This window comes from Variovorax sp. LjRoot290 (assembly GCF_964253985.1).
In the GTDB taxonomy this organism is placed as follows: domain Bacteria; phylum Pseudomonadota; class Gammaproteobacteria; order Burkholderiales; family Burkholderiaceae_C; genus Variovorax.
Genome location: NZ_CAXURW020000001.1, coordinates 108327 through 161219, shown reverse-complemented (window position 1 = coordinate 161219; position 52893 = coordinate 108327). Strand labels below are relative to the sequence as shown.

Genomic DNA, 52893 nt, shown 5'->3' with positions numbered 1-52893 from the left:
TCTGGCTGCACCTCGCGCTGCTAGAGGAATGCCTGGCCCGGGTGGACGAGGCGATCACGCATCTGAACCGCGAACGCATCGTCGACGATCGCTCGCACATGAGGCTGTACGCCGCCAAGGGCGCGTCGCTGCTGTACCAGGGCGTCGGCCTGGAAACGGGCGCGGCCTTCCAGCGCGCGCTCGAATTCGCCGAGCGCCTGGGCGAGGCCGAGTACCAGTTGCGCGCGATCTGGGGCTTGTGGTGCGTCAGCTACCTGACGGGCAGGTACGAGGCATCGCTTTCGCTGGCCCGGCGCTTCTCGGAACTGTCGGCCCCCTTGCCCCACCAGGCCGACCGCCTGATCGGCGAGCGCATGGCCGGCATGTCGCTGCTCTGCCTCGGGCGACTGGCCGATGCCCGCGACGGGCTCGAACGCATGGTCGGGCGGTATGCCGCGCCGGTCTATCGATCGCACCTGATCCGCTTCATCTACGAGCAGAAGATGATTGCGCAGAACTCGCTCGCGCACACCCTCTGGCTCCAGGGCTTTGCGGACCAGGCGATGCGGGTCGTGCAGCAGGCGACGGAGGGTGCGCGCGCCATCGACCATCCGCCCTCGGTGTGCTACGTGCTGACCGAGGGCGTGTGCGCCATCGCCCTGCTCACGCGCGGCGTCGCGGCGCTGGCGGAGCCCGCGGCATCGGCGATAGACGCGACGCGGCGGCACGGCGTATCGACCTGGAAGGCGCGCGGCCGCATGTGGCGTGGCTTGCTGCTGCTGAGCCAAGGCGACACGGAGGCGTATGCGCGCGAACTCCGCCCGGCCTTCGACGAGATCGGGGAAGCGCTCTTCGTCCTGCACTACACGGGCTACGTTTCCGCCGCCTGCATGGAACTCGGCCTGCAGGGATGCGTAGCCGAAGCCTTCGAACTGATCGAGGCCGCCATCGGGCGCGCACGGCGGGTCGGCGATCGGTGCTCGGTGGCCGAGCTGTTGCGCGTGAAGGGCGAGCTGCTGGATCGCGAGCCCGCTTCGAAGGATTTGGCCGAAGCGCAGTTCATCGAGGCCGTCAAAGCGTCGCGACAACAGGAATCCCTGGCCTGGAAGCTGCGATGCGCGACGAGCCTTGCGCGGGCTTGGCTGCAACAGGGGCGTCGCGTGGAAGCATGCGAACTGCTGGCGCCCGTGTACGCACAGTTCACGGAGGGTTTCGACACGGCCGACCTGCAGCAGGCTCGCGCCCTGCTGGGATCGATCCGCTAGCCCTCGCCCGCGGGCACGAGCGTCCCGCCGATCGCCGCGTCGATGCCGCGATGAAAGCGCAGCACCCCGTGTTCGAGCCGACCTGCCTGCAAGCCCGCGTTGGCGCCGCTGTGCAGGCCGCGCTGGATCGCCACCGCCGTCGCGATGTCTTCCTTCTGAAAGACCGTCTCCTCGATCAGCCGGAAAGTCTTTTCCCAGTGCGGAATCCAGTCGTCGCCGGTGCGATCGGGAGGAATCAACATCGTGTGCATCCACCGCACTTCGCCGGCGGCCGGCGAGAACATGCCGATGAGGCTGACATAGTCCGGGTGCCAGATCAGGAAGGTGTTCGGGAACAGAAACTGCGTCGGCGTCGCAAGCTTGCACAGCGCGCCGCGGTCGCGCGGCGTCTCGAATGCCTCGAAGGCTCTGCGCCGGGCGACCAGCGAGTCCTGATGCGGGCCGGCATCCAGGTTGACCGTGTACGCATCGGCGAAGAACGGATAGATGGTGTCACGATGCAGGACGCGGATGTGATAGCCCTCGAGGAACGCGTCGACGGTGAGCTTCCAGTTCGCGGCATACACCCGATCGATCTTGCGGAACACCTTCATGTCCGCCAGCCCCAGCCATTGCAGGTGCTCTTCGAGCCCTTGCAGAAAGCCGGCGGCCGAGAACGCCGGGCCAGGCGTGCGCTTCACGAATATCAGCCCGCCGGCTTCGGCGCAGGGCAGTTCGACCAGATGGAGCGTGGCCGGGTCGATCCCGTCGAAAGTCTCCGCATGCAAGCGATGACGCAAGTGCCCGTCGAGCCCGTAGGTCCAGCCGTGATACGGACAAACCAGTGTCTTGCAGCTTTTGGCCTTTGCGGGCTCCGGCCCTTCGGCTTGAACCAGCGCCATTCCGCGGTGCCTGCAGACATTGAAGAACGCGCGGACGCGATCGTCGCCGGATCGGGTCACCACCATCGGCACGCCGAGCACATCGAATGGCAGCGCCGATCCTGCAGGCACTTCCGAGCTGTGCGCCGCGACGATCGGCCACTGCGCGAAAAGAATGTCCTGCTCCTGCTGCCAATGGTGACGGTCGGTGTAATGGCCGACGGGCACCGTGCCCGTCTCGGTTCCCATCTCGCGCTCGCCGGTTGAACGGGCGTGATCGAGCCGGTGAATCAGATCGGCCAGCGTCGCAGGCGGCGGAGCAGAGGTCTGCTGTGTCATGGCGGGCGATCCCCAGTTTCGAGTTCGAAGGCGCCCTGAAAGCTTATGTGAGATGTACGCTCGGCGTGTTCGGTTTTCCCGCCCATGCGCGCGCGTCGCAATGGCACGTGCTTCCCCCTCGTGGCGCCCGCCCGGACGAGCGGCGTTGCGGCTCCACGGAAAGCAAGTGTTCAGCTTTGGAAGATGAAGTCTTCGGTGTCACCCCAGCAGACAGCACATGATCTTGACTGTTAAGCCTCGCCGCAAGCCTTCGCAGGCGCGGGCGTGGATGACCTCGCGCGCCATTCAGGATGCCTTCGTCCTTCTTCTGCTCGAGCGCGGGTACGAGAAGGTGTCGATGCGCCATATCGCGGCGGTCGCGGGCGTCGGCCTTGGCACCCTCTATCAGTACTTTCCGGGCAAGGATTCCATCGCCGCCGTCACCGTTCGCAGCCGGCTGCGCGGATTGGCCGCGCGCGTGGAAGAGGCCGGCGTCGCTTCGAGCCCGCGTACGCTGGAGCAGACGGTTCATGCCCTGGCGCAAGCGCTTGTCGGAACCTTGCTGGGCCAAGCTGCGGAATGGCGAGCCCTCTTTGTTCTGGAGCGGCGCATCTCCTCTTCCGAAACCTATCGCGAGCTCTACAGGCAGTTTGTTCATCTGCTTCGTGATGCTTTTGCGTCGGCATCGGACTGGCCTGCGGAGTTCGATCGCGAGCGCGTCGCCTTGAATGCGTTCTCCATCGTCGATGCCATGGCCAAGCACGCATTGCTCGTGCAAGAGTCCTGCCCCGACGCGGGCCAGGTCGTGGAAGACGTGGAATGTGCGGTCAACGGCTACTTCCTGCTGGAGAGAAGAAAGTGCGGAGCCGCGCGGACGCGCTAGCGTTGGCTTCGCCGCAGACGCCCATGGTTATCTCGACCTGACATCCTTGAGGCCACGCAAACTGCCGGTGATGAACCACACCTGCGGTGCGGCGGCTTTTTCGAGCAGGCACCGCATCCTTTTGCAGGACCGAAACGTCTTCCGAGTACCTGCGTATCCACGCCGGGGAGGCAACCATGAGGACCGAACTTTTCTATCTGCTGCTGACCGCCATCCTGACCGGCGTTCTCTGGATTCCCGTCGTCATCGGGTATGTGAGGTCGCGCGGGCCGCTGACGCCGGCCGCCTACAAGACGCCGCCGACGACACCGCTGCCCGACTGGGTCACCCGCGCCAACCGGACGCACCAGAACGCGGTCGAGAACCTGGCGCCCTTCGCGGCCGTGGTGCTGATCGCGCACGCCGCTGGCATATCCAGCGGGGTGACCGAGGTGTGCGCCGCGGTCTACTTCTATGCGCGCCTGGCGCATGCGGTGATCCACATCAGCGGCTTCGGGCGGCTCTTCGCGCGCACCGTGTTGTTCACGGTCGCCTGGTTGGCGTTCATCACCTTCGCAGTGGTGGTGCTGATGCGCGCGCTGTGAGGAGCGCATCCGCATGATGGCCTGTCCTGCTCCCTCCCCCTGGGAGAGGGCGGGGGTGAGGGCACGCAGCGCCTCCGCCCATGATCAGCTCGCTCCGCAGCAAGAGCCCCTCCCGCCGGCATCAGAAAACCGTCGCTAACATTTCGCAAGAATACTGGATGAATGTACAGTGTCATCCATGGACCGCGAAATCTGGATTGCCGTCTGTGCGCATCGGCTGCAACGACAGTGGCGCACCGTAGACCCCGAGCAGCTCGACGAGCTGGCGGCGGATTTGTGGAAGGACGAGAGGCTGCGCGCCCTCGCGCCCGACGATGCGGCCACGCTGTGGCTCGAGCCGCTGGCATCCGCGGATGGGCAGCATCCTGGTCGGCGCCGCCTCGGGGGCTGGGGTTGATTGGGCTGGCCGTCGGAGTCGGCGCCTCATCCGTGCGATATCTCACACATCGAGCGAAGCAAGACAAATGAATCCTTTGGTATTCATCTTGGCGCGCTCAGAATCAGGTCCCATCTCTTGCGAAGGCTTTGACGGCCATGGAGACTTCTCCCTCTTTCCGACGACTGCTGAGCCTTCTGGCGCAGATCGGCAGACGAGTCGCCGCGCGTTCAGCGAAATCTGCGTCAGGTCAGACGCTCGGTGTGCGTTCCGCCTACCGAGTACCGCCCGGGTCAGCTCCCATGAGGTCGGAGGCTCCCGCACGGTCCTTGGGTTCGCCGAAGCCTCGGGCGTCGGTGCCGCCGGCACCCGCGATCGCCACAGGCGTACGCGATCGGGCCAAGACGATGCGCTCGTTGGATGAGATGAGAGCCGATCTGGCGCGCCTTCGCGCGAGTTCCAGGGAGCGCCACGCGCCTGTTCCGATCAAGCGTCAAACCACCTTCGACGCCACCGTTTTCGCAAACTTCACCGAAGCCGCAACCACGGGGAACACGGATCCTCCTCAGGACTACTCCCAGGCGGTGTGTTTGCCTCGCAGTGCTTCCAAGTCGCAGTCGAGAAAGTAGATCGGTGGGGCACACGAGCTTCCAGCCGCTAAACCTCTAGAGCCATGTCAAGACGATTCAACACCCACAACCGCTTCGCTGCCGAACTCGACAGCGCCCCTTCCCGGCTGGAGGACCTGACCCTCCACCATCGGCTCGAGGAACGTGAGCAGCGCACTTCCGGCTGGCGGCGCAACATGGGCGTCGCCGCGCTTGTGGTTGTTGCGGTGCTCGTCGCGATGTTCATCGCGTGGTGAGGGGAAACGCTGCTGGTGCGAGACCGCACGCAGGAGCCTCCGCACCCCTTCATCAGCTTGGTGCTTAGCCACCTCCAGCAAGACCGCGAGCTCCTGCGCAATTGGCCGACGACGGCCAAGGGCGGAAACCTACAGGAGGAGCGCACGTAGACGAAGCCCCTGCTTGCACCAGTGGCTCCAGTATCCAGCCTGGTCAACCAGATGGACATGACATGAGAGCTGATGCACTACCAAGCGCAACGAACGTCGATACGGCGCGCCGCAACGGCGTGGTTTGGACTGCGTTCATTGACGAATATGAACTCGCCTTGCGCTCGGTCGAGTGCGACTACCCCGTGCTCGATCCCGATTCCACCGAGTTCAAGGAGGACGTGATGCTCGGGGTCTACGAGGCCATGAAGGCTCTTGTGAAGCAAGGCACCCCGCCCGCTCTGGCAGTCAGGCTGGCTGCGGTCCAGCGCTTCGGCAATTGACGGATGCACTGGCGTTCGGCATAGCCACCCAAGCCGAATGCGAGTACCTTTCAGTCATGAGCACGAAGGCCGCACGTCGCGAGTACTTGGAGGCTGTCGCTGAATTTCAGCGAGCGCTTCAAGAGTTCTCTGTCGGCATGGGCCGCCTCGATCCGTCCCTGCCCAATCGCTCGCCACAGGACGGCGCGCAACCGGCGGTCATCACGGAGCTGCTTGGGCCCCGCAAGCCTGCTCAGCGCGCGCCGCGTGCTCAGCGGCTGATAGACGGCGCAAGGAAGGCGTGATCTCCCTCGATGGCGGGCGGTCTCAGGTGTAGAACGCGTCCTCCAGTTCGTCGAGCGCCTTGCGGGCAAGCCGAATGGCTTCGTCGATCTGTTCCAGCGTCAGCGGAGGACGCGCAGGTGCGGACTGAAGAGCGTCGTTCAACTGCTCGCACGCCGCTTCCCAGACGAGCAACCCGCGCCGGCGGGCAAGATCCGTTTTAGTCACTGCGTTTCTCCTGCGGCGAACCGCGAAGGCGAAGTGTGCGCCATGGAGAGCGAATGGACGCACGGAACTGTTCGCGCTGTCGATGCCCAGAACAGCGATAGGACGTGCGCCGCCCTCCGGAGCGGCGACACGGTCATGATCGGCGACTGCCAGGCGCGATTTATCGCCGATGAGGACTTTCACGAGATCGTGGCCGAAACGCGCCCGTCTCTCCCGGGACTCCGGGTGCTCCTGGTCGATTCAATGGCGAGCGAGCTGCTTACCCCCTGACCAGGGGGATCCTTGGGCCCAGTCCTCGCGCTTGCCAGTCCTCGGGTCCGTCTTGCGGGAATACAGGCGGTATTCGCCTGAGGCGAGTTTGCGAGACGCCGACCACCACAGGTTGACGCAAGCCAAGTCAACCGCAGCGCGTCGCCTTGCTCTCCGCCTTGTTGATAAGCCATGTCAGCAAGGTACCGGGCACGAGAAAGCCGAGGGTGACCAAGATGCCGTGCAGCAGATGAGCCAACGGTTCGTTCAGCCCTGCGACGTGCTTCATAGGCGAAAGCCAGGGTGACAGATTCAGGAACAGGACGACGAGCACTATCGAGGGCCAGAGCAGGCTCACCCCGCGACGAGCGCTTGTGACCCATGCGTACGCGACCAGAGCTGCAGCAAACACACCCTCTAGAACCCAGGATGCACTGCCCAGCTTGCCCCACAGCGCATAGCCCAAATGGGTCTCGGCGTGTGGGTACAGCGCCATATCGTTGTTGTGCACGGGCAAGTCCGCGAGGAAATGCGAAAGGGCCGCGACGAACGCCAAGGTCGCGACCCGCCTGTCTCGCAGGAAAAGCGCGCCCCAAATCGCTGACCAGAACAACGCGGCCAGCAATGAGTGGTCCCAATCTATGAACGTGAGGTCGAAGAAGAGGTACGGGCCGGCGAGCGGATTCGGCGTCACGCGATCCCAGCCCAGAACGATGAAGATGCCATCAAGAACGTCCAGGAAACCCGCGCCGAGCATGATTGGCAAGGCGGGTACTTTTGGATAGCGTGCTTTCAGCGCCATGCCGATGGCGAAATGTCCGACGTACATGAGAGGATGTTAGAGCTTGAACCGGCTGTTCGTCGTTGAACGCGGGTGACCGTCGGCATCAGGGCACTGACACGCAACGGCACCGGCTCAGCTCTGGCGACGGTCGCCACGGACGTGGCGCTCATCTCGACCAGCTCTTCCCATTCAGGAGCTGATGACCTGGGGGTCGCCGCTCGCACCCAGGTGCTGGCGCACCTGCTGCGCCATCGAGCCGAAGATCTTTCCTGCCAGACCGGGTTCATCGCTGCCGAAGACGATACGGCTGCAGCCGTAGTCGCGAGCGGCCATGGCAATCGTCTCGGCACTGCGCCCCACCAGCACGATGCTTGTGTAGCGGACCCCAGCCAGGTTGAGCAGGCTCTGTGCGTACTGCAGATCCTCGGCGCCTGCGTCCAGCTGCAGGTCGAGCAGCTCGCGTGTGCCGAAGAGCATCGCAACATGACCCGAGACCTTGGGCTGCACCCGCAGCAAGCGAACGGTCACCCGCTCGGTTCGGCTCATGCGCACGACCTGCTCGATGGCCGAGCGCGTACGAGCCGGTTCATTCGGGTCGATAGGTACCAGAATGCGCGTCATGCGGGCACCTTCAGACGGCGGGTTGCTTCTTGGTCGCTTGCAGTTGTTGTTCGCGGCGCTGTCCGCGGCGGGTGCTCAGCCACTTGCCGATCGCCACCACGAACATGGCACCGAGCGCCGGGACCACCGTGTGCAGCGCGTGTTGATTGGCGGCCCAGCCGACGATGGACGGATCTGTCATCGCCATTTCGCCGGCCACCCAACCGAGCAGGGCGGCGCCGAGCACGATGATGATCGGGAATCGATCCATCAGTTTCAGGATCAAGGTGCTGCCGAAAATGATCAGGGGAATGCTGATCACGAGACCGAACACAAGCAGTGGAACATTGCCCTTCGCTGCAGCAGCGACACCGACGACGTTGTCCAGGCTCATGACCAGGTCGGCAACCACGATGGTTTTGATGGCCGCAGCCAGACCGGCGTGGCCTTCCATGCTCTTCCCCTCGTCCTCTTCTTGAAGCAAGCCAATGCCGATCCAGAGCAGCAGCGCTGCGCCGACCAGCTTGAGGTACGGCAGGGTCAGCAGATAGACGGCAAAGAAGGTCAGGACCACGCGCAACACGATGGCGCCGACGCTGCCGAACAGGATTGCCTTCTTTTGCTGGGCGGGCGGTAGCGAGCGGGAGGCCATCGCTATGACGACGGCGTTGTCCCCGCTCAGGACGATGTTGATCAGGATGATCTGCGACAGGGCGATCCAGAATTCGGCACTCGACAAAAGCGACACGGTGTCTCCTCGGTAAATGGTTCGGAACCACAGCGGTTCCGCCCTTTTCGAGCGTAGAGACCTGTCCTGTCACCTTTCTGCCGGCGCGCTGACAGCCGGTTGTCTGCGAGCTGTCAGTAAGCTTACAGAGCGCTGCTGCGCCGATCAGGCAGCGCGCAATGGGAAGAAGACGCTGAAGGTGTTGCCCACGCCGTCGGCGTCTTCCTCCAGCGTGATGCGCGCGCCGTGCAGCGTGGCGATCTCGCTGACGATGGCGAGACCGAGACCGCTGCCATCCTCCTGCGTGCCGAGGAGGCGGTGAAAGCGTTCGAAGATGCGGGCGCGCTCCTCGACAGGGATTCGGAGGCCATCGTCGCTGATGGCCAGGCGGCATTGGTCGTTTCCGATCTGGCCGGCCTGCACGGTCACCCGGCCGCCCGACTGGCTGTAGCGGATCGCGTTGTCGATCAGGTTATTGACCAGCTCACGCAAGCGGTCCCGGTCGGCGTCGATCATCAGCGGATGATCGGCACCTTCGAAGCCGAGGTCGATGTTTCGCTTGATCGCCTGCGGCACCCACTCCATGCTCACCTCCAGGGCGTGAGCATTCAGGTCCAGCGGCTGCAATTGCATGGAGTCGAGCGCACCGGGCTCGTTGCGGGCCAGCGAAAGCAGCTGGCGCACCAGCCTCGACAGCCGGTCGGCGCTGATATAGAGCTGCGCGAGCGAATGGCGCACCCGCTGCGGATCGTTCTCCCGTAGCGCCAGCTCGATCTGGGCCTTCAGGCCGCTGACCGGTGTCTTCAGCTGGTGAGCGGCGTCCGCCACGAAGCGGTTCTGGAAATCGAAGGTGCGCCCAAGGCGTGCCATCAACTCGTTGACGTCATCCACCAGCGGCCGCACCTCTCCCGGAACGTCGTGGGTGTCGATCGGGCTCAGGTCGAGGTGCGAGCGGTCTGATACGGCACGCCGCAGGCGCTGCAGCGGCTCGAGCCCACGCGAAACCCCGAACCAGACCACCGCTGTCGCCATGACGATCAGGAGCAGCTGCGGCAGCACCACATTGGCGACCATCTCCCAGGTGAAGCGCGCTCGCTTGTTGAGCGTTTCGGCCACCTGCACCAGAACCAGCGGAGGCCCGGCGTCCGGACCGATGGGCATCCACGCCACCATCATTCTCACCGGCTCCCCGCGCACCACATCGCCGTAGAAGTCCGGCTTGGCGGTCTTTTCAACGCGCGGTGGAGGCAATTGCGCATCGCCGCCCAAATTGACTCCGTCCTCGCCGACAACGCGGTAGAAGAGCTGGTCTTCCTGATCCAGCAACAGGATGTTGGCCGCGACCTCCGAGAGCTCGAGCCGGGGACGTGTTCCGTCGAGCTTCACATGCAGCGCGATCTCGCGTCCGATCTCGTGCAGCGCGCGGTCGTAGGCGAGGTTGGAGAACCGCAGCGAGTTCCAGTAGGCGGCGGCGGTATCGAGCACCAGCAGTACGGCGAGCGGCCCGAGCAGCCAAGCCAGCAGCTTGCGCTGCAGCCGAGGCTCAGGCCTCCACATCGCTGCTGTCGATCAGGTAGCCCATGCCGCGCACGGTGCGGATCTCGCAACCGAGCGGCTCCAGCTTCTTGCGCAGCCTGTAGACGTTGACCTCGATCGCGTTGTCGCCGACCTCTTCGCCCCAGCCATAGAGATGGTTGACCATGTGCTCCTTGCTCACGACACGCCCCGCGCGCATCAGCAGCAGTTCCAGCAAGGCGAGTTCGCGCGGCGACAGATCCAACGGCCGCTTTTCGTGGAACACGCGGCGGCCCACGGTATCGAAGCGCAGCCGACCATGTTCGAGGTAGGGTGTGGACCGGGTACTGCGGCGCAGCAGCGCCCGCACGCGCGCTTCCAGCTCCGGCAGGTCGAACGGCTTGGCCAGGTAATCGTCGGCGCCCAGATCGAGCCCGCGGACACGGTCTGCGAGGGTGTCGAAGGCGGTGAGCATCAGCACGGGCGTCGTGGACTTGCGCCCCCGGAGGCGCTTCAGCACATCCAGTCCGCTCAGCCCCGGCAAGCCGATGTCCAGGATTGCCAGGTCATAGATGCCCAGGGCGAGGGCATGGTCGGCCTCCTCGCCGGTGGAGACGACGTCGACGGCATGGGCGGACTGCACCAGCGCGCGCGAAAGCGCATCCGCCAGCACCCGGTCATCCTCGACGAGCAATATCCGCATTGATTTCCTGACTGCGTGTCTCCTGGCTATGCTAACCGCAAGCCTCTTGCCCGCCAGGCCGTTTCCGGCTTCACAGGGCGCGCCATGCGTCGAGGCAGTGAGCGGCAAGTGCGGTGATCCAGAAGGGCTCATCCGGATCGAAGGCAAGTCCGAACCTGGGAGAGACGAGAAAGCCTGCCCTCTCGAACGCAGACGAATCCGCGGTGCGAATGAAGGATGCAAGCACGGTGAATGGCACCGACAGATTGCCGATGTTCACCACCGGCGCTTGCATGGTGATCTCTTCCAACCTGCCGCTGTCCTGAAAACGGTAGATGACCGATTCGTAGTCGAGCTCATGGAGTCCGACGCCGTTTCGGCTCGTTCTCGTGGGCTTGCCTCGCATCTTCACCACCTCTTCTCTTGAAGACGAGAACGGTGTTTGATCGACGCTGATGAACGGGTCGAGGTTCATTCGATCACCTGCGCGGCTGCGGCGTCAGCCCGATCAGCCGCGAGACACGAACAGCACCAAGAGCCCGAACACGGCCAGTGCGTGGGCTCCCGCGCGAGTCGACTCGACAAAGGGGTAGACGAGGATGCCGGCCAGCTGCACCAGCAGCAGGACTGCCGAGGGATGACGCCGGGTCTGAGCAGCGCTCGAAGGTAGTTCATGGGTGGTCCGTGGGCTGTTCAGAGCAGGGGCGCGAGCATCGGGCGATTTTCTACACTTGCCCAGCCGCTGGGTGAGGCATGTGCCTTGCACAACTCGTTACGATGCGCGCGGGCCCAACGTATCAGCCCTTCATCTCGCCGACAGCCACTTCCCACACCCATGAGCGGCACATCCGCACATGGCGACATGCGACGCCTCGCCTACGGTTCACCCCGAACTGGCCGCAAGCCGGTTCGTTGTCAGTGACCATTCAATGAAAGGGACCGTCACACATGAAGATGCATAACCAACACCGTATCGCGCTCGGCGCATTGCTCGCGGGTCTTCTCGCCATGAGCGGATTCGCCCAGGCACAGTCCGTCGGCGTGGGCGTAGGCGTGGGTGCCGATGTCAACACATCGGGCAAAGCCAATGCAGCGCCCAAGCAAGGCACTACGGGTGCAGGCGCCAAGGCCGGCGCGCGCACCGATGCGGGCGCGCAGACGAAGGCTGGTAGCGCAGGCGCCGGAACGGCGACCGAAGCGGTCGGCAACGCGACGAGCGGCGCCGGCGGAACCATCGGCGGCGTGGTCGGGGGCGCCACGGGTGCGGTGGGTGGCGCGACCAATGCGGTCGGCGGCGCCACGAATGCCGTGGGTAGCACGGTCGATGGCGCGGCCGGAGCCGCGGGCTCGGCCGGCGATGCACTGAAGCCCAGTGGCGCCGGCGCCAAGGCCGGCGGCAAGGCTCAAGGGTCGGGCTCGCTCGGCGTCAGCAAGTAAGCAAGAGGTCGGTCGCAAAAGCCCGCAGCGCTCGCGCGTTGCGGGCTTTTTTTTGATTGAGAATCGCGCGACATATGAAGATCGAAATCGACGACCTCTCGCGCCCCGAAATCCATGCACTGCTCGATGAGCACCTGCAGAACATGTATGCGGTGTCGCCGCCCGAGAGCGTTCACGCGCTCGATATGGCCAAGCTTCGCCAGCCCGGGATCACCTTCTGGTCTGCTTGGAACGGCTCGCTCCTGCTGGGTTGCGGCGCCCTCAAAGAACTGGATCTGGAGCATGGCGAAATCAAGTCGATGCGCACGCCCAGCGCACTTCGCCGCCAAGGCGCCGGACGCGCGATCCTCGCCCACATCATCGAGGTCGCAAGGTCTCGCGGCTATCGGCGCCTGAGCCTCGAGACGGGCCCGCAGGAGGCCTTCGAGCCTGCCCACAGACTCTACGAGAGTTTCGGGTTCGCACGCAGCGGGCCCTTCGGTGGCTATGCCGAAGACCCGTACAGCGTGTTCATGACGATGCGGCTGTAGCCATCGTCACGTCGCCACGCCCGCGTTCGCGAAGGTGCTCGATCACTGCGTCGGCAGCGCGACCGGCGCCATCGACATCGATGTAGTGCTGCCGCGTGCGCGCGGCGGCCGCCGCGTATGCCGGCTGGGTGACGATCTCGCGCACCGCCCGCGCAACCTTCGCTTCGTCCGCGCGTCGCGGGCCGATCGCGATGGCCATGCCCTGGCGCACGGCCAGGGCCACGTTGAGTTCCTGCTCAGGCTGCAGGGGAAAGCCGACAAAGGGAGTGCCGCCGGCCATTGCCGTCTGCACGCTGCCCTGGCCGCCCATGATCAGCGCCACCGCGACGCGCGGCATGATGCGATGGCTTGGCAGGATGCCTTCCACCAGGACGTCGGAGTTCTCCAGGTCGCGCAGTTCATGGATTGTTGCGCCAACGAGCACCCGCAGGCCCGCATCACGGACGCCGGACACGACACGTCGTATGTACGCCGGCGTGCTGGACGACAGGCAGACGTAGGCCGTGGATCGCGCATCGCCGAGGAAGGCTTCCACGCGCGCGGAAATGGGCAGGTCGAGCCGGGCATAGAGCGGGCCGACGTAGCGCAGCCTCGTGTCTACCCGGTAGGCCCCGTGACCATTCGGCCTCCATGCCGACATGTCGGCGTCGGAGATGCCGAGCACCTCGGGAACGTCGGTGACCAAGGTCAGATCGCCGAGCATCAGCGCGGCCAGGCTGGGCACAGGTTCAACGCCGAGTTCCGCCGCGATCTCGTTCAGGAATGCGACCGGCCCACGCATGCGCGGCGGCCCGAAATTGGCCATCAGCTTCTGCATCGGAGCCGGCAGCCAATCGAGCTGGGGAACCGGCGACTGCGATGGTGCGGGTGCAAGGCCCTGCTCGAACACCGGTGGAACATAGGACCCGCCATGCGAAGCGGCGAGCGGGATGCCGACCACCCGCGCCGAAAGGTACGCCGTCAGCGTGAACCCGATCACGACCATGCTGGCCGCGTGCGCACGCAGGAACTCGACCTCGCTGCGCACGCCGGCGCGCACTTCGTCCGCCGGCTGGAGCCGGGCGCCGGGCTTGCCGAGCGTGACGATGCCGGCCAAATATTCCTCGCAGCGCCGGTCGTCCATTGCCGGTGCCAGCAGCGTGTAGGGCATGCCTGCCTCGTCGAGCACGCGCGTGTAGGGGCCGCCATGCGTGGCGACGACGATCTGTTCGCCGCGCTGCACAAGCGCGCGCGCAATGGCCAACATGCGCGAGGTCTCGGAGAGAAAGCCGCAATGGGGGAACAGCGCGATCATGGTGCCACCTCACTTCAGGAGTCGTCAGGCCGATCGAATATAGGTAATATATTCCCTATGGAGTTGCGCCGTCAAATTCTTAGCCTCGGACTCGAGGCCGATCGCGATGCCGAGCAGGCCGAGCGCGTCCTGCTGTTCCGGCTTCTGCTCGCCAACGGCATGGAGCTGCGCACGCGCATGGATCGGCAGCTTTCGGACAGCGGCCTCACGACCCAGCAGGCGATGGTGCTGCAGGTGCTGCAAGGTCAGGCCGAGGCGCCGACGCTCAAGCAACTGGCCTCAACGCTGGCAATGAGCCACCAGAACCTCAAGCAGATCGCCAACGTGCTCGAGCGCAAAGGCTTCCTCGAGATCACCACGGACGAGCAGGACGGCCGCGTGCGCCGCCTGCACCTCACGAAGCAGCACCATCGCTTCTGGAAGCGCCGGAACACGGACGACCACGCGGAGGTCGGGCAGTGGACAGCGGCGCTGTCGCTCCCCGAAGTTCGCGCCCTCGTGCGAGGGCTGGACAAGCTGCATCGCGCATTGATGCAATCGCGGGGTGAGCGATAGCCGGCGGCATCGCCCGATGGGCCGGACTCACAGCAGCTCGTTGAACGAGTAGAGCACGTTGTCCTTGCAGCGGTGCCACAGTCCGCGGCGCGCCCACGCGTCGGCCTGCAGCTCGATGCAGTCGCGCGTGTCGCGCTCGAAGATCTCTTCGAGCTGCGCGGCCAGCGCCTCGTCGCGCAGGCCGAGCGTGATCTCGTCGTTGGTCTCGAAGGAGCGGTCGTCGAAGTTGCTCGAACCGATGGCGCACCACGCGCCGTCGATGGTCATCACCTTCTGGTGTAGCAGGCACTTCTGGTATTCGAAGATGCGCACGCCGCCGGCCAGCAGCAAATGAAAGTTGCGGTGCGCGGCGTGCTGCACCATGGGCATGTCGGAGGCCTCGGTCGAAGGCACCATCACGCGCACGTCGACGCCGCGCTTCGCCGCTTCGCACAGCGCGTCGATGGCCTCGCGGTCCGGCAGGAAGTAGGGGTTCTGGATGCGGATGCGCTTGCGCGCGATGCACACCACCAGGTGGTGCAGGATCTTCACCGCCGGGGGCGAGCCTTCGGGCTTGAGGCTCGCGACATGCACCGCCACCTCGCCCACGCGCTCGAGCGGCGGGAACACCGCGTCGCCGACGAACAGCTCGCCGGTGTCTTCCACCCAGTTCTCGCTGAAGGCGGCCTGCACCGCATGCACGATGGGCCCGCGCAGGCGCACGCCGAGGTCGCGCACGTGCTCACGGTCTTGCCCGTCGCCGAGCCAGCCGTCGACGATGCAATGGCCGCCGACCAGCGCCACCTTGCCGTCGACCACCACCAGCTTGCGATGGTCGCGGTCGTTGAAGACGCCGATGTTGCGCACGTGGCGCGGGTGGTGCATCGCGAGCCGGCAGCCGGCCTCGCGCAGGCGGCGCGAGGCGCCCTCGCCCATCTTCTTTCCGCCATCGGCGTCGACCAGCACGCGCACCGGCACGCCGGCGCGGCGGCGTTCGACGAGCGCATCGACCAGGCGCGTGCCGAGAACGCCTTCTTTCCACAGGAAGGTCTCGAAGTGCACCGAGCAGGTGGCGGCGCGGATCTCTTCGAACATCGCGTCGAAGAAGGCGCCGTTCGCCAGCAGCTCGACCGCGTTGCCTTCGTAGATCGTGCCTTGCGTCAGACCGGACAGCGACGGCATCAGTTCGGTGATCGGCGCATCGCAGTCGATTACGAGGCGTGGATCGCGGTGCCGGCGGATCGACCAGATGACGAGCCCGAGCAGGACGACCAGGAGCGCCAGCACGAAGGCGAGTGCCGAGGGCCACGAGAGCGTTGCCAGGAAACCCTCGCTCATGTAGCCCTTTCGCAGAATGCCGGTGCGCGGGATCGTAAGCGCTGGACCGGCGCCAGGCCCTGGTCTTCGATCAGCGGTAGCCTGCTTCGTTGGCGTTGTGGATGATCCAGATCAGGTGGCCGCTGGAGAAATCGCCCATGCCGCCGCCGGCGAAGATGAGGCGGCCCTGGCCCTTGTAGGTCATCTCGAAGCGATGCCGGTCGGCGCCGAAGTAGACGGGGATCCAGGCCTTGCCCGTGATGTAGGCGCCCTGGTCGGTGGGCGGGCCCGCGAGGTCGGTCACCTGGCGCGCCGGCATGCCGATCTGCAACTTGCTGAACTTGCTGTTGGGCGCGGGGTTGCCGGTGATCTCGCCCTCGTAGTCGTTCAGGCCTTTCACGGTGCGGCCGCTGCCGGCCTCGACCTTGGATGAATCGACCACGTTGCCTTGCGCGTCCATGCCGGCCTTGGCGACGCCGCCGCTCGAACGGGCGGGTGCTGCCGGTTGCGGTGCGGGTGCCGCGGCAGGTGCCGGCGCTGCGGCCGGTGCCGCGGCAGTCCTGACGGGCTCTGGCGGTGCACAGCGTTCGAGGTCGACGATCTTCTGCTTGGCCTTGGTCACGAAGCGATAGCCGCTGACCTTGGTGCTGATCTCGCCGCCTGCGAAGCCGGGGGCGGCGGTCCTGCAGCGGAAGTAGATCGCATCCGTGTCATCGACCTCGTAGTGCCCGGCTGGCCCGCGGCCCTTGGCCTTGGCAAGGTTCAGCGCCACGGTCTTGCCGACCAGCTCCTGCCTGACGCGCTTCTCGTTGCCGTTGCCCAGCACGCCGGTGAGCTCGTCGTAGCTCATGCCCTCGGGCACCGGCGGTGCCGGAGGCGCGGCCGGTGCCGGTGCCGCCTGGGTTGCCGGCGCCGGAGCGGCGGCTTGAGAAGAGGTGCGGGACTGCGTCGAGCAGCCCGCGGCCAGCACCACGATCGCGGCCGTCATGGCCAGGGTGGAAAAAGGGATCCTCAAGGTCACGGTCGAAACTCCATTGTTGATATTGATGGCCGCGTCGAGCGGCTCGGCATTCTGGCCGACGATGGGAAATGCGTTAGCATCTTTTTCCCACCCCCCCTTCCCAGCCAACGCACCGCCAGCGGTGCGCAGCCAACAACCATCGTGATGGGACTCGCCGTCCCTGTTGTTCATGCTGCGCGCCCCGCTGAGACGTCTCTGGCTCAGGATTCACCGCTGGATCGGCCTCTCGCTCGGTCCGCTGCTCGCCCTCACCGCCTTGCTCGGCGCGATGCTGGTGGTGGCGCTGCCGCTCGACCGCTACGCCCATCCCGCCTTCTTCGTCGCACGCACGGCCGGTGACGCGGCGACAGCGGCGCTGCCGCTCGAGTCGCTGCGCCAGCGCCTCCTGGCCGAGTTCGGCCCGGACACCAACCTCACGCTGCGCCCGCCGCGCAAGCCCGGCGAAACGCTCTGGGTGATGGTGCGCGGCAAGTGGGAGGGCACGCTCTACCTCGACCCCGCGACCGGCGCAGAACAAGGACGGCGCGGCACGCACGAAGGTGCGTACAACCTGCTCTTCGAGCTGCACAGCAGCCTGCTCCTGGACGACGCCGGCAAGGGCATCCTGGCCTGCGCTGCGCTGGCCTATCTGTTCCTTCTGATCACCGGACTGGTGCTCTGGTGGCCGACGCGCTGGCCGCCCTCGTTGCGCATCACGCTCCATCGCGGCCTGCTGCGCGGGCTGTTCGACCTGCACCGCACCGGCGGCGCGGTGCTCGGGCTGCTGATCGCCGTCTCGGTAGCGACCGGCGCCTACATGGCCTGGCGGCCGCTGGGCAACTTCATCTCCACCGCGATCGGGCAGCAGCCCGTAAAGCCGCCCGTGGTGCCCAAGGGGACGCCAGCCGGGTCGCGGTTTTCGCTCGACGAACTCGTGGCCCGTGCGCAGCAAGAGTTTCCGGGCCAGCCGATCGGCTACATGCACGTACCCGCCAAGGCCGACCGTCCGTTGCGCGTGCGCTTCCGGCTTGCCGACGATCCGCATCCGAACGGCATCAGCTCGGTCTGGCTGCATCCGCGAACGGGCGAGGTGCTGGCGGTGCGCCGATGGCAGGAGCTCGACGCCGGCAACGGCGCGGTGGCGGTGATCTATCCGCTGCACACCGGCGTGCTCGGCGGGCCGGTGCACGAAGCCGTCACTGCCCTGCTCGGCCTCGCGCTCGGCGGCCTCGGCCTGAGCGGCGTCTGGCTCTGGTGGCGCCGGCGCGCCGTGGCCGGCGCCGCCCGCAGCAGCGCACTTTCCAGCCGCACGACGTCCTGAGCCAGGCCGTCCTGCTCGTCTAATTTTTTATTCGAAGGAGAAGCCTTGTCCCCCCAAAAAACCCGCGTGGCCATCGCCATCGCGCTGCTTCAGATCAGCCTGCAAGCCCTTGCTGCCGAAGCCGATGCGTCGCCCGGCGCGCAGCTGGAAACGGTCACCGTCACCGGCGACTGGCTCGGCAGCCCCAGCGAAACCAAGGTGCTCGAACATCCCGGCGCACGCACCATCATCGAACGCAAGCAGATCGAGGAAAGCGGCTCCACCAGCGTGCGCGACGTGCTGCGCCAGATCCCCGGTGTGCAGGTGCAGGAGAGCAACGGCACCGGCGGCAGCGACATCTCGCTCAATGTCGGGGTGCGCGGGCTGACGTCCCGGCTGTCGCCGCGTTCCACCATCCTGCTGGACGGCGTGCCGCTGGCGTATGCGCCGTACGGCCAGCCGCAGTTGTCGCTGGCACCGCTGTCGCTCGGCAGCCTCGAGGCGGTCGACGTGGTGCGGGGCGCGGGCTCGGTGCGCTATGGCCCGCAGAACGTCGGCGGGATCATCAACTTCGTGACGCGTTCGATTCCCCGGCAGTTCACTGCCGACGCGAGCATCGGCGTCGAGAGCGCGAGCCACGGCGGCGGCGTCAAGACGACGCCGAGCCTGTTCGTCGGCGGCACCAACGAGCAGGGGCTCGGCCTGGCACTCCTGTATTCCGGAACGCACGGTGACGGTTATCGCAGCAGCAACGACAGCACCAGGATCGACGACGTGATGCTGAAGGGTGCCTACCGTTTCTCCAAATACGACGACATCGCGCTGTCGCTGCATCACTTCGAGGGCAGCGGGCGCATGCCGGGCGGGTTGACCACGGCGCAGTACGCCGCGAACCCCTTCCAGTCCGACCGCCCCTTCGACGAATTCACCGGGCGCCGGACCGACGGCTCGATCAAGTACACGCACAACGACGGCATCAACAAGTTCGAGCTGCTCAGCTACTACACCGACTCCTTCCGCGGCAGCCACATCGAGCAGGACGGCACCGGCGCCAGCGCCGGCCTGCGCCGCCTCACCGCGGCCCCGCGCAACTACAACACCTTCGCGGTCGAGCCCCGCTACTCGCGGCTCTTCGATTCCGGCAGCGTGGTCCAGGAAGTCAGCGTCGGCTACCGCTACCTGAAGGAGTCGAGTTCGGAAGTGGCGACGCGCAGCGCGTTCTACCGGCCGCGTCCGGGTTTCGATGCCTACACGCTGGCCTCGCCGACTTACCAGACCAGCGCGGGCGGCACGACCGCGCATGCGTTCTACATCGACGACCGGATCGACTTCGGCAACTGGACCGTCACGCCCGGCGTGCGCTACGAAGCCATCCGCACGCACAACGACGTGGTGAACCTCACCGGCAGCAGGATCACCAGCACCCTGTTTCCGAAGATCGACTCCAACGAGGTGCTGCCCACGCTGTCGGTGATGTACCGCATGAACGAACGCTGGTCGCTGTTCGCGAACGCGGGCGTGTCCTTCGGACCGCAGCAGTACGCGCAGCTCGCTCAGGCCACGGAGGGCCTGCACCCCGAAAAAGCCAACACCTACGAGATCGGCACCCACTACAAGGGCGAAGCCTGGAGCTCCGAGCTGACGCTGTTCAACATCGACTTCGACAAGGAACTGCAGCTGGCCCGCTCGATCGTGGGCGAAGGCACGTGGACCGACCTGGGCGCGACACGGCATCGCGGCCTGGAAGCGGCGATGCGCTACGAGCTCGGGGCGCTGAACGCCGCGCTCAAGGGCTTCTCGGTCTATGCGACCTACACCTACACGCAGGCCATTTCCAAGGCCGGCGTCTTCGCCGGGCGCGACCTGCCCTTCTACTCGCGCCAGGTGGCATCGCTCGGCGCGCGCTACCAGCGCGGTCCCTGGATCTTGAATGCGGACGTGTTCGCGCAGTCCAAACAGCGCTCGCCCGGATCGCCCGACGCGGGCGCCCAGTACGTCACGCTGGAAGATGCGAGCGGGCGGCTCGGTGACATTCCCGGCTACGCGACCGTGAACCTGCGCGCGGGCTACGACTTCGGTCCGCAGCGGAGCAACCTGAAGCTGGCCGTCGGCGTGAAGAACCTGTTCGACCGCCGCTACTACACGCGCTCGGTCGACAACAACGGCGGCAAATACGTCGGCCAGCCGCGCACACTGTACGTCCAGGCCTCAGTGGCGTTCTGAGCTCAATCGAGCGCCCGGGATCCTTCGACGCAGGCCTTCGCCCGCCCGAAGGACCAGCCGAGGTTGATGCCCGCGGCCGCCAGCAGGATGGCGGCCACGCCGAACATCTGCACCGGATGCAGCAGATTGTCGAAGGCCACGAAGTCGACGACGATCGCGACGATGGGGTAGACGAAGGACAGTGCGCCCGTCACGTGCGTCGGCAGTTTCTGTATCGCGCCGTAGAGCAGCACAAACACGAGGCCGGTGTACACGGCACCCATGATGAGGAAGTTGCCCCACGCCTGGCTGTCGGTGGGGAGCTCCGACCAGTGGGCGAAGGGCGCCAGCATGAGGATGCCGACGCAGACCTGGATGAGCGCGATCAGGTGCGGCGGCGTGCCGGTGAGCTTCTTGGTGATGATGGCGGCCAGCGCATAGAAGAAGGCCGCGCCGAGCGCCAACAGAATGCCGGTGAGATAGCCGGCGCCAGCGTAGTCCGCATCGGACTTGGCCTGCACGATGAGCAGCACGCCGATGAAGGCCAGGCCGAGCCACATGAACTTGTTCGCGGTCAGCCGCTCGGAGAACAGCAACGCGCCCAGCAGGACCAGCATGAAAGGCTGGGTGTTGTAGACCGCCGTGGCGATGGAGATGGAGGCGCGCGAGAACGAGGCGAAGATCAGCACCCAGTTGAGCACGATGGCCGCGCCGCCCAGCGCGGCCCAGCCGATGAGCCGAAGCGGGAGCTTGCCGCGCAGCATGCCCATGGCCGCGCAGACGATCAGGAGCGTCGCGGCGCCGAAGACGCAGCGCCAGAACAGCAAGTCGATGATCGGCAAACCCGATTGCACGACGAACCATCCGATGGTTCCGGAAATCACCATGGCGGCGGTCATCTCGACCGTGCCGCGCGTCCTGTTTTTCATGCCAGCCCGTTCAAACTCAAGCGGCCGAGAATGCCATGAGATGCCGGCCTTGTGCGGATGAAGTTCTCTATCCCGCAGCCTGCGGCAGGCAAAACGAATACTTCCATTTTCAAGTTTTGATGAGGAGCTGATTCGATGCGTTCATTCCGTTGGCCGGCCCTGGCGCTGGCGCTGCTGTCCGGCCTGGCGCAGGCCTCCGTCGGCCTGGGCGAAATCCCCGCCACGGCCGACGACGGCCCGGTCACGCTGTACTACCCGTCGGGCGACGAGGCCCGGGCGGTCCAGCGCGGGCGCTTCACGCTGACGCTGGCGCCGCAGGGTATGCCGGCGCGCGGGAATGGCCGGCTGGTGGTGATCTCGCATGGCTCGGGCGGCTCGCCCTGGGTGCATGCGGACCTGGCGCGCAGCCTGGTGGAAGCCGGCTTCGTCGTCGCCATGCCCGAGCACCGGGCCGACAACTACAGGGACGACAGCGACCCCGGCCCCGACAGCTGGACGATGCGGCCGGCCGAGGTGTCGCGGGCCATCGACGCGGTCGGGCGCGACGCGCGCTTCGCGCCGCTGCTGAAGCTGGACAAGGTCGGCGTCTACGGCATGTCGGCCGGCGGCCACACGGCCTTGAGCATGGCCGGCGGACGCTGGTCGCCGGCGGGCTTCAAGCAGCATTGCGAGGCGCACCTGGTGGAGGACTTCCAGTCCTGCGCCGGCCTGATCACCCGGCTGACCGGCGGCATCTTCGACGGCGTGAAAAAGTGGGCCGCCCTGTCCGTGATCCGCCATCGCTTCGACGATGCCGCGCCGCGTTCCCACACCGATGCGCGCGTGGCCGCCGTGGTGGCCGGCGTGCCCTCCTCCGCCGACTTCGACATGGCATCGCTGGCCGTGCCGCGCGTGCCGCTGGGGCTGATCACCGCGCAGCAAGACCGCTGGCTGGTGCCGCGCTTCCACAGCGACCGGGTGCTTGAGGCCTGCATGCCGCGCTGCGAACACATCGCCGACCTGCCCACCGGCGGCCACGGCGCGCTGCTGTCGCCGCCGCCGCCGGGGCTCACCGGCCTTGTCGGCGAGATGCTCAACGACCCACCGGGCTTCGATCGCAGCGCGATGCCGGAGGTGGACCGCAAGACCACCGCCTTCTTCAGCCGGCACCTGCTGCCTTGATCCGCACCGTCCAGCACACAATGCGCCCATGCTCAAAAGGTCACTTCTGCCCGCGCATATGTGGGTGCTCGTCGCGGTGTACTTCGTCGCCAGCCTGGCGCACTTCGCCCACAACGCCGAGTTCATCGCCTTCTATCCCAACATGCCGAGCTGGCTCACCCGGGAGCAGGTGTATCTCGCCTGGCTGGCCGTCAACAGCCTCGGCATCGCCGGTCTGCTCGTCGCTCGGCTGGGGCTTCGTGCGCTCGGCGTGCTTCTTGTCGGCGCGTACGGTGCCCTCGGGCTCGGCGGCCTCGGCCACTACACCCTTGCGCTCTGCTCCGAACACACGCTCGCGACCAACACGACCATATGGTCCGAAGCTGCCAGCGGGTTCATGCTGATGCTCGCTTCGGCACTGCTGCTTGCGCGTCGCATCGCCGAGTTTCGTACTTGACGCTTTCTCCGCGGCGCATCAGGAAGCCAGCCTCTTCATCTCCGCATAAAGGTCCGTCTTGCCCTCGAAGCCGATGCCCGGAAGCTCCGGCAGCACAACGTAGCTGTTGTCGACCTTGACGCCATCGGGAAAGCCACCGTAAGGCTGGAACAGGTCGGGGTAGGACTCATTGCCTCCCAGGCCCAGGCCGGCCGCGATCGCCAGGGACATCTGGTGACCGCCATGCGGGACGCAGCGCGACGCAGACCAGCCGTTTTCCTTCAGCATCTCCAAGGTCCGCAGGTACTCCACCAGGCCGTAGCTGAGTGCGCAGTCGAACTGCAGATAGTCGCGGTCGGGGCGCATGCCGCCGTAGCGGATCAGGTTGCGTGCGTCCTGCATCGAGAACAGGTTCTCGCCGGTGGCCATGGGGCCGCGGTAGTGCTGGGCGAGCTCGGCCTGCAGCGCATAGTCCAGCGGATCGCCGGCTTCCTCGTACCAGAACAGGTCGTACTCCGACAGCGCCTTCGCGTATTCGATGGCGGTCTTCAGGTCGAAGCGGCCGTTGGCGTCCACCGCAAGCTTCTGGCCCGGCCCGAGCAGCCTGAGCACCGCCTCGATGCGCTTGCGGTCCTCGGCCAGCGAAGCGCCGCCGATCTTCTTCTTGACGACGGAATAGCCGCGGTCCAGGTAGCTGCGCATCTCGCGCTCCAGGCCCTCGATGCCCTGGCCCGGCCAGTAGTAGCCGCCGGCCGCGTAGACGAAGACCTTGCGCTCGGCGCGGCCGGAGCCGTAGCGCTCGGCGAGCAACTGGTACAGGGGCTTCTGTTCGATCTTGGCGACCGCATCCCACACGGCCATGTCGATGGTGCCGACCGCGACCGAGCGCTCGCCATGCCCACCGGGCTTCTCATTCGTCATCATGGCGGCCCAGATCTTGTGGGGATCGAGGTTGTCGTGCTTGTCGTCGATCAGCGAGGCGGGGTCGGCCTCCAGGATGCGGGGGCGGAATCGCTCGCGGATGAGCGAGCCCTGGCCGTAGCGGCCGTTCGAATTGAAGCCGTAGCCCACCACCGGCTTGCCGTCGCGAATCACGTCGGTGACCACGGCCACGAGGCTCAGGGTCATCTTCGAGAAGTCGATGTAGGCGTTGCGGATGTTGGACTTGATGGGCTTGGTCTCTTCTTTGATGTCGATGATCTTCATGGTCGAACTCGATCAGGGTTAGCGCGGCAGCGAGGAGCCGCCGCAGATCTGGATGTCCTGGCCGGTGATGGCGCCGGCTTGCGCAGACAGGAGAAAGCCGACGAGTGCGGCAATCTCGTCTGGCCTGATCAGGCGGCCGATCGGCGGCAACACGGGCGCTTCCGCGGCGCGCGAAGGGTCGGTGGTCATGGCGGTCTGCGTGGCCGCCGGCGACACCACGTTCACCGTGACGCCGCGCGCGGCCACTTCCGCCGCCCAGCTACGCGCCAGCGCGACCAGCGCTGCCTTGGACGCGGCGTACTGGCTCCGGCCGGCCTTGCCCTGCGCGACGCGGCTGCCGACGAGGACGACGCGGCCATGGCCTGCCGCTGCCATGGCCGGCACCAGCACGTCGGCGATGCGCGTGGCGGCGTCGACGTGCAATCGCCACATCAGCTCGCCGTCGGAAGGGTTCAGGCTACCGATGGTGCCGACGCGCAGCACGCCCGCCGCATGGACGAAGGCCGTGACGCCGGCCGCCTGCCGCGCCACCTCGTCGGTCGCGGCTGCGTCCGAGAGGTCGACCTCGACGGCCGTGAACGCGGCGTGCGCGATGGCCGGCGCAGATCGATCGAAACCGGTGACTCGCCACCCGGCCGCCAGCAAGGCCTGCGCGATGGCGAGGCCGATGCCGGAACTGCTGCCGGTCACGAGGGCATGCGTGCTATTCGGCACGGATGTTCGCCTCGGAAATGATCTTGGCCGAACGTGCCATGTCTTCCTTCTGGAAGGTGGCGAAGTCGGCGATGCTGCCCGGCGTCAGCAGCAGGCCCTGGACGGTGAGCTTGTCCTTGATGTCGGGCGCGTTCAATGCCTTGTTGACCTCCGCGTTCAGCCGCTGCGCGATCTCCTGCGGCATCTTGGCCGGCGCCCACATGCCGTACCAGCTGTAGAACTCGTAGCCGGGCACGGTCTCCGCGACCGTCGGGGTGTTGGGCATGCTCTCGATGCGTGTCTTCGAGGTCACGGCCAGCACCTTCAACATGCCGCTCTTCGCGTACTGCGTCGAGCCGAGCACCGGGTCGACGAAGCCGTCGATCTGGCCGCCGATCAGGTCCTGGTAGGCGGGGCCGGAGCCCTTGTAAGGCACGACCAGGTAGTCGATGCCGCTCGCGCGCTTGAGCAGCTCGGTCGACAGATGGCCTGCCGAGGCCGGCGAGCCGATGGCGAAGCTCAGCTTGCCGGGGTGGGACTTCGCATGCGCGATCAAGCCCTTGAGGTCGTTCACCGGCAGGTTCTTGTTGACCGCAATGGAGAGCGGCGCCTTCGCGACCAGCGCGACGGGCTGGAAGTCCTTGTTGACGTCGTAGGGCGTCGTCTTCACCACCATCGGCGTGGTGGTGAAGGTCGACGGGCTGAAGAGGACCGTGTAGCCGTCGGGCGCCGCGCGGGCGACGGCCGCCGAGCCGATGGCGCCGCCGGCGCCGGCGCGGTTGTCGACGACCACGCTCTGGCCCAGCTGCTCGCCGAGCTTCTGCGCCAGCATGCGGCCCACCGTGTCGAGCGTGCCGCCGGGCGGGAACGGAATGATCATCGTGATGGGCTTGCTCGGCCAGGCCTGGGCGCCGGCGGCGCCTGCCAGACCGAGCAGCATGGCGGACAGTGCGCAATGCGCGAATTTTCTGCGTTGCATGGCAGTCATCCTTGGGTCTCGCCGCGCGCTCAGCGCTTCAGCAGACCCGCGTTGTCGAGCGCGGCGCGCAGCGCCTGCATCTCGGCCTCGCTCGGCGCTTCGGTCGGCGGGCGGGCGGTCGGGTCCTTGATGACGCCGGCGAGATACATACCGGCCTTCATGCGCGCATGCGCCTCGCCCGTGGGCTCGCCGCCGCCATACACCGCGTCCTTCAGCGGCGTGATCAGGGCCTGGACCTTCATGGCCTTCTTCAGGTCGCCGGCCTTGACCGCTTCCCAGAGATCGTTGATGAGGCCGGGAATGAAGGTCGCGAAGCCGACCAGTGCACCGTCGACGCCCTGCACCATCGACGCCAGCAGGTATTCGTCATGGCAGGTGAGGATGGACTTGGAGGCATCGGCCTCGCGAATCGCCTTGATGTCGCTTGCGTACTTGTTCATGTCGCGCTGGCCGACCTTGAAGGCCTGCACGTACGGCAGCTTCGCCAGTTCTGCCAGCGTGGCGGACGAATAGGCGGCCCGCGTCCAGGCGGGATACACGTGGGCCACCAGGTCCAGGCCGGCCTCCGAGATCGCCTCGAAGTAGTCGGCGACGTGCCCGGCGCGGAAGCCGAAGCGCAGCCAGTGGTGCGGCGGCATCACGTCAAGTGCGCGGGCGCCCGCGTCGCGCGCCATGCGCGCATGCTCCTTGGCTTCCAGCAGGCCTTCGCAGACGATCGAGGAGATCACCGGGAGCCTGCCCTCGAGCTCGCTGGCCACGATGCGCGTGACCTCCGCGCGCTCCTTCGCCGTCAGCGAGAACACCTCGCCGGTGTGGCCGTTGGTCATGACCGCGACCACGCCGGGCTGCTCGGCCAGCCAGGACGCATGGCGTCGCAGCTCGGGCTCGTCGATGCGGAAGTCGCGCGTGAAGGGGCAGGCGATGGCAGGAATGATCCCGCGGTAATTCTGGATGGTCGGCATGATGTCTCCTGGGTTAAAAACTCCTGGAACGGCGAGCAAGTCGCGTCCGAGTGGCCCCATGGTCGCCCTGCAGCGCGCCAAAGGCCAATGCCCGTTTTCTCTTCTTGTATGCCGCCAAAGCACCGCCGATGAATTTCTTGTGGCTCGAAGACTTCCTCGCCCTGGCCGCCACGGGCAACTTCTCCCGAGCCGCCGAGGAGCGGCACATGACCCAGCCGGCTTTCAGCCGGCGCATCCGCGCGCTGGAGGAGTGGCTCGGCGTGGTGCTGGTCGACCGCACCAGCCATCCGGCAACGCTGACCGAAGCCGGCGAGTGGTTCCGCTCATCGGCGCAGGAGCTGCTGGCGCGCGTGGCCCGCATGCCGGACGAGGCGCGCGCCGTCGCCGACGCGAGTTCGGCCACGCTGCGGATCGCCTCCACGCACGCCTTGTCGCTGACCTTCATGCCGGCATGGCTGCGCGGACTGGAATCCGGTGCGTCCGCCGGCCCGATGCAACTGGTGTCGGACGTGATGCAGCAATGCGAAGCACTGATGCTGCAAGGCCGCACGCAGTTCCTGCTGTGCCATGGGCATGCCCAGGTTCCCGGACGGCTGGAGGCAGGCGGCTTTCCCTCGTGCGTGGTCGGTGCCGACGCGCTGATCCCGGTCTGCGCCCCCGGTAAACGCAACACGCCGGTCCATGCGCTGCGCGGCACGGATTCGGCGCGCGTTCCCATGCTCGCCTACAGCACCGAGTCCGGCCTGGGCCGCATCATGCGCGCCGTCCTCGGGGCCAGGCTCGAGCAGCTGGCGACGAACGTGGTCCTCACCGCGCACCTTGCGACGGTCTTGAAGACGATGGCGCTCGAGGCGCGCGGTATCGCCTGGCTGCCTGTCAGCCTCATTCAAACCGAGCTGGCGGAAGGAACGCTCTTGCCGGTCGGAGACGGCAAATGGAACGTGGAGCTCGAGATCCGGTTGTTCCGCACGCCGGGACAGCTGCCGAGGGCGGCAGAAATGTTCTGGAGGGCGGCTATGCAATCGGCGCGACGCGTCTGAGCTATACGGTCCGGTCTTTGACAGCCCTGACCGCTCGGCGAGAGGACACTTCGCAACCAGGGACGATCTCGTCGCTGCATCGCATGGAGGCGCCATGAAGGTCGACACGTTTGACGAGGGCTTGGAGCACCGCAACATCCTGCCCTACGATCCCGCGTACTCCGATGTGTTCGCGCAAGTACGGCGGTACGTCCAAGAGAATCTGGAGAGCGTGGAGCTCGTTCACATTGGGAGCACAGCCATCCGCGGTTTGCGGGGCAAACCCATGGTGGATATCGCCGCCATCACGAGCCGAGAGGATCTACGCGCTGCGCAAGAGGAGTTTGAGAGGCTTGGATTTCACCGGCGTGCCGTGTGGGTGGACAAAGATGAGAAGCCGTACGTCTGCGGGTGCATTCAACACGACGGACGCAGGTTCAACATCAACATACACATCTGCCATCGGGGTGATCCGGTTCACAAGGACTCCTTGGCATTTGTGGACATCCTCCATCGACGTCCAGACCTGCGTAGGAAGTACGAGGAAGCCAAGGACCATGCTCACATGATCGATCCGGTCAATCCAGAGGTCTACAACCGGGAAAAAGAGGCTGTGATCAAAGAGATACACGCGCAGATCGGGCTGGCGTAGAGGCGGGCCGGTCAGCGTGTTGCGAGACCGGCGGAGCAACCGGTAGCGGCCGACCGCGGGAAGTTGCTGGCAAACTCGACTTCTCCTTGCTCTCACTGGTACCGGTATGCGCGTGAAACCTTCCTTCTTGGCCATCGCGCTGGCTCTGGCAATTCCCGCCATCGCACAGCCCGTAGACCAGGCGGACAACACCGATTGCAAAGCTAAGGAAGCTGCGCTCGAGCGGGACATCGACATCGCCCGCTCCAAGGGCCAAATGCTGCGCCGAAGGCAGCTCGCCGAGGCGTTGGCCGCCTTGCAAACTCGTTGCAAGGCGGTCGCCCCCCTGGAGCAAAGTCGCACAGCGCGCATCGAGAGGCTGGAGCAAGAAATCCGGGAACTGCGGCTGGAACTCAACCGTGCAGAGGAGCAATTGCGCGAGTTGAAGCACGGAGGGCCGTAACGGCTCGCCGCGCATCTGTTGGGGAGAGCCCAGCTACGAGCGGACGGCGGCCCCTGCTTTTTCTCCGGTGATTCGTCGATTCCATCACGCAACGCGTTGCGCTGGTTGGGGCAAACTGATCGCATGTTCAGAGCGCTGCTTCTTCTCCTTGTTGCCCTAGGCCCGCTCTGGCTCATCTACACGTTCGGCTTCTGGCTGCTCATCGCGTTCGTCGCGCTCACCGCCGCAACCTTTGTGTTTTCAACTGGGCAGGCGCGAGCATCCGAAGCGACTCAGGGTGGTCGGCTAACCGGCTATCACACCACCGAGTTTGCGGACTTCTAGGCGGGGCAAAGGCGCACATGACCCGCATCATTCCAGCGCTGGTCCTGGGGACGGCTTAGAGCCCGATAGCGTCGGTGCGCGGCGTGGCAGGATGCGGCCCAGCGGTCGTTCGGCGTGCCCGATCCGGAATCATGCTTGGAACCGGGCCGCTGCCGCGCGACAAACACATACTACGGGCCTTCGACAAACCGGCACCGGCCACATGTCCCTGACACTCCTCTTCCTGCAGCTCACCGTCATCCTGGTCACCGCTCGGACCTGCGGCCTCGTGCTTCGGGCATTCGGCCAACCGATGGTCATTGGCGAGATGGCGGCGGGGATCCTGCTCGGGCCGGTCGTGTTCGGCGCGCTGTTCCCGCAGTGGCATCAACAGCTTTTTCCCCCAGCATCGCTTCCAGGGCTGTCCTCGCTAGCGACCGTGGGGGTCGTGCTGTTCATGTTCATCGTCGGCGCCGAGCTACGCGCGCCCAGCGGCATGGGGGCGCAGTTCAGGGCTGCGGGCTGGGTCGGCGTATCGAGCATGGTGCTCCCGATGGTCCTGGGCCTTGCGATCGCGCCGGTCCTTCATCCTGCGCTCGCACCGCAGGGTGTGGAATTCTGGCCATTCGCGCTGTTCCTCGGCGTGGCGCTGTCGATCACCGCGTTCCCGGTGCTGGCCCGCATCCTCAAGGACCGCAACATGACGCGCACGCGCATCGGCCAGCTGTCGCTCGGCGCCGCCGGCGTGGTAGATGCGCTGGCGTGGATTCTGCTGGCGCTGGTTGTCGCGCTGGCGAGTGCTGGCGCCGGACTGCAGGGTTTCATTCGCATCGCGATCGGCCTGGTTGTGCTGGTGACCGTGGTATTCCTCGCTGTGAAGCCGATGCTGGCCTGGTTGCTGCGCACCCACGCGCCGGACGGCGTGCCTTCGCCGATGATGCTGGCAGCGCTGCTGATCGGCATGTTCGTCTGCGCCATGCTCACTGAATGGCTGCATCTGCACGCAGTCTTCGGCGCGTTCCTCTTCGGTGTTGCTCTTCCGCGCAACGACCGGCTTCTGCACGCGCTGGCCGAGCGGATAGAGCCACTGTCGATCGTCGTGCTGATGCCGATCTTCTTTGCGCTGGCTGGGCTGGGAACCAGTGCCGGCGCGTTCGCGAACAGCGGCCTGGGCATGCTTGCACTGATTCTGCTGGTGGCCAGCGTCGGCAAGATCGTTGGCGGTGCGGCCGGTGCGCGGATGTGCGGCTACGGCTGGCGGGAGAGCCTGGCGACGGGATCGCTGATGAATTCACGTGGCCTGATGGAACTCATCGTGATCAAGGTCGGGCTTGACGCTGGACTGATCGGGGCCGAGTTGTTCACGATGCTGCTGGTGATGGCTCTGGTCACGACGGCCGCGACAGGCCCGCTACTTTCGCTGATCGCCCGGAAGAGCCCGAAGCCGATCGATCGGCCGACGAGCGCCTAGACCGCGCCCGGAGGCGCGGTGACGGACTTGTCATCGCGGTCGCATGCAGCATGCATGAGGCCGGAAGCCGGCTCAATTCGAGTTGGCCGTCAACACCTTGCGGCCATTCAACGGTTGCACAGGCCGTGCATTCATCTTGTAGAGCTTCCTGAACGCGGCAAGCTGCGAGGCGGAGAGCTCGACTGGCGTCTTCAGCACCTGCCAACGCACCTCTTCGCTGCAAGGCGGCGTCGTCAGCGATCCCATGAAGGCGTAGTAGGCACGATCGGCAGGTAGCAGATCGGCCGGGTTGATGGCGACGTCCAGCTTCAGGGTTTCGCCTTCCTTGGCCGGCAGGTGGTCGAACACGGGCTTCAGCGCCGCGTTCTCCTTTCCGGCCTTGAACAGCACCGCAATGACGGCGAGCTGTCCCTCTGCGTTCTTATGCACGAGATGCGCAACCAAGGGGTACGCCTTGCCGTCGATCTTCTCTTCGCTCGGCGTGTGGAAATGGAACTGCAGCAGCTTGTACTCGACCCGATCGAGGGTGACCGAGCCGGCCGCGGGCAGATTCACCTGGATCGTGTGGCCGTTGTTGACCACTTCACCGGTCTCGGCCGCGTAGGCAAAGCCGAGGGGCTTCGCGCCAGGCGATTTCTCGACCACCCGGGTGTCGACGTTGATCGGCGATTGGTGCTTGCCTAGCTTGCACAGCCTGAAGCTTTCATCCAACTCAGCCCAGTGGGCGGCGCTGCCGTGGCCCTGGTAGCTCCAATGGGGATGGCCTTGGGCAAAGGCCAGGGGTGCGACGCTCAGTGCACATGCCGCAGCAAGCAACAGTTTTGATTTCATGGATCCTCGTTGGGTAAACGCCGGCGATTGTAGGTACGGGCAATGAACACAGTCTTAATCGTCAAGACAGTTGCAGCACTCCGCCGACATGCAGGCGCAAATGCGCGAAGCTTCGTCGCTGCGATGAAGTTTCAGCGCGTCACGGTCGAGCCGTGACGGGCAGAATGCGGGCCAATAGCGGTCGTCCGCTGGACATACCTGCCGCCATCCATTCCTGTCATTCCCAAGGATTCCTTGAATGCGCCGACTTGCCAAGCCTGAGGACATTGAGGCCGTGTTCTCAATCTACGCGCACGAGAAGGTAGTACCGTTCCTCACCTACGAACCCATGTTGCTCGACGAGTTCGAAGGTATCTACGATGAGCTCATCAGAAGCAGTTGTTTCTACCTGTGGGAAGTCGATGGCTCGCTCGCCGGCTTCTACAAGGCGACTCGCTACCCAGGTCGGGTGCGGCATGTCGCCTTGCTTGGAACCCTGGCGGTAGACCCGCGACGCCACGGGCAAGGCATAGGGCATGCCATGCTTGCTGATGCGATAGAGCGGCTCAAGGCCGAGGGTGTCCGACGCATCGAGCTGTACGCCGAGAGCGACAACACGCAAGCACTGCGCTTCTATGGAAAGCTGGGTTTTCTACACGAGGGCACTCTGCGCGAGTTCTACAAACGGGCCAACGAGCCACATTACGTAGACGAGTACGTGCTGGGGCTGCTTGTGAAGGCGTGAACGCGACGCGGCGATAACCCTACCTAGGCATGATGTGAACATGGCTCGAAATGTAGAAATCAAAGCACGCGTGCAGGACCTTGCACGGCTAGCTGCCGTGACGGCCAGTTTTGCCGACACGGGGCCAGTCGACATCTTCCAGGATGACACCTTCTTTGCATGCCCAAGCGGTCGGCTGAAGCTGCGGGCATTCAGCGATGGGACTGGAGAGTTGATTTTCTACCGGCGCCCCGACCAGGCCGGGCCGAAAGAGTCTTTCTACGTTCGCACGCCGACCTCTGAACCGGACGGGCTCCGCGAAGCGCTGAACCTTGCCTATGGCACGGTCGGGCGAGTTGTGAAGCATCGGGTTCTGTATATCGCCGGACGTACGCGCATCCATCTTGACGAGGTTCGTGGGCTGGGTGCCTTCCTCGAACTTGAAGTGGTACTGCGGGACGACGAGGGACGCGACGACGGAACCCGCGAAGCGGCACAACTCATGGAGCGTCTCGCGATTGATTCTGCCCAGTTGGTGGAGGTTGCGTACGTAGACCTCCTCAAGCAGCGTTCCGAGTTGCGGTCCGCCGAGCAGTGCAGCCTTTCCCGTCAAATATGAAAACACCCGCAATCATCAACGAATGGTTTGCTGAAAAGGTGGAGCTACTCCCTTGGGCAAGCGTGCACGAAGGGCGCATCGTTTCTCACGAGTGGCGTCGGCAGCTTGGTGGAAGGAACATGAGCGCGGCTCTGACCGCCGCCATCAAACCTGCCGCAACTTTTTCCTTTTCGGTCAGCGCGGACGGCATCGATGACGAGTACGTCGCAGCGGCGAAGAACGGAGTCCTGACGACGCTGCTCGCGCAGAGCTACGTTTCAGTCTTGGCGTGCAACGTCGAGCTCTCGGGCTTTCGCGATGGCGGCCAGGACGCTTCGTACGCTGCGTTCTTCATGGTCGCCAAGGAGGCCACTGAACGACTCCTGGGAGTTGTCCCAGGTTTCAAACACAACATCGACTGGGGCGGCGGGCAGCCGTAAACGGCTACGACCGGACACTCCCATCAGCCTCCTACTTCTCACAAGAGCACGAACCTGATAAAGAGCCGCATCATGTACATCGAAGCGAAGTCGGGCGGTCTGACAGGACCAGCTCGCATCGGCCGAGTCACCTGCTCCAAGTCCGGGGCAACGCTGTACTACGGAGGCAAAGCTTTTCGTAGCCTTAAAGGGAGCGGATTCAAGTCGAACTACTTCGACGTTGAGACAGGCGAGCACTACTGGATTTCAGGACCCCGCCGGGACGGCAAGGACGCTCTGTACGCCACGCACGTCCGGCCCGTCATTGACGACGACGTTCAGGACGAATACTGGTCGAAGGTTCGCGGGGTTGCCTCCTCACCGCTCGAGGGCGAGAAACAGGTCGCTTGAAGATTGGCGCCCAGTGCAAAGGCAGAATGCGGCCAGAAGCGGCCCCTTCGGCAGAGGTGTGCTTGGTTCAACTGAATCTTCGGAGTTTTCGTGTACGTATCGAAGCACCACGCACAGTCCGACTTTGTCGAAGCCCAGGCATTGATAGAGGCCTACCCGCTGGGCGCGTGGGTCGCGCCAAGCGGCGAAGGGCTGGTCGCAAACCATGTTCCCTTTCTGCTGGACAGGTCGCGCGGCAAGCTCGGAACACTTCTTGGCCACGTCTCGCGCGCCAATCCCGTGTGGACGCAGCTCCTCGCATCGAAGCATTCAGTGGTCATGTTCCAAGGCCCTCAGTCGTACATCACGCCTGGCTGGTACCCGAGTAAGCAAGAGCACGGGAAGGTCGTCCCAACCTGGAACTACGCGGTCGCACACGCACACGGCGTGGCCCGAGCCATCAACGACGAAGCCTGGCTGCGTGACATGCTGGTTCGCTTGACGGCTGTTCATGAGTCCTCACAGCAACCGCCTTGGAAGGTGACGGACGCGCCAGCGGACTTCATCGACAAGCTCTTGCGTGCGGTGGTGGGCATAGAGATTCCAATCGAGCGCTTGGTCGGAAAGCTCAAGGCGAGTCAAGATGAAGCATTGCAAGACAGGCTAGGCACCGTCGCCGGGCTTGCCGCCGAAGGGACTGAGAACGCTGCGGCAATGGCTTCCGTTGTCGAGCGCGCTATGTCTGGGCGTGAAGACGTCTGACCCAGCGACGGGGACTCCAACTCAACGTCGGCTTCAGAGAAAATCGTAGGACCGCAGTGGGGCCCATTGCGGAAGTTCGAGAGACCAACTTCGACACCGCAAAGGACCGCTCAACGTTTGAGCTCAGCCGCGCGCGAAGGCCGCAGGCCCGCTGCGGCTGGAGCGATCAGTCAGCACTGCTCGCATTTCGCGCCGCCCCCGCCAGCCCGTTCGACGATGTCCCTGGCGGCCGCGTGAATCCGCCCGATCGTTTGAGCTGCCGGCCATAGTCCAGCGCCCAGCCACGTCAGAACTCCCCGAGCGTCGCACCGTTGGTCGGCTTCTGCAGCCAGTTCGCGATGTCGCCGCCCAACGCATAGGTCACCACGCCCACCATGCTGCAGGTGCTGCGCGGCACGCCGAAGTAAATGAACATCTGTCGCTGCGCAGTGAAGCCGGCGGGCGGCTCTCCGCTGCGTTCCAAGGTGCCGCGCAATTGCACGATCTTGGGTCCGCCATAGAGGCCGCCGGCGTTCGCAAGAATGTCGGTGATCTCGATCTTCAGCACAGGCGCCCCGTCGGTGCCAGGAGAGCGGGCCGGAAGCAGGTATTCGTAGGGCGCGATCAACTGGTCTTGCACGGCCTGCTGCAACGAGGCCGGCACATCGCACGGATCGTCTTTCTTCGATAGCTGAAGGCCCTTGGCGGTCGTGCCATATGCGATGGCAGGCATCACCACCGTATTGCGCGCGCTGGCGGCGGCCGGCTCTGCCTGCGGCGCTGCGGGCTGGCGCGAGCCGCAGGCAGCCAACAGCACGATGGTGTTCAGTACGACGAGAAGCCGTGTGGCTGCGCGCCCCGCAAATGATGGTTGGGCCATGAAGATCTCTTGAAGGAAGGGTGAGGTGCCTGACGGCAGGAGTGCACCTGCAGCCTCCCATGCATATCGGCAGAGCGCTGCAATTGTTTAGCCGGTCGACCGCGTGTTCATGGCCGCGCGCCGGTGCCTACAATCGCCGGCGTCGACCAAATGGCCGCAAGCGGTTGGCGATCAACTCGAATTGGGCCGGCTTCCGGCCTGACACACTCCAAGCATGAATACCGCGCTCCTTGTTATCGATGTCCAGCAGGGCCTTTGCGAAGGCGAGCATGATGCCTTCGAGTCGCAGCAAGTCATCCGTCGAATCAATCAGGTGGCGGACAGGGCTCGCGCCGCTGGCGCATTGGTGGTCTTCGTCCAGCATGAATCGAATGCCGGCTACCTCGAGTTCGGAACGGATTCGTGGCAGCTGGCCCGTGGCCTCGAAGTGAAGGCGACGGACCTGCGCATCCGAAAGACCTCCCCTGACTCGTTCCATCGCACGGAGCTCGAGCAAGTGCTCAAGGACAACGGCGTCACGGACCTTGTCGTTTGCGGAATGCACACGGAGTTCTGCGTGGACACGACGACGCGAAGGGCTCTGGCGCTGGGCTACCCGGTGGTCCTGGTCGAGGACGCGCACACGACGGAGGGGAATCAGTACCTGTCGGCGCCTCAGGTGGTTCAGCACCACAACACAACCCTCAGCAACATCAGCAGTTTTGGCCCTCGCGTTCGCCTGGTCTCGACTGCAGACTTTCGAATCGGCGCGTGAAGGTTGCGGTTTATCAAGACATGTAGATGACGCTGAAGCGCTCACAGACTACGGGCATGACTTGGCTTGGCGCTCGCCCGATGCGAGCGCACTCGCGGCCGAAGTAGGCCCAATGGACGTCGCGCCAGTACGCCAATGACCCGTCGCCTTCGCCCTCGCTGGCGGCGAACTCGGCTGTGACCTGCTCGAACGGCACCACCTCGATCTCCAGAGTCTCGATGACGCACGCGGGCTTGCCGTCCCAGTAAGTGACGACGCTGAGGGCGCCTGGCTTGGGTGGCGAGACGCCTGCGCTCTCGTACGTCCAGACAAGACCGGCAGTGGCACGCTTGACGCCCGCGAGCACGAGCTGCACCAGTTCGTTGGCGCCGGCTTCGTTGTCGTGGAAGTGGAAGGCCTCGAAGAACCGGGCGGAGCGATCTTCTCCCATCTCGGTGCAGAAGTCCTGCCAGAACGCGGCGATGCTTGGTGGGATGTTCATGCGTTTCCTGCGGGTTGACTTCGTTTCATGGCCAGCGCAATCAGTTTGCGCTGGGCGGTCCGCTTGATGCAAGATGCCCCGCTTGGAGCGCACCGGCGTACGAAGGGGCCGACATGGCGATCATCGGAAGCGGCAGCGCCCCATGGTGCTGCGCGGCCCGGACCCGGCCCATATCAAGGCCTTCCATCCCACGCTGGTGAAGGTCACGCAGCGCTTCGAACGCCGCTGGTGGGGCTGAAGTTGCGGCTGCGCGTGCGAAGGTAGTCCGATCGATCAGAACTGGAAATTCTGATCGACAAGGTCGCTCGCAGTGATGTCGACCTGCCGCGTGCTGACAGCGCCCGCGTCACTGGTTGCCTGGATGCTGTATTTGCCCGCGGCGGCGGTGTCTGCCGTCAGCGGAATGGGAAGCGTCGTCTGATAGGTGCCCACCATGGGCGCGGCCGTCGGCAGCGCCGGCTGCGCATCGAAAAGGCCGTAGGCTCCCGTATCGAGGTTGCTCGCCGTGGCGGCGATCTCGAATGTGCGCGCGCCGCTCAGCTGCAGGGCCCGGATCGTTGCTTGCGCGCTGGCCGGGCTGACAGCCCCGGAAACCTTGCGAAATGCCGAGCTCGGTAGTGTGATGGGGGCGCCCGCGGTGGCAAGGGCCGTGCTGCCGCCGGCGGTGACCGGAACGTCCCGAATGATGCCGGTGCCGCGAGCGTTGGTCGAGGTGGGCACGATCACCACGTCCACGGTGCCCACGCTGCTGCTCTGCTCGATCGGCGACAACGTGAAGTTGCCGTTCGCGTCCGCCACCGAAGCCTTGACCACCGTACCGTTGCGCTCGGCATAGACCCTGGCACCCGGCGCACTGGCCAACACGCCGGTCACCGAGCCGCTGACCGCGCTCGGAAGCGCCGTCACTACCGGCTTGAGGCCGTAGGTGCCGTTGCCGCGCGTCACGATCGACTTGCAGGCATCGAAGTCCAGGATCAGGTCGGTCAGCGTGTCGGCCGCCACGGTGAAGGGACGGATGATCTTGATGCCGGACTGCACCGCGCTGGGGGTGTCGAGCGGCTGCTCGACACCGCCGGTCGGCACCACCGAGTTGGCGACCTTGCCGGCCCCGTTGGCCGCGAGCACCAGGCGAATCTGCTGGTACGTGCCGGCTGCGAGCGGCGTCTGGCCAAGCGTCGTGAGCACGCCGTTGGTCAACGACAAAAGATCGATGCGTCGTGCCGGATCGACCGCGATGTCAACCCATCCGGATCCGCCTGCGTCGACGCCGGCATCGCCGTGGACCCGCACTTTCTCGACGGTGACGAAGACATTGTCGAAGCCGCAGGCGGGCGCATCTGTCATCGATACGCGCAGCGTGCCTGAAGAATTGGCAGCCGTCGTCCCGGTCCCGGCCGAGAACCCGCCGCCTCCGCCGCCCCCACCTCCGCAGGCCGAGAGCACGAGGGCACTGCTCAGGGTCAGCATGCGAAGTGAGTACGCCAAGGGGTTCTTGATTTTCAGCATGTCCGGCTCTGTTGTTTCGAGGTTCAGAAGCAAATGTGAAAAAGTCACATTCGACGCCTGAATCCTACAAGGCAGGGGTGCACGCTGCAAGACAACGATGGTGTTATCAGCAGGCGATGTGGTCGTTGGTCAGGCTCCCGGCTCGTCCCGGCAACCGACAGGCTGGCCTTCGGCCGAATCCTCAATGGCATGCGAGAAAGCCCGCCACGACGTCGTTGACCAGCTCCGGATGCGTGACCGGCCCCATGTGCCCGAGCCCGGCGAACTCGATGACGGTGACCTTGGCCAGCGTGCCGGTCAAAAGCCTGGCCACCCCGCGCGACGAAGCGGGAGACTGCCCGCCCATCATGTACAGCACCGGGAGATCGAGCGCGCGAAAGGCCCGCAGGGGCGTGGGCTCGGAGAAGAGCGCCCGGGCCCAGCCCGCGACGTTGACCATGGATGCGGCGACGGGCGCCTGGCGCGCCTCAGGCATGCCGCTCCAGCTTCCCGGGCCCATCCAGTAGTCGATGAAGCGCTGGGCGGCGGCAGCCTGGTCGCCGGCATCGATGGCCGCGGCGGCATCGGCCACGGCAAAGCGGATGCCGTTCGCCGCCTCCTGGCCTGGCGCTTCTTCTTCGAGCAGCGCGAACAGGGTCGGTTCGTACAACGCGATGGCGCGAATCCGCTCGGGGCGGGCGAGCGCCGCCATCAGGGCCACCGCGGCGCCGTAGGAGTGCCCGACCAGGAAGAAAGGTTCGCCGGCCGCCGCGAACACAGGCTCCAGGAGCGCGACCTCGTCGCCCAGCGCGACGACACGGTCAGGCGGCCAGGCAGGACTCCTGCCGGCGCCGAAGGAGTCGGGAGCGAAGACGCGGTAACTCGGCGACAGGCGCTCCATCAGCGCACGCCACTGCGCGGAAGCGCTCGCATTGGCGTGGATGCAGACGACGCCGGGGCCGGCGCCGGCTTCGCGGAAATAAGGCGGTTGCTGTTGTGGCATGGGCACCGACTGTCGTGCCGATGCGCGGCGGCGTCCTGCCCGCGCGTCGGGCATGCTTGCCCGATCGTCCGCATGTCGCTGCCGTCAACGCGTGTGGGACAGCCTCACCTCGTGCCCTTCGGCCTGCGCCAGGAGCTGGGCAATCGCGTCGGCCGCCATTTCCAGGCGCTTCACGTCGCGCTCTTCGAGATCGGCGCCCGGCTCGAAGCTGAAACCGCACAGCACGCCGTAGAGGGTGCCGTCGGTGAACCGCACCGGCACGCCGATGTGGGCGCCCATGCCGTCGTAGTAGTCGGGCAAACCATTCGCGATCCGCACGCGCGTGATGTCGGGCACCAGGCAATCCATCCGGCCGTCGATGATCCGCTGGCAGATGGTTTCGTCCAGCGGGTGGAACTGCCCCGGCTGAACGATGGCCGGCGCGGTCTTCGAATCGATGTGGCGGAACACGCGATTGGCGTTCACGAACTCGCCGACGAACAGCACCTCGAGATCGAGCTGTTCGCGCACGACGCGCAGAAGACTGCCGATGCAACGCTCGATGAGGCCGGCGTCCGCATTCGCGACTGCGTCCGCTGTGATGGCGGCGATGCGCGTCTCCCAGCCCTCCGGGTTCTCCGATTCACTGTCGAAGATCGTTCTCATGTATATCCACTTTCATGAATCGATCCTAAGCGGACCCCGGCGATTTCGCGCGTGAAGAATAGCCTTGAAAGGCACAGAAACTCCGATATGGACTTGGCCCGGCACGCGGCGTAGCATCGATTCCCCCCTTGCCGCCAACGTCGCGGCGACAAGTCCATGTCCCAGTGGCTTCAACGGAGGTGTGTATGAGCTATCACCTGGAAGGTCGCCTGCTCGAGGTTTGCAACTGCAATGTGCTGTGCCCCTGCTGGATCGGCGAGGATCCTGACAACGGCACCTGCGACACCATCATCGCGTGGCGCATCGACAAGGGAACGGTGGACGGCCTTGACGTGGGCGGCAACACCATCGCAGCCGTGGCCCATGTGCCCGGCAACATCCTGGAAGGCAACTGGACCGCCGCGATCTTCGTCGACGAGAACGCCTCCAAGGCGCAAGAGGAAGCGCTGATCAAGGTCTACACCGGCCAGGCCGGCGGGCCGATTGCCGACCTCGCCAAGCTGATCGGCACGGTGGTGTCGGTGGAGCGGGCGCCGATCCGCTTCACCGTGGACGAGGGCAAGGGCGAACTCGCGATCGGCAAGAACTACTACGCCGAACTCGAGCCCTATCGCGGCGCGATGGGCGGCCTGACCACCCTCTCCGACACCGTGTTCTCGACGGTACCGGGCGCGCCGGTGTTCGTCGGCAAGGCGCCGACTTATCGCTCCAAGAACCCGGCCCTCGGTATCGATCTCGACATCAAGAACCACAACGCCCTGCAAAGCACCTTCGTCTTCGACGCATGAGCGCCGCCGCAGGCGCCGGGCGAGCGGGTCGGCTGCCCGCCGGCGCCTCCCGTCACCGCCGCGTGTTCCTGCCGCTGCTGGCCGCGCTGATTGCGCTCGCGTGGCTGGCGCTGTGGGCCTGGGCGCGCAGCCCCTACGGACGCTATCTCGAGCACGGCGACTGGACGGCATCGGGACCGGCGGCGTTCCTGTGCCGCGTCGTTCCGGCGGGCGACGTGCTCGTGCCCGCGCTGCTCTACGGCCTCGCGTGGATCCTCATGACGGCGGCCATGATGCTGCCGACCACGCTGCCGCTCTTCAACGCCTTCGACCGATTGACGGCCGATCGCCCGGACCATGGGCGCCTGCTGGCGCTGCTCGCCCTGGGCTACATGGTGGTGTGGGGCGCCTTCGGCCTGCTGGCGCATGCGCTGCACGGCACCCTGCTGGCGCTGCTTTCCAGCGCGCCCACGCTGGCCTGGCATGGCTGGCTGATCGGCGCCGCGACCATCGCGCTGGCCGGGGCCTTCCAGTTCAGCAAGCTCAAGCACCGCTGCCTGGAGAAGTGCCGCACGCCCTTGAGCTTCGTCATCGAGCACTGGCGCGGGCAGGCGCAGGCGCGCCACGCCTTCACGCTGGGCATGCACCACGGCCTGTTCTGCGTCGGTTGCTGCTGGGCGCTGATGCTGTTGATGTTCGCGCTCGGCACCGGCAGCCTGGGCTGGATGCTGCTGCTGGCCGCCGTGATGGCGATCGAGAAGAACTTTCGCTGGGGCCATCGCCTCAGCACGCCGCTCGGCGTCGCGCTGCTGGCATGGGCCATGGTCCTGGTGGCCGTTCATGCCTGAAGCGCGCGACGGCCCGCCCGGCCTGCAGACCCTCGCGCTCACCGTGGCCGCCATGCTGGCCTTCGCGGCCAACTCGCTGCTGTGCCGGCTGGCGCTGCAGCAAGAGGCCATCGACGCGGCCAGCTTCGGCAGCATCCGGCTGGTGTCGGGCGCGCTCGCGCTCACGCTCATCGTGCGGCTGCGCGCGAAGCCGCCGGCCGCGGGCCGCGCCGACTGGCTGGCTGCGGCCATGCTGTTCGCCTACGTCGCCTTCTTCTCCTTCGCCTACCTCAGCCTGTCGGCGGGCACGGGGGCGCTGATCCTGTTCGGCGCGGTGCAGCTGACGATGCTGGGCGTCGGGCTGCGTTCGGGCGAGATGTTCGGGCCGGTCGCCTGGTCCGGCTTCGTGCTGGCGGTCGCGGGCCTGGTCTACCTGATCTCGCCGGGCGTGACGGCGCCGCCGCCGCTCGGGGCCGCACTGATGGCCATCGCCGGCATCGCATGGGGCGTGTACTCGCTGCGCGGCCGCGGCGTGGCCGATCCGCTGGCTGCCACCGCGCGCAACTTCTTGCGCGCGGCGCCGCTCGCGCTGCTGCTGAGCCTGGCGCTGGCGTCCCGAGCCCACGCGGACGCGGCCGGGATCGCGCTGGCCGTGGCCTCCGGCGCGGTCACCTCCGGCATCGGCTATGTCATCTGGTATGCGGCGCTGCCGGGGCTCTCGGCCATGCGCGCGGCGACGGTGCAGCTGTCGGTGCCGCTGATCGCAGCCTTCGGCGGCGTGTTGTTCCTGTCGGAAGCGATCACGCCGCGGCTGGCCTTCGCCTCGGTCGCGATCCTCGGAGGCATCGCGCTGGTGCTGATGGCCAAGGCTAAGCGCCGAGCTTGAACAGACTGGTCGCCTCGAGGTCGAGCACGAGCAGCTCGCGCTGGTTGAACAGGCGCCAGCGCCAGCGCAGGATGCCCAGCGTGGGGCGCTTCTCCGAACGGCGCACCTCGATCACGTCGGCCACGAGCCGCAGCGAATCGCCGGGCCGCACGGGGTTCGGCCATTTCACGTGGCCGAGGCCCGGCGATGCGAAGGATTCGGAATCCGCGAGCGCTGCGTCGGTGACCAGCCGCATCGCGATCGCGCCGGTATGCCAGCCGCTTGCGATCAATCCGCCGAAGGGACCTTCGGCCGCCGCCTCCGGATCGGTGTGGAACCACTGCGGGTCGTAGGCCTTCGCGAACTGCAGCAGCTCCGCCTCGGTCACCAGATAGGGGCCGGCCTCGATGACCTGTCCGGTGTGGAACTCGGCGAACTTCATCGGCCGAGCTTAGTAGGTTTCGAGGTGCAGGCGGCCTTCGCGCTTCAGGCTGGCACCGACCGTGTCCCAGTCGAGTCCGGCTTCCACCGCTACGTCGCGCAGCGCGAGCACCACGCCCTCTTCCATGCTCTTCAGGCCGCACACGTAGAAGTGGCTCTGGCTGTCCTTGAGCAGCGCGGCCAGGTCGGCGGCGCGTTCGCGCATCGCGTCCTGCACATAGCGCTTGGGTTGGCCGGGCGTGCGCGAGAACGCGAAGTTGATGTCGATGAAGTCCTTGGGCAGGGTCTGCAGCGGGCCGAAGTACGGCAGCTCCTGCTGCGTGCGTGCGCCGAAGAAGAGCATCAGCTTGCCGCCCTCGAACTTGCCGCTCTTGCGCAGGCGCCGGCGCCATTCGGTCATGGCGCGCATCGGCGCGCTGCCGGTGCCGGTGCAGATCATCACGATGTGCGACTTCGGATGGTTCGGCATCAGGAAGGAGGCGCCGAAGGGGCCGACCACCTGCACCTTGTCGCCGACCTTGAGGTCGCACACGTAGTTGCTGGCGACGCCGCGCACCGGCTTGCCCTGGTGGTCCTGCAGCACGCGCTTCACCGTGAGCGACACGTTGTTGTAGCCGGGCCGCTCGCCGTTGCGCGGACTGGCGACGGAGTACTGGCGCGCGAAGTGCGGCTTGCCGTTGGCATCGGTGCCCGGCGGGATGATGGCGATCGACTGGCCCTCCAGCACCGGGAAGGGCATGCTGCCGAAGTCCAGCACGATGTGGTGCGTCTGGTTCTCGTAGCCGGCCTCGGTGCAGTTGAAGTTGCCCACCACGGTGGCGGTGGTCGGGCTCTTCGGCGGGAACAGGTTGGTGTAGGCGTGTGCAGCCGACCAGGGCGGCGTGGTGGCGCCGTACTGTGCGGAGTTGAAGGGCACTTCGCCCGGCTCGGCCGGCGGCTGCGGCGGTGCGGCCGGCGCAGGCGCCAGCGTTTCGGCAGGCGATGCGACGCCTTCGGCTTCGAGCTGCTCGGGCGTGAGTTCGGCCGGCAGTTCGTCCCAGGTGAGCTGCTCCTCGATCGAATAGGCGCGCGCCACGGGCATGGTGCGCCAGTTGTCGATCGAGCCGGTCGGGCACGGCGAGATGCAGGCCATGCAGCCGTTGCAGACATCGGCGCGCACCACGTAGTTGCGGTCGTCGTGCGTGATCGCGTTGACCGGGCAGGTGGCTTCGCAGGTGTTGCAGCGGATGCAGATTTCAGGGTCGATCAGGTGCTGCCTGATGACGCCGATGTCGATGGTGGCCGTTTCCATTAGTCTCTCCTAAAGCCCTCCCCCTCTGGGGGAGGGTTGGGTGGGGGCACGCGGCGCTTGTCGTGGGTACGCTGCTTGCCCCTATCCCTGCCTTCCCCCAGAGGGGGAAGGAGTCACACCGATCAGCCGAATCTCACGTACTCGAAATCCACCGGCTGCCGGTTGATGCCCATCACCGGCGGCGCGATCCAGCCGGCGAACTTGCCCGGGTCGACCACGCGGCCCATCAACGATGCCACGAATGCGAAGTCCTCGCCCGTGGGCAGCCACTCGTCCTTCTTGGCGGCCCATTCGGCCTCGTTCACCACGCGGCCTTCGGGCGACATCTTGATGCCGGCCAGGGCGCCGATCTGGCGGTTGAAGGCCTTGTGCGGCACCACCAGGCGGGTCGGGATGCCGGCCTTCTCCAGCACCTTGTTCCAGCGGCTCACGCCGGCCACCGAGTCCTTGATGAAGTCGTCGCGCAGCACTTCGTTGAGCGCATTCAGCATCGGCACGTCCTTCTCGACGAGCTGACCGTTCTGCACCTCGAGCACCTTGTAGGTCTGGCCCTTGAGCACGTGGTCGTCGCTTCGCTTGCCTTCCTCGTAGCGGCCCTTCAGGCCCGAGCTGTAGAAGGTGGCGGCGTTGCTCGACTGGTCGGCGCCGAACAGGTCGATGGTCACGCTGTAGTGGAAGTTGAGGTAGCGCTGGATCGTGCCGAGGTCGATGGCGCCGGCCGCGCGCACCTTCTGCGGGTCGTCGGTCTTCAGCTCGTTCATCACCTGCGCGGTGCGCTGCAGCACGCGCGAGACGCCGCTCTCGCCCACGAACATGTGGTGCGCTTCCTCGGTCAGCATGAACTTGGTGGTGCGTGCCAGCGGATCGAAGGCGCTCTCGGCCAGGGCCGACAGCTGGAACTTGCCGTCGCGGTCGGTGAAGTAGGTGAACATGAAGAAGGCCAGCCAGTCGGGCGTCTTCTCGTTGAAGGCGCCGAGGATGCGCGGGTTGTTCTCGTCGCCCGAGGTGCGCTGCAGCAGCGCCTCGGCCTCTTCACGGCCGTCGCGGCCGAAGTGCTTGTGCAGCAGGTAGACCATGGCCCACAGGTGGCGGCCCTCTTCCACGTTGATCTGGAACAGGTTGCGCAGGTCGTACATGCTGGGCGCGGTGAGGCCCAGGTGGCGCTGCTGCTCGACCGAGGCCGGCTCGGTGTCGCCCTGCGTGACGATGATGCGGCGCAGGTTGGCGCGGTGTTCGCCGGGCACATCCTGCCAGGCCTTCTCTCCCTTGTGGTCGCCGAAATGGATCTCGCGGTTGGCGTCGCCCGGGTTCAGGAAGATGCCCCAGCGGTAGTCGCGCATCTTCACGTGGCCGAACTGGGCCCAGCCCTGCGGGTCGACGCTGACGGCGGTGCGCAGGTAGACCTCGTAGTTGGTCGAGCCGTCGGGGCCGACGTCGTCCCACCAGTTGATGAAGTTCGGCTGCCAGCCTTCGAGCGCGCGCTGCAGCGTGCGGTCTTCGCCGAGGTTGACGTTGTTGGGGATCTTCTCGCTGTAGTTGATCGTGCTCATGGGGGCTCCTGCTTGGATGGAAATCCGAAAATCCGTTCGGCCTGAGCTTGTCGAAGGCTCGCGGGGGGCTTCGACAAGCTCTGCCCGAACGGTCGGGGTGGACTCAGACGCGGTTGAGATCGAAGCCGGCTTTTTCGCCGGTGCCGTAAACCTTGAGGGCACCCTTCTCGCCGACGGCGTTCGGGCGGTTGAAGATCCAGTTCTGCCAGGCGGTCAGCCGGCCGAAGATGCGCGTGGCCATGTTCTCCTGGCTGGCGAAGCGCAGGTTGGCTTCGAGGCCGGTGAGCGCGTCGGGCGACATGGCGGCGCGCTCCTCGATGGCGATGCGGATCTCGTCCTCCCAGTCGATGTCGTCGGGCGCGGCGGTGACCAGGCCGAGCTTGAGCGCCTCGTCGGCGTCCAGCGCGCGGCCGACCGCGCCGCGCGCGGCTTCCATCGGCGCGGCCTCTTCGTAGAAGCGGCGCTGCAGGCGGCTCTGGTCGTTGACCATCGGGAAGAAACCGAAGTTGAACTCGTCCAGCGTGATCTTCGGTGCGCGCTCGGCATCGTCGGGCAACGCGAGCATGTAGGCGCGGTCGGCCGCGAAGGCGATCTCGGCGAGCGTGCCGGCGAAGCAGGAGCCGGATTCGACGAGCGCGAACAGGCTGCGCGAGGAGACGTCGAGCCGCGCCAGCGTGCGGCGCAACGCGCCGATGGTTTCGCGCACCAGCCAGTGGTCCTTGTGGGCGAGCATGGTCTTGTCGCTCGCGAGCACGGCTTGCGCATCGCCCTCGGTCTTGAGCAGCCAGGTGCCGATGTCGAGCTCGTTGGTGCGCAGGTTGAGGATCGCGTCGTCGAGCTGGCGCGCCATCGCGAGCGGCCACCAGGCGGCGCCGGCGGCTTCGATCGCGGCGATGTCGGCCGGCTGCGCGCCCTTCGGCGCCTTGACGGTGAAGGTGGCGGTGCGGCGTGCGCGGTCGATCTCGACCGTGACGTGTTCGTAGCGCAGGCTGTCGGCGCCGTCCTCGCGCTCGAGGCGCGTGAGGCTCACGCCCTTGCCATCGGCGGGGCGGTCGCTGCCCTCGCCCAGCTTGGCGGCGCGCTCCTGCACCGCGGCGCCGAACTGCGCCGGCTTGGCGATCGCATCGACCAGGCGCCACTCGACCGCGCGCTGGCCGCGCACGCCTTCGACGCTGGTGCAGAAGATGTCGGCCAGGTCATGGCGCACGTGGCGCTTGTCGGTGACGCGGGTCAGGCCGCCGGTGCCGGGCAGCACGCCGAGCAGCGGCACTTCCGGCAGCGAGACGGAGGAGGAGCGGTCGTCGACCAGCAGGATCTCGTCGCAGGCCAGGGCCAGCTCGTAGCCGCCGCCGGCGCAGGCGCCGTTCACGGCCGCGATGAACTTGAGGCCCGAGTGCTTCGACGAATCCTCGATGCCGTTGCGCGTCTCGTTGGTGAACTTGCAGAAGTTCACCTTCCAGGCGTGGCTGGAGACGCCGAGCATGAAGATGTTGGCGCCCGAACAGAAGATGCGGTCCTTGCCGCTGGTGACGATCACCGAGCGGACTTGCGGATGCTCGAAGCGCACGCGGTTCAGCGCATCGTTGAGCTCGATGTCCACGCCCAGGTCGTAGCTGTTGAGCTTGAGCTTGTAGCCGGGACGGATGCCGCCGTCTTCGGCGATGTCCAGCGACAGGCGGGCCACGGGGCCCTCCACGCTGAGCTTCCAGTGGCGGTATTGCGTGGGGTCGGTGCGGTAGTCGACGCGGGCGGGATGGGCGGCGGTGTCGGTCATGTCGAGGTCTCCTGGGTGCCGTGGGGTCTAGGAACAATAATGCATTTGTCTCGCGACTGAAGATGCATCATGCTGCATGTTCCGAGGCGCGTCAACCCTGCGACGGACTTTTTTTTTACGTTCTTCGTTGTCGCCTTCAGCCGGCGCGGCTCATCGCCTCCCGCACCGCCGAGCGCAGCGCGTGGAAGCTCTGCGCCAGATCCTGTCCGCTGGTGTCGACGCTGAGGTCGGCCTTGGAATAGAAGGCGGCGCGGCCGGCGAGGATGCGGCGCAGGTCGTCCATGGCTTCCTTGCTGGCGGCCATCGGGCGGGTGTCGCCCTGGGCGGCGACGCGGCCCATGTGCTCCTCGGGCGCGGCCTGCAGCCAGACGGTGGCGCAGTGCGCCAGCAGCTGGTTGAAGGTGGCGGGGTCGGACACGATGCCGCCCGGGGTGGCGATCACCACCTCGCTGTAGATCTGCACCGTCTCCTCGAGCGCGCGGCGCTCGTAGCGGCGGTAGGCGTTGGTGCCGTACAGGTCGTGGATCTCGCGCACGCTGCAGCCGGCCAGCTTTTCGATCTCGCGGCTCAGCTCGATGAAGGGCACCTCGAGATCGTCCGCCAGCATCTGGCCCAGCGTGGACTTGCCCGCGCCGCGCAGGCCCACCAGCGCGATGCGGCGGTTGCGCGCCGGGTCGCCGGCAGCGGTGCCGAGCAACTCGCCGAGCGCGATGCGGGCGCGCCGCAGGTCGGCCTCGTCGCGGCGCTCCAGCAGCTCGCGGATCAGCAGCCACTCGGGCGAGCTGGTCGTGACGTCGCCCACCAGCTCGGCCAGCGAGCATTGCAGCGCGGTCGCCACCTGCTGCAGCACCAGGATCGACGCATTGCCGATGCCGTATTCAAGATTGGCCAGGTGGCGCTCCGAGACCTCCGCCGCCTGCGCCACGGCCTTGCGCGTGAGCCCGCGGCGCGCGCGCAGGTTGCGCACGCGCTCGCCCAGCGCCACCAGCAGGGGGTTCTTCGCTTCTTCGGCCGGCAGGGCCGGGTCCGCGGGTGCGGTCAGCACCGCGTCGGCTCGCTCATTCATATCGCTCCTTCGTCTCCCGGTTCACCCCTATCCGGGTAAACACCATATATGCACTATATTGCTTGACACCTTTTGTGTCGATGCTTATGGTTCGTGCACAGGCAAGATACTGCACGCGGTCAATTGCCGCAAGTTCCACCCACGCATGAGCACCACCACAATGTCCAAGGAAGCCTTCCACCAGATCGTTGCCGACGTGACAGCGCAGCTCGCCGGCAGAGCGCTCGATGACGAACTCGACCGCTGGCTCAACACCGTCCACGGCGCCGGCAGCCCCGCCTTCGAGCGCCTGAAACAGGCCTGCATCGACGGCGTGGCGGAAGGCTGGCTGTGCGATCGCGAAGGCGGCGGCATCAAGTACGGCCGGGTCTTCAAGGCCGAGGACGCGCTGCATCGCTTCTCGGTCGACGTGGTTGACATGAAGGACATCGCCGGCCCGCACCACACGCATCCGAATGGCGAGATCGATTTGATCATGCCGCTGGAGGGCGATGCCACCTTCGACGGGCGGCCGGCGGGCTGGTGCGTCTATCCGCCGGGAACGGCTCATCACCCCACCGTCGCCCAAGGGCGCGCGCTGGTCCTCTACCTGCTGCCCGAAGGCCAGATCCAGTTCACCAAGACTTGAGACGCTCCATGACCGAACTTCTTTCCAACTACGTCGCCGGCCGCTGGCAGGCCGGCAGCGGCGCCGGCACGGCGCTTGTCGATCCGGTACTCGGCACCGAGCTGGCCCGGGTCGATGCGACCGGGCTGGACCTGGCCGCGGCCTTCGGCTTCGCGCGCGAGACCGGCGGCGCTGCCTTGCGCGCCCTCACTTATAAAGAGCGCGCCGCGCTGCTGGGCGCGATCGTGAAGGTGCTGCAGGCGAACCGCGACGCCTACTACGAGATCGCCACCGCCAACTCGGGCACGGTGAAGAACGACTCGGCCGTCGACATCGACGGTGCGATCTTCACGCTCGGCCAGTACGCCAAGTGGGGCGATGCGCTGGGCAATGTGCGCGCGCTGCGCGACGGCGATGCGGCCAAGCTCGGCAAGGAGCCGGTGTTCCAGTCGCGGCACCTGCAGGTGCCGACGCGCGGCGTGGCGCTCTTCATCAATGCCTTCAACTTCCCGTCCTGGGGCCTGTGGGAGAAGGCCGCGCCCGCCCTGCTCTCGGGCGTGCCGGTGATCGTGAAGCCCGCCACCTCCACCGCCTGGCTCACGCAGCGCATGGTGCGCGACGTGGTCGAGGCCGGCGTGCTGCCGGCCGGCGCGCTGTCGGTGATCTGCGGCAGCTCGAACGGTCTGATGGACCAGCTGCAAGGCTTCGACGTGGTGTCCTTCACCGGCTCGGCCGACACCGGCGCCGTGATCCGCTCGCATGCCGCCGTGGCCCAGCGCTCGGTGCGCGTGAACATCGAGGCCGACAGCCTCAACTCCGCCCTGCTATTGCCCGATGCGGCGCCGGGCAGCGACGCCTTCAATTTGCTGGTGCGCGAGGTGGTGCGCGAGATGACGGTCAAGTCGGGCCAGAAGTGCACCGCGATCCGCCGCATCCTCGTGCCGGCTGCCGTCTACGACGCGGCGGCCGAAGCCATCGGCGCCAAGTTGGCCGGCATCACGGTCGGCAATCCGCGCAACGAGAGCGTGCGCATGGGCTCGCTGGTGAGCCGTGCGCAACTGAATGCCGTGCGCGAAGGGCTGGAAGAACTCAAGGCGCAAGCGAGCGTGCTGCATGACGGCAGCCGGGCCCCGCTGGTCGATGCCGACCCTGCCATCGCCGCCTGCATCGGCCCGGTGCTGCTGGGCGCGCGCGATGCCGATGTGGCGCAGCGCGTGCACGACGTCGAGGTTTTCGGACCGGTCGCCACCCTGCTGCCCTACCGCGACGTCGAGCATGCGATCGCGCTCGCACACCGCGGCCAGGGTTCGCTGGTGACTTCGCTCTACGGCGCCGACGAGGCGGCGCTCGGCCAAGCAGCGGTGCAGCTCGCCGCGAGCCACGGCCGCGTGCACGTGATCACGCCGGACGTGGCGCAGGCCCACACGGGCCATGGCAACGTGATGCCCCAGTCGCTGCACGGCGGCCCCGGCCGCGCGGGCGGCGGCGCCGAACTGGGCGGCCTGCGGGCACTGGACTTCTATCACCGCAAGAGCGCGGTGCAGGCCAGTCCGGCGGTGCTCGCGCAGCTCGGCCTCTCGGCCGGCTGAAGACCGTCCGAAGAGAAAAATGCGACCCGAGGAGACACGATGAGCCTGCCAGCATCCTTCAATTTCGCCGAACACCTGTTCGCCCTCAACCGCGGCCGCGCGCAGAAGATCGCCTATGTCGACGACCGCGGCACCCTCGCCTACGGCCAGCTCGAAGACCGCGCGCGGCGGCTCGCCGCAGCGCTGCGCGCATCAGGCGTGAAGCGCGAAGAGCGCGTGCTGCTGCTGATGCTCGACAGCAGCGACTGGCCGGTGAGCTTTCTCGGCTGCCTCTATGCCGGCATCGTGCCGGTGGCAGTCAACACGCTGCTGACGACCGACGACTACGCCTACATGCTCGAACACAGCGGCGCCAAGGCGGCGCTGGTGTCGGGCGCGCTGCTGCCGGTGCTGCAGGACGCGCGGGTCAAGGGGTCGAACGAGCTCAAGACCTTGATCGTCTCGCAACCCACCGGCGCCCTGCCCGACGGCGCGCAGGATTTCGAGGCGGTGATCGCCGCGCACCAGCCGCTGGCCGAACCCGCCGCCACCACGCCGCAGGATCACGCCTTCTGGCTCTACTCCTCCGGCTCCACCGGCAAGCCCAAGGGCACGGTGCACACGCACGGCAACCCGTGGTGGACGGCCGAGCTCTACGGCAAGCCGGTGCTGGGGCTGACCGAGAACGACGTCTGCTTCTCGGCCGCCAAGCTCTACTTCGCGTACGGCCTGGGCAATGCGCTGACCTTCCCGCTTTCGGTCGGCGCGACGGTGCTGCTGATGGCCGAGCGGCCGACGCCCGACGCGGTCTTCAAGCGCTGGACCGGCACGCACAAACCCACGGTGTTCTTCGGCGCCCCGACCGGCTTCGCCGGCATGCTCGCCTCGCCCACGCTGCCACCGCGCGAGGCGGTGTCGCTGCGCATGTGCTCCTCGGCCGGCGAAGCCTTGCCGGGTGAACTCGCGCAGCGCTTCAAGCAGCACTTCGGCTGCGAGATCATCGACGGCATCGGTTCCACCGAGATGCTGCACATCTTCATCTCCAACCGGCCCGGCGACATCCGCTACGGCACCACCGGCCGGCCGGTCGAGGGCTATGCGATCGAGCTGCGCGGCGAGGACGGCAAGCCCGTGCCCGTGGGCGAAGTCGGCGACCTCTATATCAAGGGGCCGAGCACGGCGGTGATGTACTGGGGCAACCCCGAGAAGAGCGCCGACACCTTCCGCGAGGGCTGGACCAAGAGTGGCGACAAGTACTCGCGCGACGCCGACGGCTACTACACCTACGCCGGCCGCAGCGACGACATGCTCAAGGTGAGCGGCATCTACGTCTCGCCCTTCGAGGTCGAGGCCACGCTGATGCAGCATCCGGCCGTGCTCGAGGCCGCGGTGATCGGCAAGGAAGACGCCGATGGGCTGACCAAGACCAAGGCCTACGTCGTGCTCAAGTCCGGCCAGTCGGTGACGGACGAGGAACTCAAGGCCTTCGTCAAGGAGCGCCTCGCGCCCTACAAGTACCCGCGCTTCATCGAGTTCGTCGAGGAGCTGCCGAAGACGGCCACAGGAAAAATCCAGCGCTTCCGGCTGCGCGAGCGGGAGCATCAGCGTTGAGGCCCCGGTCCGTCTCCCTCCCCCACTGGGGGAGGGCTGGGGTGGGGGCACGCGGCGCCACCATCGACGGCGGCCCCCATCCCCACCTTCCCCCAGAGGGGGAAGGAGCACTGCCATGAGCGGCCACAACACAGCGTTCGCCGTGATCGCGTGGCGCGACCGCGAAGTGCGCATCGAGTATCAGCGCATCGCACCCGAACGGACCGATGCGCCGCTGGTTGTGTTCCTGCATGAAGGCCTGGGCTCGATCGCGATGTGGAAGGATTTCCCCGAGAAGCTCTGCGAGCGCGGCGGCTTTCGCGGCCTGGTGTTCTCGCGCCCCGGCTACGGCCGCTCGACGCCGCGCGAGCCCGACGAGTTCTGGGACGTCGACTACATGCACCGCCAGGCGCACGAGGTGCTGCCGGCCTTCTTCGAGGCCATTGGCCTCAAGGAGAAGCCCTGGCTCTTCGGCCACAGCGACGGCGGCTCGATCTCGCTGCTCTACGCGTCGCGTTTTCCGGAGCGCGTGGCCGGGCTGGTGCTGCTCGCGCCGCACATCTTCGTGGAAGATCTGACGGTGGCGAGCATCGACCAGGCGCGCCAGGCCTGGCTCGCGACCGACCTTCCGAAGAAGCTGGCCCGCTACCACGATGACGCCGAAGCCACCTTCTGGGGCTGGAACCGCATCTGGCTGCACCCGCCCTTCAAGCAATGGAACATCGAGGCCGGGCTCGACGCCATCCGTTGCCCGGTTCTTGCTATCCAGGGGATCGACGACGAGTACGGCACACTCCGCCAGGTTCGCGGCATCGCCGAGCGGGTGCCCGGAACCCGGCTGCTCGAGCTGCGCGACTGCGGGCATTCCCCGCATCGGGACCAGCCGGAACAGGTCATAGTGGCGGCCGTTTCGTTTGTCGAAGCAGCGAATCGGCGGGCAGGGAAAACTCGTGTTTGAGAGATAAATGATTTACCCTTAAAGTATCTGCGTCCCACGGTTCACCATGGACAAGCCCGTCCCGACGCGCCCCTGCCGATGCGTCGCCAGGCCGTTCCCGTCCTTTTCACTCATCATCAACGCCAGGAGATACCCATGACCACTCGCATCGCACGCACCACGCT

The 52893-nt window shown here is 66.2% G+C and carries 60 protein-coding genes (2 of these 60 running past the window's edge); 33 read left to right on the top strand and 27 right to left on the bottom strand.

Annotated features, from left to right (window positions below; translation table 11 throughout):
- A protein-coding gene (locus ACSQ9A_RS00870; protein ID WP_436302352.1) for an ATP-binding protein crosses the window boundary here: on the top strand, positions 1–1244 show its end. Its footprint begins 1588 nt before the window's first position; the window shows 1244 of its 2832 coding nt (coding positions 1589–2832); the start codon falls outside the window, past its left edge; the stop codon is at positions 1242–1244.
- On the opposite strand, the gene ACSQ9A_RS00865 is transcribed toward ACSQ9A_RS00870, so the two are convergent.
- Entirely contained in the window at positions 1241–2443 is a 1203-nt protein-coding gene (locus tag ACSQ9A_RS00865) for an aromatic ring-hydroxylating oxygenase subunit alpha (RefSeq protein ID WP_436302351.1), read from the bottom strand. The genes ACSQ9A_RS00870 and ACSQ9A_RS00865 overlap by 4 nt on opposite strands.
- 217 nt (positions 2444–2660) lie before the next feature.
- Here ACSQ9A_RS00865 and ACSQ9A_RS00860 point away from each other — a divergent pair, with 217 nt between their 5' ends.
- From ACSQ9A_RS00860 to ACSQ9A_RS00840, 5 genes are all read left to right on the top strand, one after another.
- On the top strand, positions 2661–3305 hold the full coding sequence (locus tag ACSQ9A_RS00860; RefSeq protein WP_436302350.1) for a TetR/AcrR family transcriptional regulator: 645 nt from the start codon (positions 2661–2663) through the stop codon (positions 3303–3305).
- A gap of 176 nt (positions 3306–3481) precedes the next feature.
- Entirely contained in the window at positions 3482–3889 is a 408-nt protein-coding gene (locus ACSQ9A_RS00855) for an MAPEG family protein (protein WP_436292269.1), read from the top strand.
- Positions 3890–4067: 178 nt separating this feature from the next.
- Positions 4068–4286, top strand: coding sequence for a hypothetical protein (locus ACSQ9A_RS00850; protein ID WP_436302349.1), 219 nt, complete (start codon positions 4068–4070; stop codon positions 4284–4286).
- A gap of 652 nt (positions 4287–4938) precedes the next feature.
- Positions 4939–5130 carry a hypothetical protein gene (locus tag ACSQ9A_RS00845; protein ID WP_436302348.1) on the top strand — a complete coding sequence of 64 codons (192 nt, stop codon included), beginning with the start codon at positions 4939–4941 and terminating at the stop codon, positions 5128–5130.
- Between the two features lie 212 nt (positions 5131–5342).
- Entirely contained in the window at positions 5343–5603 is a 261-nt protein-coding gene (locus ACSQ9A_RS00840) for a hypothetical protein (RefSeq protein ID WP_139191654.1), read from the top strand.
- A gap of 306 nt (positions 5604–5909) precedes the next feature.
- Here ACSQ9A_RS00840 and ACSQ9A_RS00835 read toward each other — a convergent pair whose 3' ends face one another.
- From ACSQ9A_RS00835 to ACSQ9A_RS00805, 7 genes are all read right to left on the bottom strand, one after another.
- Complete coding sequence (locus tag ACSQ9A_RS00835; RefSeq protein ID WP_436302347.1) at positions 5910–6275, bottom strand: hypothetical protein; 366 nt, start codon at positions 6273–6275, stop codon at positions 5910–5912.
- A gap of 214 nt (positions 6276–6489) precedes the next feature.
- A complete protein-coding gene (locus tag ACSQ9A_RS00830; RefSeq protein WP_436302346.1) occupies positions 6490–7170 on the bottom strand; it encodes a hypothetical protein in 681 nt (226 codons plus the stop codon).
- Between the two features lie 144 nt (positions 7171–7314).
- Positions 7315–7746, bottom strand: a complete 432-nt coding sequence (locus ACSQ9A_RS00825; RefSeq protein ID WP_093104525.1) for a universal stress protein — start codon at positions 7744–7746, stop codon at positions 7315–7317.
- 10 nt (positions 7747–7756) lie between these two features.
- Complete coding sequence (locus tag ACSQ9A_RS00820; RefSeq protein ID WP_436302345.1) at positions 7757–8473, bottom strand: TerC family protein; 717 nt, start codon at positions 8471–8473, stop codon at positions 7757–7759.
- A gap of 144 nt (positions 8474–8617) precedes the next feature.
- Positions 8618–10009, bottom strand: coding sequence for a sensor histidine kinase (locus tag ACSQ9A_RS00815; protein WP_436302344.1), 1392 nt, complete (start codon positions 10007–10009; stop codon positions 8618–8620).
- Positions 9996–10670: a response regulator transcription factor gene (locus ACSQ9A_RS00810; protein WP_093104530.1), complete on the bottom strand. Its 675-nt coding sequence runs from the start codon at positions 10668–10670 to the stop codon at positions 9996–9998. Before ACSQ9A_RS00810 ends, ACSQ9A_RS00815 begins: the two co-directional genes overlap by 14 nt.
- A 70-nt stretch (positions 10671–10740) precedes the next feature.
- Positions 10741–11124 carry a hypothetical protein gene (locus tag ACSQ9A_RS00805; protein WP_436302343.1) on the bottom strand — a complete coding sequence of 128 codons (384 nt, stop codon included), beginning with the start codon at positions 11122–11124 and terminating at the stop codon, positions 10741–10743.
- A 473-nt stretch (positions 11125–11597) separates the two neighbouring features.
- Here ACSQ9A_RS00805 and ACSQ9A_RS00800 point away from each other — a divergent pair, with 473 nt between their 5' ends.
- Entirely contained in the window at positions 11598–12086 is a 489-nt protein-coding gene (locus tag ACSQ9A_RS00800) for an adhesin (RefSeq protein WP_436302342.1), read from the top strand.
- A gap of 74 nt (positions 12087–12160) precedes the next feature.
- Positions 12161–12616: a GNAT family N-acetyltransferase gene (locus tag ACSQ9A_RS00795; RefSeq protein ID WP_436302341.1), complete on the top strand. Its 456-nt coding sequence runs from the start codon at positions 12161–12163 to the stop codon at positions 12614–12616.
- Here the strand turns inward: ACSQ9A_RS00795 and ACSQ9A_RS00790 are convergent.
- Positions 12597–13910: a nucleotide disphospho-sugar-binding domain-containing protein gene (locus ACSQ9A_RS00790; protein WP_436302340.1), complete on the bottom strand. Its 1314-nt coding sequence runs from the start codon at positions 13908–13910 to the stop codon at positions 12597–12599. The two genes, ACSQ9A_RS00795 and ACSQ9A_RS00790, sit on opposite strands and share 20 nt — an antisense overlap.
- Between ACSQ9A_RS00790 and ACSQ9A_RS00785 the strand changes: the two genes are divergently transcribed.
- Positions 13890–14465 carry a MarR family winged helix-turn-helix transcriptional regulator gene (locus ACSQ9A_RS00785; protein ID WP_436302339.1) on the top strand — a complete coding sequence of 192 codons (576 nt, stop codon included), beginning with the start codon at positions 13890–13892 and terminating at the stop codon, positions 14463–14465. The genes ACSQ9A_RS00790 and ACSQ9A_RS00785 overlap by 21 nt on opposite strands.
- Before the next feature lie 27 nt (positions 14466–14492).
- Here the strand turns inward: ACSQ9A_RS00785 and ACSQ9A_RS00780 are convergent, their stop codons facing one another.
- The gene (locus ACSQ9A_RS00780; RefSeq protein ID WP_436302338.1) at positions 14493–15782 is read right to left on the bottom strand and encodes a phospholipase D-like domain-containing protein; all 1290 of its coding nucleotides are present in this window, start codon (positions 15780–15782) and stop codon (positions 14493–14495) included.
- A 70-nt stretch (positions 15783–15852) separates the two neighbouring features.
- Positions 15853–16782, bottom strand: coding sequence for a hypothetical protein (locus ACSQ9A_RS00775; protein WP_436302337.1), 930 nt, complete (start codon positions 16780–16782; stop codon positions 15853–15855).
- Between the two features lie 169 nt (positions 16783–16951).
- Here ACSQ9A_RS00775 and ACSQ9A_RS00770 point away from each other — a divergent pair, with 169 nt between their 5' ends.
- Both ACSQ9A_RS00770 and ACSQ9A_RS00765 read left to right on the top strand, forming a co-directional pair.
- Complete coding sequence (locus tag ACSQ9A_RS00770; protein WP_436302336.1) at positions 16952–18082, top strand: PepSY-associated TM helix domain-containing protein; 1131 nt, start codon at positions 16952–16954, stop codon at positions 18080–18082.
- Positions 18083–18127: 45 nt separating this feature from the next.
- Positions 18128–20284: a TonB-dependent receptor family protein gene (locus ACSQ9A_RS00765; RefSeq protein ID WP_436302335.1), complete on the top strand. Its 2157-nt coding sequence runs from the start codon at positions 18128–18130 to the stop codon at positions 20282–20284.
- 2 nt (positions 20285–20286) lie between these two features.
- Here the strand turns inward: ACSQ9A_RS00765 and ACSQ9A_RS00760 are convergent, their stop codons facing one another.
- Complete coding sequence (locus ACSQ9A_RS00760; RefSeq protein WP_436302334.1) at positions 20287–21192, bottom strand: DMT family transporter; 906 nt, start codon at positions 21190–21192, stop codon at positions 20287–20289.
- 135 nt (positions 21193–21327) lie between these two features.
- Here ACSQ9A_RS00760 and ACSQ9A_RS00755 point away from each other — a divergent pair, with 135 nt between their 5' ends.
- Positions 21328–22353 (top strand): alpha/beta hydrolase family protein, encoded by a 1026-nt coding sequence (locus ACSQ9A_RS00755; protein ID WP_436302333.1) that lies wholly within the window; start codon positions 21328–21330, stop codon positions 22351–22353.
- A gap of 28 nt (positions 22354–22381) precedes the next feature.
- Entirely contained in the window at positions 22382–22789 is a 408-nt protein-coding gene (locus tag ACSQ9A_RS00750) for a hypothetical protein (protein ID WP_436292253.1), read from the top strand.
- 18 nt (positions 22790–22807) lie between these two features.
- On the opposite strand, the gene ACSQ9A_RS00745 is transcribed toward ACSQ9A_RS00750, so the two are convergent.
- Genes ACSQ9A_RS00745 through ACSQ9A_RS00730 form a run of 4 tightly spaced genes read right to left on the bottom strand, consistent with a single transcriptional unit; the run spans position 22808 to position 26608 of the window.
- Positions 22808–23974, bottom strand: a complete 1167-nt coding sequence (locus ACSQ9A_RS00745; RefSeq protein WP_436302332.1) for a mandelate racemase/muconate lactonizing enzyme family protein — start codon at positions 23972–23974, stop codon at positions 22808–22810.
- 18 nt (positions 23975–23992) lie between these two features.
- Positions 23993–24688 carry an SDR family NAD(P)-dependent oxidoreductase gene (locus ACSQ9A_RS00740; protein WP_436302331.1) on the bottom strand — a complete coding sequence of 232 codons (696 nt, stop codon included), beginning with the start codon at positions 24686–24688 and terminating at the stop codon, positions 23993–23995.
- Complete coding sequence (locus tag ACSQ9A_RS00735) at positions 24678–25646, bottom strand: Bug family tripartite tricarboxylate transporter substrate binding protein (protein ID WP_436302330.1); 969 nt, start codon at positions 25644–25646, stop codon at positions 24678–24680. Before ACSQ9A_RS00735 ends, ACSQ9A_RS00740 begins: the two co-directional genes overlap by 11 nt.
- A 29-nt stretch (positions 25647–25675) precedes the next feature.
- Positions 25676–26608: a dihydrodipicolinate synthase family protein gene (locus ACSQ9A_RS00730; protein WP_436292249.1), complete on the bottom strand. Its 933-nt coding sequence runs from the start codon at positions 26606–26608 to the stop codon at positions 25676–25678.
- A 128-nt stretch (positions 26609–26736) separates the two neighbouring features.
- On the opposite strand from ACSQ9A_RS00730, the gene ACSQ9A_RS00725 reads away from it, so the two are divergent.
- From ACSQ9A_RS00725 to ACSQ9A_RS00705, 5 genes are all read left to right on the top strand, one after another.
- A complete protein-coding gene (locus tag ACSQ9A_RS00725) occupies positions 26737–27648 on the top strand; it encodes a LysR family transcriptional regulator (RefSeq protein ID WP_436292248.1) in 912 nt (303 codons plus the stop codon).
- Between the two features lie 94 nt (positions 27649–27742).
- Entirely contained in the window at positions 27743–28279 is a 537-nt protein-coding gene (locus ACSQ9A_RS00720; protein ID WP_436302329.1) for a GrpB family protein, read from the top strand.
- 106 nt (positions 28280–28385) lie between these two features.
- Positions 28386–28721, top strand: coding sequence for a DUF1090 family protein (locus ACSQ9A_RS00715; protein ID WP_436302328.1), 336 nt, complete (start codon positions 28386–28388; stop codon positions 28719–28721).
- Between the two features lie 123 nt (positions 28722–28844).
- Positions 28845–29045, top strand: a complete 201-nt coding sequence (locus ACSQ9A_RS00710) for a hypothetical protein (RefSeq protein ID WP_436302327.1) — start codon at positions 28845–28847, stop codon at positions 29043–29045.
- 202 nt (positions 29046–29247) lie between these two features.
- Positions 29248–30495 (top strand): cation:proton antiporter domain-containing protein, encoded by a 1248-nt coding sequence (locus ACSQ9A_RS00705; protein WP_436302326.1) that lies wholly within the window; start codon positions 29248–29250, stop codon positions 30493–30495.
- A 72-nt stretch (positions 30496–30567) separates the two neighbouring features.
- Here ACSQ9A_RS00705 and ACSQ9A_RS00700 read toward each other — a convergent pair whose 3' ends face one another.
- Positions 30568–31326, bottom strand: coding sequence for a carbonic anhydrase (locus ACSQ9A_RS00700; RefSeq protein ID WP_436302325.1), 759 nt, complete (start codon positions 31324–31326; stop codon positions 30568–30570).
- Between the two features lie 238 nt (positions 31327–31564).
- On the opposite strand from ACSQ9A_RS00700, the gene ACSQ9A_RS00695 reads away from it, so the two are divergent.
- The 5 genes from ACSQ9A_RS00695 to ACSQ9A_RS00675 all read left to right on the top strand — a co-directional run bounded on the left by ACSQ9A_RS00695 (position 31565) and on the right by ACSQ9A_RS00675 (position 34198).
- Positions 31565–32050, top strand: coding sequence for a GNAT family N-acetyltransferase (locus ACSQ9A_RS00695; protein WP_093104558.1), 486 nt, complete (start codon positions 31565–31567; stop codon positions 32048–32050).
- Positions 32051–32090: 40 nt separating this feature from the next.
- A complete protein-coding gene (locus tag ACSQ9A_RS00690; protein WP_436306232.1) occupies positions 32091–32648 on the top strand; it encodes a class IV adenylate cyclase in 558 nt (185 codons plus the stop codon).
- Entirely contained in the window at positions 32645–33067 is a 423-nt protein-coding gene (locus ACSQ9A_RS00685; protein ID WP_436302324.1) for a hypothetical protein, read from the top strand. The genes ACSQ9A_RS00690 and ACSQ9A_RS00685 overlap by 4 nt, the downstream gene beginning before the upstream one ends.
- 72 nt (positions 33068–33139) lie before the next feature.
- On the top strand, positions 33140–33457 hold the full coding sequence (locus ACSQ9A_RS00680) for a 1-deoxy-D-xylulose-5-phosphate synthase (RefSeq protein ID WP_436302323.1): 318 nt from the start codon (positions 33140–33142) through the stop codon (positions 33455–33457).
- Positions 33458–33547: 90 nt separating this feature from the next.
- Positions 33548–34198 (top strand): FMN-binding negative transcriptional regulator, encoded by a 651-nt coding sequence (locus ACSQ9A_RS00675; RefSeq protein ID WP_436302322.1) that lies wholly within the window; start codon positions 33548–33550, stop codon positions 34196–34198.
- A gap of 286 nt (positions 34199–34484) precedes the next feature.
- Here the strand turns inward: ACSQ9A_RS00675 and ACSQ9A_RS00670 are convergent, their stop codons facing one another.
- Positions 34485–35057, bottom strand: coding sequence for a hypothetical protein (locus tag ACSQ9A_RS00670; RefSeq protein ID WP_436302321.1), 573 nt, complete (start codon positions 35055–35057; stop codon positions 34485–34487).
- A 214-nt stretch (positions 35058–35271) separates the two neighbouring features.
- Here ACSQ9A_RS00670 and ACSQ9A_RS00665 point away from each other — a divergent pair, with 214 nt between their 5' ends.
- Complete coding sequence (locus tag ACSQ9A_RS00665) at positions 35272–35811, top strand: cysteine hydrolase family protein (RefSeq protein ID WP_436302320.1); 540 nt, start codon at positions 35272–35274, stop codon at positions 35809–35811.
- Between the two features lie 13 nt (positions 35812–35824).
- Here the strand turns inward: ACSQ9A_RS00665 and ACSQ9A_RS00660 are convergent, their stop codons facing one another.
- Positions 35825–36292, bottom strand: coding sequence for an ASCH domain-containing protein (locus tag ACSQ9A_RS00660; protein WP_436302319.1), 468 nt, complete (start codon positions 36290–36292; stop codon positions 35825–35827).
- A 73-nt stretch (positions 36293–36365) separates the two neighbouring features.
- Between ACSQ9A_RS00660 and ACSQ9A_RS00655 the strand changes: the two genes are divergently transcribed.
- On the top strand, positions 36366–36530 hold the full coding sequence (locus ACSQ9A_RS00655) for a hypothetical protein (protein WP_436302318.1): 165 nt from the start codon (positions 36366–36368) through the stop codon (positions 36528–36530).
- A 35-nt stretch (positions 36531–36565) separates the two neighbouring features.
- On the opposite strand, the gene ACSQ9A_RS00650 is transcribed toward ACSQ9A_RS00655, so the two are convergent.
- The 3 genes from ACSQ9A_RS00650 to ACSQ9A_RS00640 form a co-directional block, all read right to left on the bottom strand.
- Positions 36566–37798 (bottom strand): DUF4382 domain-containing protein, encoded by a 1233-nt coding sequence (locus ACSQ9A_RS00650; RefSeq protein WP_436302317.1) that lies wholly within the window; start codon positions 37796–37798, stop codon positions 36566–36568.
- Between the two features lie 181 nt (positions 37799–37979).
- Complete coding sequence (locus tag ACSQ9A_RS00645) at positions 37980–38780, bottom strand: alpha/beta fold hydrolase (RefSeq protein WP_436302316.1); 801 nt, start codon at positions 38778–38780, stop codon at positions 37980–37982.
- Between the two features lie 84 nt (positions 38781–38864).
- The gene (locus tag ACSQ9A_RS00640; RefSeq protein ID WP_436302315.1) at positions 38865–39425 is read right to left on the bottom strand and encodes a GAF domain-containing protein; all 561 of its coding nucleotides are present in this window, start codon (positions 39423–39425) and stop codon (positions 38865–38867) included.
- 185 nt (positions 39426–39610) lie between these two features.
- Between ACSQ9A_RS00640 and ACSQ9A_RS00635 the strand changes: the two genes are divergently transcribed.
- The 3 genes from ACSQ9A_RS00635 to ACSQ9A_RS00625 are packed head-to-tail and all read left to right on the top strand — an operon-like array spanning position 39611 to position 41905.
- A complete protein-coding gene (locus ACSQ9A_RS00635) occupies positions 39611–40213 on the top strand; it encodes a DUF1326 domain-containing protein (RefSeq protein ID WP_436302314.1) in 603 nt (200 codons plus the stop codon).
- Positions 40210–41040 carry a DUF2182 domain-containing protein gene (locus ACSQ9A_RS00630; protein ID WP_436302313.1) on the top strand — a complete coding sequence of 277 codons (831 nt, stop codon included), beginning with the start codon at positions 40210–40212 and terminating at the stop codon, positions 41038–41040. Before ACSQ9A_RS00635 ends, ACSQ9A_RS00630 begins: the two co-directional genes overlap by 4 nt.
- Entirely contained in the window at positions 41033–41905 is an 873-nt protein-coding gene (locus ACSQ9A_RS00625; protein WP_436302312.1) for a DMT family transporter, read from the top strand. Before ACSQ9A_RS00630 ends, ACSQ9A_RS00625 begins: the two co-directional genes overlap by 8 nt.
- Here the strand turns inward: ACSQ9A_RS00625 and ACSQ9A_RS00620 are convergent.
- The 5 genes from ACSQ9A_RS00620 to ACSQ9A_RS00600 all read right to left on the bottom strand — a co-directional run bounded on the left by ACSQ9A_RS00620 (position 41889) and on the right by ACSQ9A_RS00600 (position 48006).
- The gene (locus ACSQ9A_RS00620) at positions 41889–42326 is read right to left on the bottom strand and encodes a MaoC family dehydratase (protein WP_436302311.1); all 438 of its coding nucleotides are present in this window, start codon (positions 42324–42326) and stop codon (positions 41889–41891) included. The genes ACSQ9A_RS00625 and ACSQ9A_RS00620 overlap by 17 nt on opposite strands.
- A gap of 9 nt (positions 42327–42335) precedes the next feature.
- Positions 42336–43616, bottom strand: a complete 1281-nt coding sequence (boxA, locus tag ACSQ9A_RS00615; RefSeq protein ID WP_436302310.1) for a benzoyl-CoA 2,3-epoxidase subunit BoxA — start codon at positions 43614–43616, stop codon at positions 42336–42338.
- Positions 43617–43738: 122 nt separating this feature from the next.
- Positions 43739–45166: a benzoyl-CoA 2,3-epoxidase subunit BoxB gene (gene boxB, locus ACSQ9A_RS00610; RefSeq protein ID WP_436302309.1), complete on the bottom strand. Its 1428-nt coding sequence runs from the start codon at positions 45164–45166 to the stop codon at positions 43739–43741.
- A 103-nt stretch (positions 45167–45269) separates the two neighbouring features.
- On the bottom strand, positions 45270–46940 hold the full coding sequence (boxC, locus tag ACSQ9A_RS00605; protein ID WP_093104587.1) for a 2,3-epoxybenzoyl-CoA dihydrolase: 1671 nt from the start codon (positions 46938–46940) through the stop codon (positions 45270–45272).
- Positions 46941–47076: 136 nt separating this feature from the next.
- Positions 47077–48006 (bottom strand): helix-turn-helix transcriptional regulator, encoded by a 930-nt coding sequence (locus ACSQ9A_RS00600; protein ID WP_436302308.1) that lies wholly within the window; start codon positions 48004–48006, stop codon positions 47077–47079.
- 160 nt (positions 48007–48166) lie between these two features.
- Here ACSQ9A_RS00600 and ACSQ9A_RS00595 point away from each other — a divergent pair, with 160 nt between their 5' ends.
- The 5 genes from ACSQ9A_RS00595 to ACSQ9A_RS00575 form a co-directional block, all read left to right on the top strand.
- Positions 48167–48634: a 4-hydroxylaminobenzoate lyase gene (locus tag ACSQ9A_RS00595; protein WP_436306231.1), complete on the top strand. Its 468-nt coding sequence runs from the start codon at positions 48167–48169 to the stop codon at positions 48632–48634.
- 8 nt (positions 48635–48642) lie between these two features.
- Entirely contained in the window at positions 48643–50202 is a 1560-nt protein-coding gene (locus ACSQ9A_RS00590; RefSeq protein WP_436302307.1) for a 3,4-dehydroadipyl-CoA semialdehyde dehydrogenase, read from the top strand.
- Positions 50203–50241: 39 nt separating this feature from the next.
- A complete protein-coding gene (locus tag ACSQ9A_RS00585; protein WP_436302306.1) occupies positions 50242–51792 on the top strand; it encodes a benzoate-CoA ligase family protein in 1551 nt (516 codons plus the stop codon).
- A gap of 115 nt (positions 51793–51907) precedes the next feature.
- Positions 51908–52729 carry an alpha/beta fold hydrolase gene (locus ACSQ9A_RS00580; protein ID WP_436302305.1) on the top strand — a complete coding sequence of 274 codons (822 nt, stop codon included), beginning with the start codon at positions 51908–51910 and terminating at the stop codon, positions 52727–52729.
- 135 nt (positions 52730–52864) lie between these two features.
- On the top strand, positions 52865–52893 hold the start of the coding sequence (locus ACSQ9A_RS00575; RefSeq protein ID WP_436302304.1) for an ABC transporter substrate-binding protein. Its footprint extends 1138 nt past the window's final position; the window shows 29 of its 1167 coding nt (coding positions 1–29); its start codon is at positions 52865–52867; the stop codon falls past the right edge of the window.

Excerpts from the sequence above, each read along its gene's own strand:
- ACSQ9A_RS00865 (WP_436302351.1), bottom strand. The coding sequence starts at position 2,443 with ATGACACAGCAGACCTCTGCTCCGCCGCCTGCGACGCTGGCCGATCTG.
- ACSQ9A_RS00860 (WP_436302350.1), top strand. The coding sequence starts at position 2,661 with ATGATCTTGACTGTTAAGCCTCGCCGCAAGCCTTCGCAGGCGCGGGCG.
- ACSQ9A_RS00855 (WP_436292269.1), top strand. The coding sequence starts at position 3,482 with ATGAGGACCGAACTTTTCTATCTGCTGCTGACCGCCATCCTGACCGGC.
- ACSQ9A_RS00850 (WP_436302349.1), top strand. The coding sequence starts at position 4,068 with ATGGACCGCGAAATCTGGATTGCCGTCTGTGCGCATCGGCTGCAACGA.
- ACSQ9A_RS00845 (WP_436302348.1), top strand. The coding sequence starts at position 4,939 with ATGTCAAGACGATTCAACACCCACAACCGCTTCGCTGCCGAACTCGAC.
- ACSQ9A_RS00840 (WP_139191654.1), top strand. The coding sequence starts at position 5,343 with ATGAGAGCTGATGCACTACCAAGCGCAACGAACGTCGATACGGCGCGC.
- ACSQ9A_RS00830 (WP_436302346.1), bottom strand. The coding sequence starts at position 7,170 with ATGTACGTCGGACATTTCGCCATCGGCATGGCGCTGAAAGCACGCTAT.
- ACSQ9A_RS00825 (WP_093104525.1), bottom strand. The coding sequence starts at position 7,746 with ATGACGCGCATTCTGGTACCTATCGACCCGAATGAACCGGCTCGTACG.
- ACSQ9A_RS00815 (WP_436302344.1), bottom strand. The coding sequence starts at position 10,009 with ATGTGGAGGCCTGAGCCTCGGCTGCAGCGCAAGCTGCTGGCTTGGCTG.
- ACSQ9A_RS00810 (WP_093104530.1), bottom strand. The coding sequence starts at position 10,670 with ATGCGGATATTGCTCGTCGAGGATGACCGGGTGCTGGCGGATGCGCTT.
- ACSQ9A_RS00805 (WP_436302343.1), bottom strand. The coding sequence starts at position 11,124 with ATGAACCTCGACCCGTTCATCAGCGTCGATCAAACACCGTTCTCGTCT.
- ACSQ9A_RS00800 (WP_436302342.1), top strand. The coding sequence starts at position 11,598 with ATGAAGATGCATAACCAACACCGTATCGCGCTCGGCGCATTGCTCGCG.
- ACSQ9A_RS00795 (WP_436302341.1), top strand. The coding sequence starts at position 12,161 with ATGAAGATCGAAATCGACGACCTCTCGCGCCCCGAAATCCATGCACTG.
- ACSQ9A_RS00785 (WP_436302339.1), top strand. The coding sequence starts at position 13,890 with ATGGGGGAACAGCGCGATCATGGTGCCACCTCACTTCAGGAGTCGTCA.
- ACSQ9A_RS00790 (WP_436302340.1), bottom strand. The coding sequence starts at position 13,910 with ATGATCGCGCTGTTCCCCCATTGCGGCTTTCTCTCCGAGACCTCGCGC.
- ACSQ9A_RS00780 (WP_436302338.1), bottom strand. The coding sequence starts at position 15,782 with ATGAGCGAGGGTTTCCTGGCAACGCTCTCGTGGCCCTCGGCACTCGCC.
- ACSQ9A_RS00770 (WP_436302336.1), top strand. The coding sequence starts at position 16,952 with ATGCTGCGCGCCCCGCTGAGACGTCTCTGGCTCAGGATTCACCGCTGG.
- ACSQ9A_RS00760 (WP_436302334.1), bottom strand. The coding sequence starts at position 21,192 with ATGAAAAACAGGACGCGCGGCACGGTCGAGATGACCGCCGCCATGGTG.
- ACSQ9A_RS00755 (WP_436302333.1), top strand. The coding sequence starts at position 21,328 with ATGCGTTCATTCCGTTGGCCGGCCCTGGCGCTGGCGCTGCTGTCCGGC.
- ACSQ9A_RS00750 (WP_436292253.1), top strand. The coding sequence starts at position 22,382 with ATGCTCAAAAGGTCACTTCTGCCCGCGCATATGTGGGTGCTCGTCGCG.
- ACSQ9A_RS00745 (WP_436302332.1), bottom strand. The coding sequence starts at position 23,974 with ATGAAGATCATCGACATCAAAGAAGAGACCAAGCCCATCAAGTCCAAC.
- ACSQ9A_RS00735 (WP_436302330.1), bottom strand. The coding sequence starts at position 25,646 with ATGCAACGCAGAAAATTCGCGCATTGCGCACTGTCCGCCATGCTGCTC.
- ACSQ9A_RS00730 (WP_436292249.1), bottom strand. The coding sequence starts at position 26,608 with ATGCCGACCATCCAGAATTACCGCGGGATCATTCCTGCCATCGCCTGC.
- ACSQ9A_RS00725 (WP_436292248.1), top strand. The coding sequence starts at position 26,737 with ATGAATTTCTTGTGGCTCGAAGACTTCCTCGCCCTGGCCGCCACGGGC.
- ACSQ9A_RS00720 (WP_436302329.1), top strand. The coding sequence starts at position 27,743 with ATGAAGGTCGACACGTTTGACGAGGGCTTGGAGCACCGCAACATCCTG.
- ACSQ9A_RS00715 (WP_436302328.1), top strand. The coding sequence starts at position 28,386 with ATGCGCGTGAAACCTTCCTTCTTGGCCATCGCGCTGGCTCTGGCAATT.
- ACSQ9A_RS00710 (WP_436302327.1), top strand. The coding sequence starts at position 28,845 with ATGTTCAGAGCGCTGCTTCTTCTCCTTGTTGCCCTAGGCCCGCTCTGG.
- ACSQ9A_RS00705 (WP_436302326.1), top strand. The coding sequence starts at position 29,248 with ATGTCCCTGACACTCCTCTTCCTGCAGCTCACCGTCATCCTGGTCACC.
- ACSQ9A_RS00700 (WP_436302325.1), bottom strand. The coding sequence starts at position 31,326 with ATGAAATCAAAACTGTTGCTTGCTGCGGCATGTGCACTGAGCGTCGCA.
- ACSQ9A_RS00695 (WP_093104558.1), top strand. The coding sequence starts at position 31,565 with ATGCGCCGACTTGCCAAGCCTGAGGACATTGAGGCCGTGTTCTCAATC.
- ACSQ9A_RS00690 (WP_436306232.1), top strand. The coding sequence starts at position 32,091 with ATGGCTCGAAATGTAGAAATCAAAGCACGCGTGCAGGACCTTGCACGG.
- ACSQ9A_RS00685 (WP_436302324.1), top strand. The coding sequence starts at position 32,645 with ATGAAAACACCCGCAATCATCAACGAATGGTTTGCTGAAAAGGTGGAG.
- ACSQ9A_RS00680 (WP_436302323.1), top strand. The coding sequence starts at position 33,140 with ATGTACATCGAAGCGAAGTCGGGCGGTCTGACAGGACCAGCTCGCATC.
- ACSQ9A_RS00670 (WP_436302321.1), bottom strand. The coding sequence starts at position 35,057 with ATGGCCCAACCATCATTTGCGGGGCGCGCAGCCACACGGCTTCTCGTC.
- ACSQ9A_RS00665 (WP_436302320.1), top strand. The coding sequence starts at position 35,272 with ATGAATACCGCGCTCCTTGTTATCGATGTCCAGCAGGGCCTTTGCGAA.
- ACSQ9A_RS00660 (WP_436302319.1), bottom strand. The coding sequence starts at position 36,292 with ATGAACATCCCACCAAGCATCGCCGCGTTCTGGCAGGACTTCTGCACC.
- ACSQ9A_RS00655 (WP_436302318.1), top strand. The coding sequence starts at position 36,366 with ATGCCCCGCTTGGAGCGCACCGGCGTACGAAGGGGCCGACATGGCGAT.
- ACSQ9A_RS00650 (WP_436302317.1), bottom strand. The coding sequence starts at position 37,798 with ATGCTGAAAATCAAGAACCCCTTGGCGTACTCACTTCGCATGCTGACC.
- ACSQ9A_RS00645 (WP_436302316.1), bottom strand. The coding sequence starts at position 38,780 with ATGCCACAACAGCAACCGCCTTATTTCCGCGAAGCCGGCGCCGGCCCC.
- ACSQ9A_RS00640 (WP_436302315.1), bottom strand. The coding sequence starts at position 39,425 with ATGAGAACGATCTTCGACAGTGAATCGGAGAACCCGGAGGGCTGGGAG.
- ACSQ9A_RS00635 (WP_436302314.1), top strand. The coding sequence starts at position 39,611 with ATGAGCTATCACCTGGAAGGTCGCCTGCTCGAGGTTTGCAACTGCAAT.
- ACSQ9A_RS00630 (WP_436302313.1), top strand. The coding sequence starts at position 40,210 with ATGAGCGCCGCCGCAGGCGCCGGGCGAGCGGGTCGGCTGCCCGCCGGC.
- ACSQ9A_RS00625 (WP_436302312.1), top strand. The coding sequence starts at position 41,033 with ATGCCTGAAGCGCGCGACGGCCCGCCCGGCCTGCAGACCCTCGCGCTC.
- ACSQ9A_RS00620 (WP_436302311.1), bottom strand. The coding sequence starts at position 42,326 with ATGAAGTTCGCCGAGTTCCACACCGGACAGGTCATCGAGGCCGGCCCC.
- boxA (WP_436302310.1), bottom strand. The coding sequence starts at position 43,616 with ATGGAAACGGCCACCATCGACATCGGCGTCATCAGGCAGCACCTGATC.
- boxB (WP_436302309.1), bottom strand. The coding sequence starts at position 45,166 with ATGAGCACGATCAACTACAGCGAGAAGATCCCCAACAACGTCAACCTC.
- boxC (WP_093104587.1), bottom strand. The coding sequence starts at position 46,940 with ATGACCGACACCGCCGCCCATCCCGCCCGCGTCGACTACCGCACCGAC.
- ACSQ9A_RS00600 (WP_436302308.1), bottom strand. The coding sequence starts at position 48,006 with ATGAATGAGCGAGCCGACGCGGTGCTGACCGCACCCGCGGACCCGGCC.
- ACSQ9A_RS00595 (WP_436306231.1), top strand. The coding sequence starts at position 48,167 with ATGTCCAAGGAAGCCTTCCACCAGATCGTTGCCGACGTGACAGCGCAG.
- ACSQ9A_RS00590 (WP_436302307.1), top strand. The coding sequence starts at position 48,643 with ATGACCGAACTTCTTTCCAACTACGTCGCCGGCCGCTGGCAGGCCGGC.
- ACSQ9A_RS00585 (WP_436302306.1), top strand. The coding sequence starts at position 50,242 with ATGAGCCTGCCAGCATCCTTCAATTTCGCCGAACACCTGTTCGCCCTC.
- ACSQ9A_RS00580 (WP_436302305.1), top strand. The coding sequence starts at position 51,908 with ATGAGCGGCCACAACACAGCGTTCGCCGTGATCGCGTGGCGCGACCGC.